Source organism: Daejeonella sp. AP26, from assembly GCF_056680515.1.
In genome coordinates, this window is the sequence record NZ_CM155286.1 from 4,265,713 (window position 1) to 4,323,383 (window position 57,671).

The window sequence follows — 57,671 nt, forward strand, 5'->3', positions numbered from 1 at the left end:
GTATTATTTTATTTTTTATTTTCTAAAATACTAAATCAAAATATTACCATGATGATATTGGGAATAGTGGTTTATATTCTTTTTATACTAATATTCTCATGGTATAGTGAAAGTAAGTTACAACCTAAATTCGTAAGACTGTTAAACAAAAATCCGTTAACTCGAGATGTACAGAAAGCTGAGAATTTTATACAGGATAACGGAAATTTGAAAGAGAAAAACTTAGTATAGAAAATGATTTTGACACTTAAAATAATTAAATGCCTATAGATATTAAAAAGTCTACAAACAGGGTTCTTTGTATCCTTCACATTCCTCCACCAATTCATGGTGCGGCCTTGGTAGGAAAATATATTCAAAGCAGCCCAGTTTTTAATAAACGTTTTCATGTTGATTATATCAATCTTTCAACGTCTTCCACGTTAAATCAAATCGGACGGGGAGGAATTAACAAAATTCTATTGCTGCTTAAAATGCAAACTAAGGTTTTAAGAGCCTTGATAACCAATTCCTATGACATATGTTATGTGACTTTAACTGCAAGAGGGCCTGGTTTTTATAAAGATCTGTTTGTAGTGCTGCTCTTGAAAATGTTTAAGAAAAAGATTATTTATCATTTCCATAACAAAGGGGTTTCTTCAGCGGGTGCTAATAAGATAAATGATTTACTTTATATAATAGCCTTTAGAAACACCAAGAGTATCTTATTATCTGAAAATTTATATTCCGATATTGAAAAATATGTTCTCAAAAAGGACATTTACTTTTGTGCTAACGGTATTCCATTAATTGAGGCTTCACCAAAAGTTGATCAAAAGATCAGTCAACCCTGTCGCTTGCTATTTTTATCAAATATGATGGAAGCTAAGGGGGTTTTTATTTTAATTGATGCTTGTAGATTATTGAGGGATAGGAGCGTTTTTTTTGAATGTCATTTTGTTGGAGATTGGTCTGATATTTCAGAGCAATTATTTAATCTGGAAATTGAACATAAAAATCTAACGCAGGACGTTTTTGCCCATGGTAAAAAATTCGGGACAGAGAAGCATGCTTTTTTAGCTAATTCAGACATTTTTATCCATCCCACATTAAATGATTGCTTTCCACTGGTACTATTAGAGGCTATGCAATTTGGGTTGCCTGTAATATCTACTAAAGAGGGCGGAATTCCAGATATTGTCATTGATGGTGAAACGGGATTTTTAGTTCCTCATATGAATTCAATAGCTCTTGCGGATAAGATTGAGCTTTTGATTAATCGGGCCGATTTGCGTTTAAAAATAGGGGGAGCAGGGAATAAACGTTACCAAGAATATTTTACTCTGGAAAAATTTGAAGATAATTTCGTCCATATAATGGAGTCAGCTATCGAAACTTAGCAGCTCATTGCTCAGCCTTTAACAAATACTGAAAAAAATTTCCTTACTTTCGCGTCATTATAACATTCTGATCCTGAATACGTATACGAGCCCATCCGGTTCCAGAACGTGCCGCTGCTATCTATGAATAAAGAATATCCCGGCTATACGCCGTCTACTGTTACTAGTCTGGGTTATCCAATATTTAATGGCAGTCTGAAAAATATCCCTCGTCACAAGAAGACGCTTATTAATACCATCAACCAGTATTCTTACTGTATGGCTGAGGAGGATGAAACCTTCAAACAAGCCCTGCAAACTTCTGATATCTTATTGCCCGACGGTATGGGCATGGTAGCGGCAGTACGCTTAATGGAAGGGGAGAAGGTCACCAAAATAGCTGGTGCTGATCTGAACGAGCATTTGCTGGAGGAGTTGAATAAGAATGGTGGCAGTTGTTTTTACCTGGGTTCATCTGAGCTAACGTTGCAAAAGATTAAAGAACGCCTTGCTTTAGAATATCCTGGCATCACTGCAGGGTTCTATTCTCCCCCCTATAAAGCTAAATTCAGCAACAAGGATAACGCAGGAATGCTTGATGCGGTAAATAGCTTCAAGCCTGACGTATTATTCGTTGGTATGACAGCTCCTAAGCAGGAGAAGTGGGCGCACGAACATAAAGCTCGTCTCGATGTTAAGATCATCTGTTCTATAGGCGCTGTCTTTGACTTCTATGCAGGTACTGTAAAAAGACCTCATGACTTCTGGATCAACCTAAGACTGGAATGGTTTATCCGTTTGATTAAGGAACCTCAGCGCATGTGGAAACGCTATTTATACTATGGCCCTGTCTTTATTCATCTGGTAATAAAAGAGAAGCTAAAGAAACAACTAGCCTGGGTTAGAGCATAACTTTTAAAAACCTGACTAGTCTTTCTTTGCTTTAAGAATTTCAACCTTTTCTTTTTCACTTTGAAGTAATCGCTCCAATAAAGCAACCTTTTCATTGTACAACTCAACTATCTTCTCAATTGGGTTGAACGTGAAAGTTGGGTTATAATTAACTAATCCACTTGTGTTATGTAAGGTGCTGGAGATAATGTTTATCACAGCTTCATCTGAGAAATTCTTGATAGCTTCCGCAGGAACTCCCAGCACAGTCGCTATCTTTTCGAGAACTTCTTCCTCGATATTTTCACTTTGCTCCATCTTGGAAACAGCCTGCTGGCTGATGCCTAGTTCGGCAGCAAGTGTTTCCTGCTTCATGCCACGAAGTTCCCGGATACGGCTTATTTTCCTTCCAATATGAGTTGCTGTTTCTGACATGATACCAGGTTTTAATCCATCAAATATATATTAATAAATATACATGGAAGATCCCGTTAATTTTCATTCTTCACCCTTATTGTGATCATCCTTTGTCTGGTTAGCAACATTTGGAAATTCTTTAAGATTGAAAGCTTAGACCGGCAGGGACAGTGTTCGGTTCTGAATAGGGTCAGGTTGGGCTACTATTAGGCTGGCTATGGTTTAAAAGCGGTTCGAGCCGAACAGGACCCGAACCAGACCCGAACACAAGGCCTCTTTTGTACTCAAATGACTTCTAGTATATAAGCATGCTCTGAATAACCCTGAGAATCTTTTTTAAATTCCTGTAGAGACATGGCAAAAACAAAAAGCCTAGTAAAGAGCCTTCTTCATTCCAAAACTGTACTTCACTCCCACGTTTAATACAGTGAACGCATCCTTGGATTTATTATCGTCATTTGCAGGTTCGTAGCCATCCAGCATCTCTGTGAAGGCGAAGTTATGCTGCAGGTTTACATTGAGATTTATTGGACTATCAGGATTAAGGTAGGTGCTGATCTTGAAATGAAATCCCAAATTTACCGGTACCGTAAAATCGGTTCCTTTATAGGTGATGCCGCCGAAGCCATCCGTGGTTAGGGCATTAGGCTTGGAGATGTTACTCATGATCATTCCGACACCAGTGCCTGCGTAGATATTGTACAGCATGTAATGGGCTATGCGATCTTCAGGCTCCAGAAACTGGCCCAGGCTTACGTTGCCGGTCGCGGTGACGCGGTTAATGTTATTCTCATAGCTTTTACCATAGATATCGAGATCTTCGCGTCCTAAACGTCCGTAGGAGTATTCCACGTTTCCAAATAAAAAGGGATTTACATTATACTGAACTACAGCACCAAGGCTGGGATTAATATCTGAGTTGGTTACATCTGTAAAAGGCTGGGTAAGGCCAAAATGCAGGCCAGCGGTAAAACCTTTATCTAAAACTTGTGCGGAGACAGAAAAGAAGGGAACGAGTAAAAGTAAGGTGGCGTAAACACGTAAAGTAAAGATTTGTTTCATAGGAGCGATTGTTGGAGGGCGAATTTAATAAAGTTTCTTAATAATAAAATAGGAAGGTTGGAAGGGGGAAGTTGCAGTGGCAGGAAGAGAGTTGCAGTTGCAGGAAGAGAATTGCAGGAAAAAAGTTGCCGTTGCAGGCAGGAAGTTGCAGTAGCAGGATGCTCTGCCAGATGAATTTCCGTATTACTCGATAATTCCAATCGAAGCATGTCACTCTAAAGGAGCATGACAGAGGGCTCGCTCAGAATCCATTAACAAATTAACAAATTGCCAAATTTGCACATTGTTACAAAGCGTACTTTATCCCAAAATTCAGTGTAGTGAACGAATCCTTTGTTTTATTATCAGCGTTTGCAGGGTTATAACCATCCAGCATTTCGGTGAAGGTGAAATTGTGCTGCAGGTTTATGTTGAAGAATAGAGGGCCTTGGTCATACATGGATCGCCCGGTTCTGAAGTTTACACCCAGGTTGATTGGGACGAGGAAGCCGCTGCCTTTATAAGTGACGCCACCCTGGTCATCGAAAGTAACGGCGTTAGGTTTAGAGATGTTGCTCATCAATACGCCTGCACCGGTGCCGGCGTATATATTGTAGATCAGTTGATGTGCTTCGTTTCTTTTGGGTTTTAGAAATTGTCCAAGGCTAACGTTAGCAGTGGCGGAGATACGGTTGGTACGATTGCTATAACTTTTACCATACTTATCCACATCCTTACGGGCAAACTTGCCGTTGGAGAATTCTGCATTGATGAACGTAAAAGTGGTGGCATTATACTGAACAGATGCTCCGAAGTTTGGATTGACGTCCGATTGAGCAACGTCTGTGAAGGGCTGGGTAAGCCCAACGTGTATACCGGCGGCAAAGCCTTCTTCTAAAACTTGTGCTGATGATTGGGTATAAATAAAAATTGAAAGAGCGAGCAAAAAGATGCTGCGTAACGGAAAGATACTTTTCATAGAAGGATTTAAATAGAGCGCGAACTTAGGGATTCTTAATCAAATCGAAAGTGCTTTATTTTTAAGGAAATGCATAGGGGATAAACATTAGCTTTGCGGCTTTGTAAATTATATGCTCAAAAAGACCTTCCTTCTCAGCTTCCTGATCTCTGCGTTTTTTACCGTGCGCGCCCAGCAAAAATCTATGCCTTTGCAGCATGAAACCCATCGCCTGGCGGAAGGGGAGATGATCAAAAGAGATCGTTCGCTTCACAGTTCGGTGAAGCCTTTTTTGGAAAGTGAGCTGGATTCAGTGTTCGACACCGATTCATTGCAGCGCGACTGGTACGGCTCTACCGATTCTACACCACGCAGCTGGGCACATCGCAAGCTTTACAGCGAACACCTGCTGCAATACAAAGACAATGGGGTTTCGCTTTCTGCGGACTTGCTTTTTGATTTCTCGGTCGGCCGTGAGCAGGGTCGGGGTAGTGTGTTTAACAATACCCGCGGGGTGCAGTTGCAGGGTGACCTTGGTAAGAAGTTCTCGTTCTACACATCCTTTTATGAGAACCTTTCGAGGCTGCCTTCCTGGATCAATGCTTACTCTGCACAAAGAGGAGTAGTGCCCGGTCAGGGAAAAGCGAGAGGCAGCGGCAATAATGTGGACTATGCGATACCGTACGGTTACATCAGCTATACTCCCAATACCTATTTCAATTTCCAGGTAGGGCAGGGTAAAAACTTTTTCGGGGATGGTTACCGTTCGCTGATCCTGTCTGATTACGCTTACAACTATCCTTTCCTGAAAGTCAGCACACGTTTCTGGAAGATCAAGTATGTAAATCTCTGGACACAGTACCAGGATATCAGCAGCGGCTTTAGGGGTCCAACTTATCCTAAGAAATATGCTTCCTACCAATACCTCTCATTTGCGGTAAACAAGAAAATAAACATAAGCCTGTTCCAGTCACTGATCTGGGCCCCTGATACCGCGGGCAACAATGGCCTGCAGCCGGAATTGCTGAATCCCATCATCTTCATGAATGCGCTGAACTTCAACATGGGTTCGCCTGCCAACTCCCTGATGGGATTGAACATGCGGTATAACTTCCTGAAATCTTACAGCGTTTATGGTCAGTTCGTATTGGATGATTTCAACCTGGGAGCTTTGAAAGAAGAGCCGGGCTTTTTTCAACAGAAGTACGGCTTTCAGCTGGGTCTGAAAGCTTTCGATGCCTTTGGGGTGAAGAACCTTTACCTGCAAACGGAACTGAACAGGGTACGGCCTTATGTCTACGGTCACCGGACGCTTAAGATCAACAATGCGCACTACAATGAGGCTCTTGCTCACCCGCTGGGTGCAAACTTCACTGAGGGGCTTCTAAATAGCTCCTACAAATATAAGCGGATGGCTATGGATCTCCGCCTGATGTACGCGCGCTACGGCGCCGATGCGAACGGCTCGCATTTCGGAAAGGATATCTTCCAATCTGACTACGACGCTCCGCGGGGTCAGAACTCTTACGGCAACTATACCGGCCAGGGAGTGAAGACGGATCTCTTCTATGCGAAGCCGAGCCTCTCGTATCTGATGAACCCGTCCACCAATATGAAAATCGAGCTGGGATTAGTACTGCGTAACGAGACCTCGGAGTTGATTAGTGATAAAAGCAAGATGGTGTACTTTGGGATAAAGACGGGGTTGACGAATCGTTATGGGGACTTTTAAGGGAATGTGCAAATTTGGTAATGTGCAAATATGCACCACAGATTAAAAGGATTTCACAGATAAACAGCAATTTAATTTAATCACCATACCCCGTCATTTCGACGACCCTGCGGAGGAGAAATCTCCCATACGGGCCAGAGTGCACCACAGATTCCAAGATCATGGTAGATGATAAAATATGGGTTAACTTTAATAGGCTATTTATTTCACGCAAAGGCCGCAAAGTATAATCTCAAAACCATTGATTTAGACTGATTGTAGAGTGGCAGGCTTTGCGAGCTTTTCGGTTCTTATTTTCGTTTGCGTGCAACCAGAGTGCTATTTTATAATTTGTTAGATGGAATTAAAAGGATTTCACCGATAAACAGCAATTTAATTTAATCACCATACCCCGTCATTTCGACGACCCGTCGGAGGAGAAATCTCCCATACGGGCCAGAGTGCACCACAGATTCCAAAATCATGGGAAATGATAAAACAAGGATCGCTAGCTTTAGTAGGCCTTTCATGTCACGCAAAGGGCGCAAAGATTAAGACGCAAAGATCGCAAAGCTTGATCTTAGAACAGTTGATTTATACTTATTATCAACTGCGCTAGCTTTGCGAGCTTTGCGGTTCTTATTTTCGTTTGCGTGCAACCAGAGTGCTATTTTATAATTTGTTAGATAGAATTAAAAGGATTTCACAGATAAACAGCAATTTAATTTAATCACCATACCCCGTCATTTCGACCACCCTTGGAGGAGAAATCTCCCATACGGGCCAGAGTGCACCACAGATTCCAAGATCATGGTAGATGATAAAACATGGGTTAACTTTAATAGGCTATTTATTTCACGCAAAGGCCGCAAAGTATAATCTCAAAACCATTGATTTAGACTGATTGTAGAGTGGCAGGCTTTGCGAGCTTTGCGGTTCTTATTTTCGTTTGCGTGCAACCAGAGTGCTATTTTATAATTTGTTAGATAGAATTAAAAGGATTTCACAGATAAACAGCAATTTAATTTAATCACCATACCCCGTCATTTCGACGACCCTTCGGAGGAGAAATCTCCCATACGGGCCAGAGTGCACCACAGATTCCAAAATCATGGGAAATGATAAAACAAGGATCGCTAGCTTTAGTAGGCCTTTCATGTCACGCAAAGGGCGCAAAGATTAAGACGCAAAGATCGCAAAGCTTGATCTTAGAACAGTTGATTTATACTTATTATCAACTGCGCTAGCTTTGCGTGCATAGCGATTCTTATTTTGTTTTGCGTGCAACCAGAAAGCTTTTTCAAAAAGCTACTGATAATTTGTTAGATGGAATTGAAAAGATTTTCACAGATAAGCACAATTTGCTATAATCCCCAAAACCTCCGTTATTCAAAAGCGCTTAACAGGAGAAATTTCCGATACGGGCCGGAAAGACGGTCGTTTTTAGACGGCTTAAAGGAGATGCCAGCGTCATCTAACGTTTATAGCAACATTCTGTAGGGACAGGTTCGACTCCTTCGGAGTCGCAGATATTTCGGTGCGATTGGTTCTATAAACCTGTTATCCCTTCGGGATAAATAAAATTCGCCTGCGCCGATCCGGGACGTTGTTCCAAGGCTTGCTTTATCAAGCCTGAGGATCTACTAGCAATAAAAAAGCCTCCCTGGGATCCAGGAAGGCTTGCAACAACAAATGCTTGAAATTAGTATCCCGGATTCTGCTCCAGGGAAGGGTTAGCATTCACTTCTCTGTCAGGTATTGGGAGGACGAGTACAGGGCTGTTATAAGGAGTACTACCCACTGTTCTCTTAGTTCTTTTATAATCATGCAGTCTGAAACCCTCGAAAGCGAGCTCTTTTTCACGTTCAGACAGGATGTCGGCAATACTTGGTGCGGCGATTGGAGCTAAGCCTGCACGCGCACGAAGCAGGTTGATATCGGCAGCTGGTGTGTCACCTATAGCTGTATTCAGGCGAAGGTTAGCTTCAGCCCTGGTCAGGTACATTTCGGTGATTCTGGCAAGGGGAATATTACCGTAGTAGTCAGTCCACTTCAGCGTAAACGATCCCGGTCTGGCACCTACACCGGAGTAGATCAGTTCTGTTCTCCGCTTGTCATTTGCTGCGAATGAATTGGCAAAGGCGGGATTCACACGTGCATCAGCGCGACCGATACCGTCCAAGGATGCGAAGAATGTCGCTAAACCGTCATTGGAGGTTCCGGCGTTGGTTTGTTCGTCCTGCTCGATCTCAAAAATACCTTCGCTAGAATTCTTGATCCGGAACGGCGCTTCAAGATTAGCAAGCAGGTTAAATTCTCCACTTTGAATGACCGTGTTGGCAGCATCTCTGGCTTCGGCATACTTTTGTTCCTGCAGATATACTCTTGACAGGAACGCGAGTGCTGAATAAGTTGTTGCACCCGGACTGTTAGCCTCCGGAAGTTTGGCAACGGCAGCGGTGAGATCAGCTTCTATCTGCGCATAAACTTCGGCAACGGTGCTCCTCGGAAGAACATCAACGTCTGCAGTCGATTTTACCGCTTTCGCAGAGATTGGAACTCCAAGTTGTGTATTTGGCGTTCCTGTTTCGTAAGGTAATGCATAGAGACGAACCAGTTCAAAATGCATGATTGCACGAACAAATAAAGCTTCGCCCTCGATGCGTGCACGTGCTTCAGGATCTGTAACGATATCCAATGCACTTAAGACGGTATTGGCAATATTAATGGCGCGGTAGGCAGCTATCCAGGTACGGTTTGCTTCTGCGTTGGTCGAGATCATGCTTTTGCTTGAAATATCGCCGTAACTGTCAAATGTACCTATCCAGTCAAGGTAGGAATCTCCGGCATACAGGTCAGGGACCATGACCAGGTTGGTGCCATACAATGCGGGGCCGCCCAGAACTGCGTACGCGCCAATCAGTGCATTCTGAACATCGTCAGGACTGGAAAGCGCCGTTTCGGAAGAGATACTTTGTCTCGGTTCTATGTCCAGCTCTTTGGTGCAGGAAACAACTGACGTAAAGAAGGCCAGGGCAAGAACTGATTTGGTTATATATTTAATTTTCATCTTATACGTTTTAAACAAGGTCCTTAAAATCCAACATTGATACCAAAGGTGATGGTGCGCGCCTGCGGCGGAGTATAGAAATCAGTACCTAACTGAACAGGGCCAGCGAATGTGGTATTTATTTCAGGGTCATAACCGGTGTAATCGGTGAAAGTGAATAGGTTCAGGGCCGACAGATAGATGCGGGCATTCTGCGCTTTAATCTTGCTGGCAAACTGCTTAGGAATTGCATAGCCTAAAACAACATTCTTCACACGGAAATATGAACCGTCCTGGATATAGCGAGAGGATGCTCTGGTGCCATTTCCGCCAAGAAATCTGGCCTGGGGCACATCAGTAATGTCACCAGGATTTCTCCATCTCCTCAGTTGATCGCTGGTCTGATTATCGAAGTAATCTCCATTAGCTGACTGGAACCCTCCGGCTGAGTTATAGATCTCGTTGCCTGATACAAACTGGGTTTGAATATCCAGATCAAAATTCCTGAAAGAGAACCTGTTGCCAAATCCACCAAAGAATTCCGGGTTAGGGTCGCCCAACTTCTGGTTGGCAGCATCAGAATACGTATTGGTAGTGCTGGTCCGCGACTCATCTACATAATACAATGCATCGCCGTTTGCCGGATCAACGCCTGCATATGCTTTTCCGTAGAAATAACCGAATGGCTCACCTTCAGCCACTCTTCCTATGTAACGACCGCCCCGGAAAATTGGCTGGCCGGCCAGACGGGTGATCTTGTTCTTATTGAAGGAAATATTAAAACTGCTTGACCATTTAAATGCACCGGCAAGGTTCTGGGAATTTAATGAGATCTCCAGGCCCTTGTTTTCAAGATCACCGATGTTTTGAGTAATTGTTGTAAATCCGTTTGTTGCCGGGATAGGTTTCTCAAGCAACAGATCATTTGTTTTTTTATAATAGACATCCACTATACCAGAGATACGGTCATTGAAAAGGCCGAATTCGACTGCCAGATCTGAAGTTGATGTATTCTCCCATGTTAAACCGGGATCGCCCAAACTGGTTGGTAACACACCGGACGCACCGCCATAGTTAGTACCGCCATACAAGGTCAGAGAGGCAAAATCACCAATCTCGGCGTTTCCGGTCAATCCGTAACTACCTCTTAATTTTAAGAAAGATAGTGTTTCACTCTCCTTCAGGAAGCTTTCTTCCGAAATGATCCAGCCAGCCGAAACGGACGGGAAGGTTCCATAACGCTGATCGCGCCCGAACCTAGAGGAACCGTCAACCCGAACGGTAGCTCCTAAAAGATACCTGTCTAAAAACTTGTAATTAGCTCGTCCAAAATAGGATAGAAAACTGTAAGCAGTTTCAACGGAAGTGCCGGCTGTGATCTTAGCAGCGCTTGCGATCTTTGTGAAGCGGTCTGTTGGGAAACCTTCACCTGTTACATCTGAATTCCGAAGCAGTCCCTTTTGGAAAGACATCCCTGCCAGAAGATCAAGGGTGTGCCTGTCACTGATTACTCTGTTCCAGTTCAGCGTGTTATTCGTATTGAAATTGGTCGCTCTTACATCATTACTGTAACCAAGGCCTGCAGGAGCACCGTCCAAAGTTCTCCGGCCGTTATAGCTCTCTTCTTCCAGTGAGGTCTGATCTAAGCCATACTCACTCCTGAAAACCAGTTGCGGAGTGATCTTTACGCTGGCATAGGCCGTAGTTAATGATTTTATCGTCTTGTTGGTATTTGAGGCATCCGTCAGATCGATAAGGTTGTTATAGTAAATGGTGTTATTGTTATATAAGCCGTCTGCATCCCGCAGTGCGTGTATTGGCGGCAGTGCATTTAACTGTAGCGGGTTGCTGAATGCATTATCGCTGCTTACCCGAAAGTTGTCGAGCTTGGCAATGTTGATGTTTCCTCCAACTTCAATGAACTTATTGATTGTGTGATCTAAACTGATACGACCGCTAACACGTTTAAGCTGATTACCTGCGATAATTCCCTTCGTGTCATTGAAGGTTCCGCCTAACAGGAAGCGCGTTTTACTGTCGCCGCCATTAACATTCAGGTTATATTGCTGAACATAACCATCCTGGAAACCCTGATCCACCCAGTCGGTATTATTAGTACTGTTCCACTCATCAGTGCCCGTCCAGTCGGTCCACACAGCTGCGGCATCTGCCAGGCCTAAATACCCTTCATAAGCAAACGCCTCGTTCATTAACTCACGATACTCAGTTGCATTCAGGAAATCCGCTTTCTTTGTCGGCTCGCTGACACCAGCCTGAACACCGAAATCAACTTTTGTAGTTCCTGAACGTCCTTTTTTTGTAGTAACGAGTACAACCCCATTGGAAGCTCTTGAACCATAGATGGAAGCGGCAGCCGCATCTTTTAATACTTCTATAGATTCAATGTCTTCCGGACTAATTGCGGCAAGCGGATCGTCTGCTTCAGTAAAGCTTCCCAGTTTTTGGGAAACAACTGGGACGCCATCAATTACGTAAAGGGGGCTGTTACCCGCACTTACAGAAGAAACACCCCGTACACGGATCTGTAAGGCCTGGCCCAATTTTCCGGAGGAAGAATTAACGAATACGCCGGCAGCACGGCCTTGTAAAGCGCTTTGGAAAGAAGTTAAAGGGGCATCCTCGAATTCCTTGGATGTTACTTTAGCAATTGATCCCGTCAGTTCTCTCCGTACCTGTGTCCCGTATCCGACAACAACAACTTCGGACAACTGCGTTTGGTCATCTTCCATTGCCACATTCATGGTCCCTGAAGAAATTGCAACTTCCCGGGTTTTAAAGCCGATGTATTTGAAAACCAGAGTTGAAGCTGCGGAGGGTGCGCTCAACTGGAATAAGCCCTGAGCGTCTGTTTGGGTGCCAATAGAACTTCCTTTTACGGTTACACTTACCCCAGGCAGTGGTAATCCGTCGCTCGAAGCAGTGACTTTCCCGGTAACAGTTTTGTTTTGGGCAAAACCAGTGTTAAGGAACAGCACTAAACCGAAAATTAACAGTAAGATTTTTTTCATAAACGTTTGGTTTTTAGTTAACTTAAAAGGAAGGTAGATAAAATCCAACTAAAATTTATAATCCGGAGTGCAAATATGAGTGTAGAAATTGTGGATGCATGCGCCGATCTGTTAGTATGCGATACGAGTATTGGGATTTCGGGCTGTTGATGGGAAAGGGAATGTGTAAATGAGTAGATATTCAAATGTGCAAATGGGGTTCTGGTGAGTTCGCTTTCGGGGTTATATGTTGACTTCTGAAAGCCACCTCCGTCTTGTCGATATTGGCAGTCCGCCATTGCGAGCGGAGGATAACAGCGAACCTATGCTTCGGGGTGCTGAAGGCAGAGGAGGAAGGGAATGTGAAGACAGATAGATATGCAAATGGGGTTTCATTTATGGTGCTTTTTGCGGTAACATCTTAAATTTTCGCCACCTCCGTCCAGTCGGTAGGGACAGGCCACTCCCCCGAGCGGAGGACAACAGCGATAAGCTTTCGTAATGGAGCTGTTGTCGTCATCCCAATCATCAAATTTTCAAATCAACAAATCCCTTCCCCTTCTTCAATCATCCAAAATTTCCCTATCTTATACCATGAACCTGCTGCGCAGTTACCTCGATGATTTTATAGGATTGTTTTTTCCCGAGCTTTGTGCTGCCTGCGGGATGAATCTTTTCAAGAATGAGGAGGTGATCTGCACGACCTGCATTTACCACTTGCCGTACACCAATCATCATTCAGATCCGGATAACCTGGTGGCAAGGCAGCTTTGGGGGAGGTTTGAATTTACATCGGCGGGTTCATTTGTTTACTTTCGGAAGGGCAATAAAGTCCAGCACCTGATGCACCAGCTTAAATACAATAACCGGCCGGAGGCGGGAAGGCGAATGGGGAATCTCTACGGTTTGGAATTAATGCGTTCGGAAGCCTGGTCTATCCCCGAGGCGATCATCCCTGTTCCTTTACATCCTGCAAAGCAGAAAAAACGAAGCTATAACCAGAGTGAGCGTATTGCTGCCGGACTGGCGGAAGCACTGAAGATCCCGGTGATCAGCAATAACCTGTATCGCACAGAAGATACGGAGACCCAAACCCGCAAAAGCAGGTATGCGCGTTTTGAAAATTTGACGCAAGCTTTTATGGTGCGTGATCCGGCTTTGCTGGAAGGAAAGCATTTGCTGCTGGTTGATGATGTGATCACAACGGGTGCTACCCTGGAAGCTTGCAGCATCGAGCTTTTAAAGCTCGCGAATGTTCGGGTTAGTATAGCCACATTGGCTTTCGCCGACTGATTTATAATCGATATTATTGTTGATGCGGCTGCCTGTTTTATGTCTTGCTTTTTTACTCATCCTTTCGGCCTGCCGGAAAGAAGAGAAAATCACTTCTGATACGTCTGCAAAACTTCACTTTTCCACAGATACCATTCTGTTTGATACGGTGTTTACATCGATTGGCAGCACGTCTCGCCGGCTTAAAGTCTATAATCGCAATGAGAACGCGGTGCGCATCTCCGAGATAGCTCTTGCGGGCGCTGATGGCTCGTCCTATCAGATAAATATAAATGGTCAGCCGGTTAATAAAGCTGCTGACCTGGAACTCTCCGGCAATGACTCTTTGAATATTTTCATCAAAGTTTTAATTAATCCAGGTTCTGTCGGTTTGCCGTTCATCGTTACCGATTCGCTTAGTTTTTTAACGAACGGGAACCGGCAATCGGTACAGCTGCGGGCCTACGGTCAGAATGCACGGTTCCTGAACGGGGAAACGATCAGAGGTAATGTTACCTGGGACAACAGGCTTCCTTATGTGATCTATAACTCTGCCCTGGTTGGTGAGGGTTCAAAGCTCTCTATTGAAAAGGGCACGCAGGTTTACTTTCATAAAGACTCCAAATTGTTCATCGCAGGGAGTTTGCAGGTTAGGGGAGATCTGGATGATCCTGTCAGCTTTATGGGAGACCGGCTGGAACAGATCTACGCAGATGAACCCGGACAATGGGGCGGCCTTCATTTCTTAAGTGGGAGCAGGGATAACATCCTACACTTTGCGCGAATTAAAAATGCCATAACAGGTATTCGGATAGATTCCTTGTCCAAGAATACAAATCCTAAGCTGATCATCAATAGTTCGGTGATTCACAATATGGAGGTGGCCGGCTTACTGATGTATAATGCGGATGTCAGCGGTTTTAATAACCTGGTTTACAATTGCGGTCAGTTTTTGATGTATGGCGCGTTGGGAGGCAATTATAATTTTAAGCAGAATACGTTTGCGGGTTTTAATTTCATGTTCTCCCGTCAGAACCCTGCAGTGTATTTTGCTGACTTCTTCAATGCGGATAACGGGATGCAAACTGCCCCTCTGCAAGTAAACCTGGTTAATAATATCATTTGGGGAAGCAACGATAACGAGCTGTTTATGGAGAAACAGGGAAATGCCGAAATAAGCCTATCGTTACATAACAACCTGCTGAAAACAACTAACCTGGCTTTCAGCGTAAATGGTAATATCTTGAATGCGGATCCCTTATTTACGGATGCGGCAAAAGGAAATTTCACGCTGACGGCAAATAGCCCAGTTTTAAATAAGGGTCTTAATCTTACGTCGGATAAGTATTTTTCGGCCTATCTGATTACCGACATAAGGAAAACAGCAAGAATATTTCCTTCAGAACTAGGCTGTTATGAGTTTAAGTAAACTTATTTCCATTTATTCGAAACCTTTCGGGCTATACGATGGTATAAATACATGAGAGCGTTAATTTAGATGAAAGAGCTGGTAGTCCTTAGGGCTCCAGCTTTTTCTATTTAGGATTTAATTGGGATTTTTTTTGTCTGCATTGGGATTAGTGGAGTAAGGGATTGTTGGATTGGATTTGTCTGAACGGGATTCAATGGATTGCAGAATCAGGGATTAGGATTCTTTGTCTAAATTTGGCTTCAAGGAATAATAGCTTCCTGGACTCAAGAACGTGGCCATTACTACCGTGGGAACTGTTATAATCCTGTTCATCTGCTAATCCGGTGAATCGTGATTCAGATTAGCGACCATTACTCTATTTTTAAGATTGCACTAATCATTCTGTTAATATCAACGCTTACAACCCGGCCCTTCTTAAGGGCGGGAAAATTTGGTGTCTACGGCTATTACCCATTAAGGATTGAGGCGTGTGTCCTTTTTTATACTAGATACGAATCAGGCGAAGGTTTACTAATCGTATTTTAGCACCCTGCAATTTATAACGGAACATTCAATTTATGCATGCACAAACTGTAATTGTTTTAGTGAACTGGAATAGTTTTGAATTTACTAATCAATGTTTACGCTCACTCGAACAATGTGATACTTCTGTTTTTGATATTATTGTTGTCGATAACGGTTCAAAAGACTCATCCGGAGATAAGATAAAAAAGGAACACCCTGAAGTAATTTTAATTAAGTCAGAAACCAATCAGGGTTTTGCCGGCGGTAATAATTTGGGAATCCAATACGCTATACAGCACTCGTATAAGTACGTGATGTTATTAAACAATGACACGTTTGTGGAGCCGGATTTTATCGATGTTTTAATAAACTATATGGATGAAAATCCGGATGTAGGGATTATCCAGCCAAAAATATTTTTTCACAACAATCGGAACATGCTCTGGAACGGTGGCTCGTTTTTCAACAAACTGATTACCCTGCCTTATACCCGGGGCTATTTCCGGAAAGACAAACTGGAATATAACCACATTGAAGAGGTAGACTGGGTTACGGGTTGCGGTTTTTTAACCCGTACTGATATTCTAAAAAAAACAGGCATTCTCGAAGAGAAATTCTTCATTTATTTCGAAGATGTAGACTTGTCGTTTAGGATAAAAAATGCGGGATACCGCTTAATATACTATCCTAAGTCCGTTATATATCATATTGCGGGGATGTCCAATAAATCAAAAACAAAGCAGAAAGAAGGCTATGTTAACCCTGTTGTACACTATCTGACCCAAAGAAACAAAATCTGGTTTATCAAACGTTATTTCAAATGGTATTATCTGGTTCCTACCTTTTTATACCATGCTTTTTATAGCTCGGCCGTCATGCTTTATTTTATTGTGAGAGGAAGGTTTAAAAAATTAAACGCATTTTTGTCGGGAATAAAGGATGGACTGAAGGATTCCCTTTAATTGGCTTTTGAATTTTAGAATGGATTGTATCATTATTACCGGCGTAGCCGGACTATTAGGCTCCAGAATGGCAGACTGGCTGCTTATCAATCAACCTCAATATACGATCATCGGGATTGATAATTTAAGCGGGGGCTATCGGGAAAATATCCCGGATCAGGTTGTTTTTTATCAGATGGATGTGGCTTTTGACAACTTGAAGCCCATTTTCGATAAACATCATATTGTGTATGTGTATCATTTTGCTGCTTATGCCGCCGAAGGATTAAGTCCGTTTATCAGAAAATTTAATTATACCAACAACCTTATCGCAACGGCAAACGTTGTGAATGAGTGTATACGTTTCGACGTTAAGCGATTGGTGTTTACTTCGAGCATGGCCGTTTATGGCCAGGGTACGCCGCCGTTTGACGAAACCCATAGCCCCGTACCCATTGATCCGTACGGAGTGGCCAAATATGCCTGCGAGATGGATATCCGAATTGCCGGGGAGCAACATCAGTTGGATTGGTGTATCATCCGTCCACATAACGTATATGGCCTTCATCAAAACATTTGGGACAAGTACAGAAATGTGCTTGGAATATGGATGTTTCAAAAACTAAACAACCAGCCGTTTACCATTTTTGGCGATGGAGACCAGAAACGTGCATTTAGCTATATAGACGATTGTTTGCCCGGTTTTTGGGAAGCAGCAACTGCGGATAAAGCTTCTAAACAAATAATCAATCTGGGCGGCATGGTTGAAACTTCCATTGCCGAAGCTGCAGAGATTTTGAGCGGCATTGTTGGCGGCGCAGAGATTCAATTTTTAGAGAACAGGCATGAAGTTAAATATGCTTATCCTACCCATCAAAAATCTATTGAACTGCTAAACTATAAGGAAAAGACCAGTTTAACTGAAGGCCTGACCAAAATGTGGGAATGGGCTCAGCAGCAACCTGAGCGTGACCGTTTCCAATGGGAAGAATATGAGCTTGACAATGGGATTTACCAGTATTGGAAACCCGCAGTTTCTGAATCTCTGCCGGCAAACAAAAGGTTTTGAAAAAATTGGCAGCAGGCGCATTTTCCAAATTAAAGAAGACAAAGATCCTGTCCAACTTCGTGAATTTAAGCAGCATCCAGCTGTCAAACGCGTTATTACTCATTCTTCTCTACCCGGTTATTACCCGTATTGTGGGTCTGGAAGCCTTTGGGCTGATCATGCTTGCGAGTGCCTTCGCGGGATTATTAGGAATTATAGTGAACTTTGGTACCAGCCAGTCGGGCATTAAGGACGTGGCAGTCCATAAGAATGATCCTCAGAACCTCTCAAGGGTGTTTTACAACACGCTGTTTATCCGGCTACTGATCTTCGTCATTTTTCTGGTGTTTTTCTCGCTTGCCGGATTAGGGGATTTCGTTCATTATAATTATTATCTTTTTGCCATTCCGCTTATTCTTGCAGAAGTCGTTAATCCGTTATTTTTATACCTGGGTACTGAGAAGCTGGCGGTTTACAATATGGCTAATCTGGTGGGCAAGGTGCTGGTCATCATTTCGGTGTTCATTCTTATCGAAGGTTCCGCCGATGCGGTGTGGGTAAATTTTCTGTTGGGGGGAATGAATACGGCGATCTATATCTTCCTGCTGATCAGGGGTATAATTGTCTATAAATTGCCCTTCAGCCTTCCAGCTAAGTTGGATATGGTTGAACTCACAAAAAACAACTTCTTTCTGGTAGGAAACAATATTTCTGTACAGCTGCAGCAGTCGCTGATGTTATTTGCACTGGCACGCTGGGGCAACCCGATGTGGCTGGGCGCTTATTCATTGTGCGATAAGATCACCTGGTCAGCACGCCTGATGATCATGTCAATCTCTAACTCGGTTTACCCAAAGGCAGCGTCTCTGTTCAGTGAAGATTCCGTTGTCTTTGTGATGTTCAAAAACAAGATCAAGAAAATGCTGACCCTGGCTTTTTTAGGAGTTTCAGCCGGCATGATGATCTGTGCCGGTCCGATAATTTACATTATCGCGGGTGAGCCAAACGAAACGGCGGAAACCATGCTGCGGATCATGTCGCTGGTACCGGCGGCTGCGGCTTTAAATTCGCTGAACGTTTTGGAGCTGCTGATCCGTGGAAACAACCGTTCTATATTTAATATCGCAATGGTTTTGCTAGCGCTGGCCTTTGTATTATCTTTCGGTATCAGCTTTATGCAGAACATTTACATGCTTGGCGCTTATACGCTGTTCATCGAACTTAGCGCTATTCTGATGTATGAATATGTAATCAGAAAGGAATATCCTGTTTATGCTTAACCCGGGCACTGAATCACAAATCGCATGACGTTCATTTTCCCGCTGATTTATATTTCAGCCTTTTTTTACGCTCTAAAGGAGATCGTAAGGGGAAACAGACAGGCTGCACTGGTATTTTTGATATTTGGGCTTTCAATCTATACAACATCGCTTTCAGTTCTTTATGATATTGGATTAAAGCAGATAATTCCATTTCTTCAGCCCTTTAAAGAACTGATCATTCTCTCCCTTGTAGCAGCTGGAGTCTGGCATCTTAAAGCCAGGCTTCGCCTTCACCTGGTTGATTATGCAATCATCGTATTTTTCCTTTACAACCTGATCTATGTTTTGCTCCCTATCGGAGGTTTCAGTTTTGCTGATCGGTTGCTGGCTTTTAAGAGCACTTCGTTTTTTACACTCATCTATACTGCGGGCCGCCTTTTTAATCCCACTCAGATATTTATTAGCAAGTACTTTCATTATATACTTTGTGTAGCTATTGCAGCAGGAATTGTAGTAATAGGGGAGCTGATATTTTACCAGCATCTGCAGACATTAACAGGTTATGCCGATTACAATTTTTATTTCTTTAATCAGGATACGACGGGCTTGTATGGTCTTTCCTGGACCTTTGAAATAGAGACTGGTTTAAAACGCTTTGCCAGTTTCTTTTCTGATCCACTGGAACATGCCGGAGCAACTGTTCTGGCCCTGGCCGTGATTGGCGGTTTATATACCACAGATGATAATCAGTTTAAGCCGGACACCTTCGGGAAGACAGCCTTAGCTGCTACGGTGGTGTCTATCATTTTAGCCCTATCCAGAGCTTCATTCGTCAGCTACTTCCTGGTGATCTATGTTTATGCACTATTGTTTAAAAAGAAAGCTATTTTGTGGCTGTTTCACGCGGGATTTGTTGCCTGCGTTGTCTATTTTCTTTTCCTTATTCAAAATGATGAGATCTATGATTTCATTATTGGAACCCTTACGCTGGCAGACGCCTCCAGCGTGGGGCATTTAATTGAGTGGTTAGATGGAATCAATGCCATGATTCAAAGTCCGCTGGGACTTGGATTAGGAAATTCTGGCCGGGTTGCCTCCATGACCGGGGTGAACGTGGGTGGGGAAAATACCTTTATCATAACGGGAGTGCAGACGGGGATCATTGCCATGCTTCTTTACTTGTTTATCCAGGTTTCGCTGATACGATACCCTTATAAATGGATAAAAAGGTTAAAGGGCAAGGAGCGAAAAGTAGCGGTCGCACTTTTTTTAATCAAAGTGGGAAGTGTTATCTCCCTGATTACCACAAACCTGGAAGTACATAGCTATGTTAACTACCTCAGCTGGTTTCTTTGCGGCCTTTTTATTAACATTATTATGAGCAGGGAAGCAATAGAAAGAAGCGTGAGGTAAACGAGGCTGTGTTATAAATTATGGGCTGTAAACGACTTTGTAAGCCCTGCCAGTTTCTCATGATAAATCTTGCTTCCCGGGAAGAGTTCTCTCATTTCCCGCTCAGACAGTAATCTTATCTCATTAATATACTGCCTTGCAAAGTCTTTGTCCCACCTTGCCATTCGGCTAAGCGGCGTTTTGGTCAGGATGAAATATTTAATACTATCTGGCAGGTACTGAAAGAATGGCAATACGTAATGCGGTTCGATCGGAAAATACTTGTTTGGCGTTTGTATAAAATAATAGTTACCAACGCGTTTAACTTCGGACGCCATTTTTGCCTGGTTATCTTTGGTGTACAAATGCTCAATAACCGAGTTTGAGAATACGACGTCAAATGCTCCTGCGTTGAGGTTAGATAAGTTGGTGGCATCGCCTATCACGCTTTTCAGGTTATCGTGATGTGTTTCAACAGGTGTAATATTGAGGATGGTAATTAGATAATCGCTGTTGTTTGCATAGCCCCGGTTTACCCAGAAAGACTCCGTTCCTCCTACATCCAGAATCCGCACAGGTTTATTTAAGTGCTTGACCTTATCTTCAAAAAATCTGAATCTCTTTCTTCTGAATTGATCACCTAATGAATCTTTAAGATCAGATGTTTTAAATATATTCTGGAACTTCATTAACGAATTTTATGCTGCTGTATAGTTTAGATTTGAGTTTTGGCAAAGATAACAGATAGTTTCAAGTAAATGGGCGAATGTGCAAATATGTAAATGGGCGAATGGGGGAAGGTGCGGATGTGCAAATGTTTAAATGTGGTAATGCGGTAATATTTAAATGTGCCAAGTGCAGATTTACAGATGTGCAAATGTGCAAATCAATGTTTCGGTGAATTTATTGCCAGATTAATCTATTTCTGACGGCAATAAATGCGAATAATTCCTCCTTTGTTAAATACAGCTGATATAACTTCAAGAATAAACGCCAGGGGGAGTGTGAGCAATAAGGCAAAAATGATCTTGAAATTATAACTCTTCAGATCTTTTATGATCTTGCCCTGGTATCCAAACAAGGACATGATACTATGGCACATTCCTAAAATGCCCAGGTGAAAAGAAAAGTATTCTTTTTTAATAACCTTCAAGTTTACTCCTTCTGCAAGGTCAATTAACCGTTTATCTGTAAAATGAGAGATATGCCTTGGGATATCCAGGTGCATCCAGCGGTTTCCTGCGATGGAAGACTGCAGGCTGGCTAAATTAGGAACCTCCATGATCAGAGTTCCGTCGGGTTTAAGGTTATTCTTAATGAGTTCACCTAACAACTCGAGGGGATTAGGCAGATGCTCCAGCACATGGAACAAGGTTATAACGTCAAAAGGCTGCGAATCTATTGGCCCACCGTTATAGGGTGTTTCGCTGATCGTTAAATTAAATTTCTCGCGGGCGAATCCGGCTCTTTCGGGGGCTGTCTCAATTCCCATGACCTTAAACCCGAGTTTGCCGGCCAGGAAAAGAAAGTTCCCCTTTCCGGAGCCAAAGTCTAAAATTCCGGAGCCAGGAGGATAGTGGTTAGAAATAATGTTTAATATCCTGCTGTATTCGTAGTTAATTATCTTTGAATACAGCGAATCCCGGTTATCAATAACCTTATATACCTCGTCATTATATAAATCGGAAGCGGCAGCCTCTGCCAGATCAATCTTAGAAAAATAATGAGAGCATTTTCTGCATTTAACGATCAGGTACTCTTTTGGTCCATAGCTAACGGTTTTATTAATATCAGATTCCGGATTATGGCAAATGGGGCAACTAGTAATCATTTAAAGTTATATTGGCAGTAGATGGGGAGCGGGCAGCAAATTTATAATATTAATTGATTTATGCCTGTGACTTTTCAATCGCCCTGATGACCGACGCCGGAATAGCTTTGGTCATGCACCTGGCGTATCCTTCAACGGGGCATTCGCACTCCAGGTGCAAAAACTGGTTACATTCGCAAACGCCGGCATCAACTATTGAGGTAAATGGTGAGTAAGGTTTAAACTCGAGCGGGCGTGTGGGACCAAATATCGCAACAATGGGTACATCAAAACAGGATGCGATGTGCAACACGCCTGTATCAATTCCAACTATCACCTTAGAAACAGCAATTAATGCGGCAACCTGCCGGATGCTTGTTTTCCCGGCCAGGGAGAATACGTTTTTTGCAGCTGGTGAGATCATTCTCATGGAATCCTCCAGGTCATCGCCGGTCCCAAGTATCAACGTTAAATATCCGTTTGCATCCAGGTATGAAATCACTTCATTAAAGTAGGAGCCGGGCCATGATTTGATATCCTGGGAAGAGTAGGGAGCGATAATTGCAATTTTATCATGATCTGTAATACCGGTTTCGCTTTGAACCAGTAATTTTATTGCGCTAAGTTCCGTGTCTTTAAGAAAGATTTGTGGCCGGGTGTGAGAGACCTCACCTCCAAGGCACTTTAACACGTCCAGTGTTCTTTCTACCTCGTGACTTGACACTTTATATTCGGCAATATGATGAAGGAGACTGCTTTGCCCGATGCGCGAATTACTAATTCTCACCTTTGAGCCGGTTAATACGCCGAAAAGGAAAACAAAACGCAAGTCACCCCGGAAATCAATAAAAAGATCGATCTTCTCCCGACGAAGCTTTACGATCAGGTTGAATATCTCCCTGATCTTTACAGCAGTAAGTTTATTGTTTTTTTTCTGATGCGCCCAGGGCCAGTTGAAAGCCAGGATTTCGTTGAGATTGCGATCGGATTCGTAAAGATGTTTGCACGTTGAATCAGCCAGCAGGATAATTTGAGCTTCCGGAAATCTTTTTCGCAGGAACGCAAAGGATGGGGAGGTCATCACCACATCGCCTACATGGTCTAATCTTAAAACAAGGATCTTTTTAGGACGCAGGTTTTGGAGATCAACTTTTTTCAGAAACAACTTTCTGGGCAGCCACAAGAATTCGATAATTGAGTTGATGATCAGCGCGCTTACGCGTTTCTTTTTATTGTGGATGATCATCTCTTAAGCTCAGCTGACAAATATTCAACAATTAGCTCCGCGCATTTCTTCCAGGTAAATTCATCAACCCGCTTTAAACCTTCTTTTATCAATTTCTTCCTTAATATAGGGTCAAGTATGAGTTCTTCGATCTTTTGAGCCATATCGTCAATGTCGTAAGGATCAACCAGAAGTGCTGCATCTCCGGCAATCTCGGGCATTGAACACACTTTGCTGGTTAATACCGGAACTCCCGTTGCAAAACCCTCAATTATAGGGAGGCCAAAGCCTTCCTGTAAGCTTGGAAAGGCGATGATAGAGGCGTTCCTGTAAAGGGCAGGAAGTGCCTCATCGGGGACAAACCCGCATAATACGACCGCGTCAACAATATTTGAGTCTTTAATAAGCTGGTGTATCTGCCTGCTGCGGTCGGAGAATTTGCTTATAGCTGCATTACCGGAAATCGCCAGCTTGAAATCTGCAAGGTATGGGTTTTTGTTCCGGGCCTTAGCGAAGGCTTCTATGAGGCGCTCAATATTTTTCCGGGTTTCGAATGTGCCGACAAATAAGATATACTTTCCTGCGGTAAGCCCGGCAGGGAGCAGGTTTAGGTCAGTCTCGGAATCCGTGAGCAGAAATTGTTTATCAACGCCGTTATAGGCCACAACCACCTTGTCTTCGTTTAAACGCATAAGTTCTACAACCTGCTTCTTAGAAAAGCGCGATACCGTAAAAATAAGATCAGCTCGCCCGATCGCTAATTCGATAAAAGGGATGTAATAAAGATAGAACCAAAGCGAACTGGTATACTCACGCTGTGCCCGCATGTGTGCATCATGTGCGATCACCGCCCGCTTACAGTGTGTAAACAAGGGCGTGTTAAATTCCGGAGAAAAAAGGAAATCTATATTCTTTTTTCGGCACAGGTACGGTAAGTGGATGTGCACCCAGAAAAATCGGGTTATATGTCCGGCGATCTTTTTAAAAGCACTTTCACCTCTTTTTAATGGATACGAAGGACTGAGCAGCACCAGTTCAATACCCTGTGTTTTTTTGAACTGCTCGATAAGATTGACTGTAACCCTTTTGGTTCCTGCATGTTCTAAAAGAAGATGATGAGTATCAAGGGCAAGTTTCATCAGGTTGATTGATTAGAAACACCCGGACGCATTTGTCCGGATTCACTTTAAAAGTCGCAAAACTAAGGATTTTTGTGGTAATCCGGGCTTGCTTGTATGGCCCTGGAATTCTTCTGTTTGAGGAATCGACAGGTTTTAAATTCTTTATGAACAAACACTTCTGTTATTTTTGCGAAATCTGATTTATAGCAGTTCTTATGTCTTTCAGATTTTTTCAATGATGATAACAAATTACAGGTTCTTTTCAATTCCTGACCTGCATTACTCAATACTCGTTTGATGAAACTTGCAATTATTGGGTCCAGGGGGTATCCTTACGTTTACAGCGGCTATGAAACGTTTGTGAAAGAACTTTCTGAACGATTGGTTTTGAAGGGCGTTGACGTGCATGTTTATTGCCATAAGAACCTTTTTCATACGTATCCACCGCTGGTCAAAGGTGTGAAGCTTCACTATATTCCTACGATAGAAAAAAAGTCACTCAGCCAGCTCGTTCATTCGACTTTATGCATGCTTCACACTATCGGCCGGGGTTACGATGCATTGCTTGTGGTAAATGCCGCTAATGGCCCACTTGGCATTATTCCGAAGTTAACCGGTACCAAAACGCTGATCAATGTAGATGGCATGGAGTGGTTGCGACCTAAATGGAAAGGCCTGGGTGCTAAATATTTTTATTTTGCCGCCAGGATGGCCACTAAGCTTTATGATCTGATCATAACTGATGCCGACGCAATGCGCGCGGTATATTTGAAAGAGTTTAATATCGAATCTAAGGTAATTGCCTATGGTGCGCCCGATATTAGCCGGCAGAGTTTTCAGCTAAAGTCCTCATGGGGTTTAGAATCTGGTGATTATTATTTAATTGTTGGCCGCCTGATTCCGGATAACAACGCGGATTTAATTATTAAAGGTTTTCTTCAGGCAAACTCGGGTAAAAAGCTGGTAATTGTAGGGGATGTTCCTTACCAGGATGAGTGGGCAGAGAGCCTAAAATCCATGAGTCATCCGAATTTGCTATTTTTGGGTTACATTACCAATCCGGCCGAGTTGATGGCCTTATACCAGCATTGTTTTGTTTACTTACATGGACACGAATTCGGGGGCACTAATCCCACGATGCTGAAAGCCATGGCCTGTCAGTGCGCTATTCTGGCGCTAGATACCAGTTTTAACCGTGAAATGCTTCAAAACGGGACTTTTGGCGTATTTTTTGACAAATTGCCGGCATCAGTGGCTCAACAAATGATAAATCTTGAAGAACAGCCCCGGCAGGTAGATGACTTAAAACAAAAAGTGATTAAAGGCCTGACGGAAAAATATAATTGGGACGCTATTACAGAATCTTATTTGGATGCGATAAAGAGTTTGACTCACAAATATTGAGGCTGTTAATGATATGACCAAACCTTACCAGATTTATAGTGCAGTTAAGTACCTGATTGACGCCCCCTTGTTGTTTTTCAGTTTATGGCTTGCTGGATTGTATCTGCCGGCAGGTGAGTTCCTGGTCAAAGAACCCTTCGGCATCATTCTGATGCTTTACACTATCATTGCGTGGTATGGGTCTGCGGAGATTTCTAAGTTATACAAGGATTTCGGCTCAAATAAGTTTTCGGAAGAGATCATTTCCATTCTCTTTACGGGAATTATCTATTTTATTTTCTTCACATCCTTTTTGTTCATATTTAAGAATCAGTATCAGATAAGCAATCAGTTTATTGTGCTGTACCTATCCATATTGCTTTTCCTGGTTACCATCTTTAAATATATCATCCGGAAGTTTATACACCGCATCATTTACCAGGGTAAGCTGGTCAACCGTATCCTGCTTATTGGTTCGACGCCTGCGGCACAGGATTTCTATGACACTATAAATAAGTACTATTACTACGGGTATAAATGTGTAGGCTTTCTGGACAATGAAAACGTCGTTCTGAACGGATGTCCGTATTTGGGTAAGGTTGATGAACTGGCCCAGATCATGCAGGACCAACCGGTGGATGAGGTGATCGTAGCTTTATCAAATGTCAATCATCAACAGATTAAGACAAGCATTGAAACTTGTGATTTTCACGGTAAAAGGGTCAGACTGATTCCGGATCTCTACTTGTATACCTCGAGTAATATCCAGATAAATAATATCGGTCTACTGCCGGTCATCAATCTGCGTTCTCTACCGCAGGACCGCTTTGCCAACAAGTTGTTAAAAAGAGTATTTGATATTGGCTTCTCACTTGCCTTTTTTCTGATCCTCGGTTGGTGGCTATTGCCTCTAATTGCCATACTAATTAAACTGGAATCAAAAGGCCCGGTGTTTTTCCAGCAGGAACGCTGGGGGTTGAATAACGAACGCATCATTTGCTATAAATTCCGGTCGATGCTAAACGGGAGTAAGGATACAGATGAGGATGGGAACTATTTGCAGGCAATACAGAATGACCATCGTGTAACCCGTTTTGGAAGATATTTGCGGAAAACGAATATGGACGAATTACCTCAATTCTGGAATGTCCTGTTAGGGAACATGTCCGTTGTTGGTCCCCGTCCGCATCCCACACCTTTAAACCTGGCTTCGATTGAAACTGTGGATCGTTATATGCTACGCCATCTTGTCAAGCCGGGCATTACCGGACTGGCCCAGGTAAACGGCTGCAGGGGTGAGACACAAACCCCTGATGATATGCAAAAACGGGTTAACTTCGACCTTTTCTATATTCATAAATGGACTTTCTGGCTTGATTGCCAAATAATCCTGCAAACAATCATCAATATTTTCCGTGGAGACCAAAACGCTTATTAAGTCTATTTTTTTTTTAGTAATCTTAGGTCTGAATATACAGGGGGCTATGGCCCAGATTGTATGGGAGCATCCGGAGGCGGCCGTGTATCCGTTTTTGCAGCGGCAGGCTCAAAAAGGTAACGTAATTCTCGATGATCTGGTGCAGCCTTTCAGCAGAAAACATATTTATGATAAGCTAACTCAGTTACGTGATAGTACGGGGCGTCTGAGTTCGGTAGAAGAACTGGAACTGGAATTCTATTTAAAGGAATATACCGAATTCGATACGGCTTTGCCTGACAGCAGCGGCTTTTTGAAGAGTGATGAAGGAGGCCGATGGCGGTTTTTTTCGGTAAAAGAAAATGGCTTCGTTCTGCGCGCTGATCCGGTTATCCAGAGTTCAATTGCTGCGGGGAAAGATAAAAGTGTATTCACCTGGGCGAATGGCCTGACCTTCTGGGGAACTGCAGGAAAGAATTTTAGCTTTCAGGCCAGTTTTAGGGATATAACCGAAAATGGTGATGGAATTGACAGTATCCGCCAGTTTACTTCGAAACCCGGAATTGTACGTACTATCAGCCAAAAGGGAAGCAGCTTAAATTACACCGATCTGCGGGGTAGCATGACCTACAGCTGGAGAAATGGGTCAATATCTTTAGGAAAGGATCAGCAGTTATGGGGTTATGGTGAGGGCGGTCGGTTAATATTATCAGATAAGGCACCCGCTTATCCTTTTATCCGATTGGATTACCAACCTCTTAAATGGTTGAAATTTCATTATTCCCATGCCTGGCTGCATTCAAACCTGATTGACTCTGTCGGACGCTACGCGACGGGTAACGATGTCTACGGCGGTATCCGGGAAAGCTATATTCCGAAATTTTTAGCAACGCACAGCTTCACTTTTTTACCTGCCAGAGGTCTGAGCTTCAGCATCGGGGAGTCAATGATATACAGCGATCGCCCCGATATTGGTTACCTCATTCCCATCATGTTTTTCAAAGCTTATGACCATTACGGCAGTCGTTATAAAATAAATACGGGTGGTAATGGGCAGTTCTTTTTTCAGGCCAGCTCGAGAGGGCAAATAAAAAACACTCACTTGTATGGCTCATTTTTCATTGATGAGGTGCGGGCTTCTGAAATTTTTAATAGGGCGAGAAGTCGTAATCAGATTGGCTTCCAGCTGGGTGGCAGCCTCACTGATGTAATCATCCCTTATCTAACCGCAGGAATTGAGTACAGCCGGCTTAACCCTTTCGTCTATCAGAATTTGGCGCCGGTTCAAAACTACACTAGTCATGACTATCTGCTGGGTGATTGGATAGGGCAAAATGCTGACCGTGTTACCGCCTTTCTGAAATATAACCCTGTGCCACGTTTAAGCACAAGACTGCAGGTGGATTATATTCGTAAAGGAGCGGACGGATCGGTCCACGATCAGTATTTCGCGCAGCCTCAGCCGAAGTTTCTTGACAGCGGTTTTGAAAAGCAGAAACAACTGTTGCTTGATATAAAATACGAGTTGAAGCATAAGCTGTATCTTCAGGCTGCATACTCTAAACAAGCTGGAGTAATCAGGCCTGATGTTCAGAGAAACGTGGCTCCTCAGGAATTCCGTTTTGGCTTTTCATACGGCCTCTGATTTTTACCTGATACCTGATACTTCATACCTGATACCCTTTACCTAACACCTATTACTATATTTGCAATTCAAAATTTTATAATTCTGTTTCATGTTGATCCGATCTGCTTTTTTTATATTAATATTCAGCTTTTTGTTACCGTTCCACGCTGTTTTGGCGCAGGGGATGTCGATGAGTAATATTCAGAATGTTAAGGTTGGTCAGCTTTCGGATGACCAGATCACACAGGTCTGGAATAAGTTAAAGGAATCCGGTATCCCGGAACAGGAAGCTTACAAGCTGATGCAGGAGCGCGGAATGGATCCGATTGAACTTGATCTTTTTAAAAAGCGTGTTACCCTACTTGGACTGAACAAAAAGACCACAGCCGCAGGTTCAGCTCAAAAGCAGGATATTAGTTTTGAAAGGGATACTGTTAACATTATTAATAAGCCGAAGGCCATTGAGCCTGTCCAGCCTGCTGCACCCCCAGCTACCCTGGCGCTTTATGGTACAGATTTTTTTAACCAGGCGGACATTAAATTTGCTCCGAATTTCAACATAGCGACTCCAAAGGGTTATGTTCTCGGCCCGAATGACGAACTGATTATCCTGGTTACCGGCTTAAACGAGAGCAGTGTACGCACGAGAATAAGTCCAGAAGGTAATTTGCAGATCCCCTACGCCGGGGTTGTCTACCTTAACGGATTTACCATAGAGCAGGCTACCAGCATCATTCGTAATAAGATGTCCCGCGTTTATCCTGCCTTGAAAAGCGGACAAACCCAACTAACGGTTAATCTGGGCAACACCCGGAGTATCCGGATTACTCTGGTAGGAGAAGTGAAAACGCCGGGGTCATATACTTTGTCCTCACTCTCCACTTTATTCAATGCACTATATTTATCCGGTGGGCCGAACGCCAATGGATCGTTAAGAAACATAGAGCTAATCAGGAATAACCGGGTTTTTAAAACTGCAGATTTCTACAGCTTTCTTCAAAAAGGACTGCTTGATGGAAATATTCGCCTGGAAGACCAGGATGTAATACGTATTCCGGTTTATCAGAAACGGGTTTCGATACAGGGAGAGGTTAAAAGACCGGCTATTTATGAGTTAAAGAGTACTGAGCCGTTAGCTAGCCTTGTTGAGTATGCCGGCGGCTATACCGATATTGCTTATCGCGGGGTTGCCAAGGTAGAGCAGGTCAACGAACTTGAACGTGAAGTAAAAGATGTGCAGGCTAATATGTTCGGCGATTTTGTACCACGTAACGGAGATAAAGTCAGTATAGGTTCCATTCAGAATCGTTTTGCTAACCGGGTGGTGCTGGAAGGCGCTGTTAACAGGCCTGGCGTGTATGAACTTAGCGCGGGGTTGAGTCTGTCAGCCTTGCTAAAGGAGGCGCGTGGCATCAAAGATGAAGCATACATACAAAGGGGATATATAAAAAGAACGTTACCGAACCTGGATAAGGAACTGATCTCATTCAAACCACAAGATATACTGGAAGGGCGGAATGACATTCCTCTTTTGCGTGAAGATTCGGTTATGATCCTTGACAGGGCATCATTTGTTGACCAGCGTAATGTAACTGTGAATGGGAATGTGAGAAATCCGGGCACTTTTACGTTCCGTGAAGGGATGAAGCTTGCAGACGTAATTGCTATGGCCGGTGGGTTTAAAGAGCAGGCAGCGGATCACCGTGTGGAGATTTCCCGAATTATTAAGGATGAATCGGACAGCGTTGCCAACCAGCTTGTAGAGACATTTACTATTAATCTCGACAATAAGACTGCAGCTTCGCCTGAGGTCGAATTGCAGGCCCTCGATTATATTTACATTCCGCGGCTCGTAAATTATAAACCGCTTGGCAATATCAGTGTAATGGGAGAGGTGCTGTTTCCAGGAGATTACGCCGTTCAGAAACGAGACGAAACGGCGCCGGAATTTATAAAGAGAGCCGGAGGATTAAGTCCCTATGCATCCCTTGCGGATGCTCAAATATTTCGGAATAACACGCGTGTGAATATGGATCTAACGGATATTTCCGATGATCCATTGAAGAGAAAAAATCTAATCTTAATGCCAGGCGACAGTATTTACATACCGAAAGAGATTTCTTTCGTGCAGGTTGAAGGGGCAGTAAATAATCCGCAATATGTCGATTACGAGGGCCGTCGGTTCAAATATTATATCAATGCGGCAGGCGGGGCAAAGGAGAATGCGCGCTTGAAAGGTGCCTATGTGCGCTATCCCAATGGCCTTAATAAACCGGTTCGTCATATTCTCTTCTTCCGTAACTATCCACCTGTGAAACCCGGAAGCCGTATCATTGTCCCTGCAAAAAGTCCGGATTTGAGGATCAAGTTAGGTTTTGCCGAGATTTCCGGAATCACTTCGGCGTTGACTGCTTTGATTGGTTTAATAGCAATTTTGAGCAAATAACATGAACCAGGAATCAAATGCATCCTATCCGTACGAGCCAGAGTTTTCATTTAAACAGGTTATCAAAGGCTGGCTTAGTGATCTTAAATATTTGTTTAAGTTCAAGAAGCAACTGGCCCTGGCAGCTTTCGCAGGGATTCTGCTAGGTGCTGTCCTGGCCTGGAAATGGCCTGTAACTTACACTGCCCGTCTGACTTTTGTGGTTGATGATTCCAAATCATCTGGTGGCGGCGGACTGGCGGCTTTGGCAGGTCAGTTTGGATTTAACATGGATGGAATTGGGGGTGGAAGCGGTGTATTGGAGGGGGACAATGTGCAGGAACTTCTAAAGAGCCGGAAACTGGTAAAGGCTACCTTATTAACGCCATACGACAGCGCAAGTAATCGTTCATTGGCTGACCGTTATTCGGAAGCATACAAGCTCGATAAGCAATGGTTAAAATATAGTCCTGACGGGAAAAAGATTACCTTCCCGGTGGATGGTCAAAAATTCAGCCGCCTCCAGGACAGTCTTCTCCAGGAAATAACGACTCGTGTTCTTAAGGGCGATTTTGCAATCGGCAAAGTTGATAAGAAATTGGGATTTTTCGAGGTGAATACCGTAATGCGGGATGAAATGTTAGCCAGGCTTTTTTGTGAGCGAATGATTAAACAGGCGACAGATTTCTATATAACTACCAAAACCACCCGGTTACGGAGTAATGTCGCCCGGCTTCAGACCCGTGCTGACAGCATTGGCAGGTTATTGAACCGAAAGACCTATTCAGCAACCGCTGCCAATCAGCAGCTCCTGGATCTCAACCCGGCCTATGCTACTGCTAATGCCAATGTTGAAGTTCAGGAACGTGATAAAATAGTTTTAAGCACAATATATTCAGAGACGGTAAAAAACCTGGAGGCAAGTAAAAGTATGTTAGCTCAGGAAACCCCTACAGTCCAGGTAGTAGATGAGCCGGAGCTCCCACTAAAAAAGAACAGGTTAAAGTATCCTATAGCAATTGCTGCAGGCGCATTTATGGGATTTTTCCTGATGGCAGCGTATCGGTTACTTATGAAATAGGGAAGGGATAGATTAACAAATAGGAGGTTTAGAGCTTGAGTATGCATCCCGGCTATATTAAATTTAGTCCTTTAGCTTTGCTCTTCAAATCTTCCTGCTGCAACTTAACCCTGCGATTAGTATAAAACCCTCAGGAAGCTATTGACTTGGTCGTCCGGATTACAGTGAGCTTCTTAACAGCCGCCATAATTGCTTCAGCATCATAACCGCATTCAGCCCATAGCTCGGGTTGTTCACCGTGCTCGACGATCTTATCAGGTATTCCCAGCCTGACAACTCTAGAGCTGTAGTTATTATCGGCCATAAATTCGATAATCGCACTGCCCATGCCTCCCTGGATACATCCGTCCTCAACGGTTACAATGTTTTTAAACTTGCTAAAAACGCCGTGGAGCATTTGCTCATCCAAAGGTTTGACAAAACGCATATCATAGTGGGCAGGGTGGATCCCTTCGGCGTTCAATTCAATGCAGGCCTTTACTGCTTCGTTGCCTATATGGCCTATTGATAAGATGGCGACATCTTCGCCCTCGGATATTTTCCGCCCCTTTCCTACAGGGATCGCCGTTAAAGGTCTTTTCCAAACTGGCATGACACCGTTTCCCCGCGGATAGCGGATAGAGAAAGGTCCCATATTCTCTTGCTGAGCAGTGAACATTAAATTTCTAAGTTCCTCTTCATTCATTGGTGCCGAAACGATCATATTAGGTATACAACGCATGTAGGCAAGATCATAGGCACCATGATGAGTAGGACCATCAGAGCCGGCAATACCGGCCCTGTCAAGACAAAATACCACGTTGAGTTTTTGGATGGCTACATCATGAATTACCTGATCATAAGCCCGCTGCATAAAGCTGGAATAAATATTACAGAAGGGTACCATTCCCTGTGTAGCCAGCCCTGCAGAAAACGTGACGGCATGCTGTTCAGCGATCCCTACGTCGAATGCCCGGTCTGGCATAGCTTTCATCATAATATTTAAAGAAGAGCCTGAAGGCATTGCAGGGGTGATGCCCATTATTTTTGGGTTCAATTCGGCAAGCTCAACTATTGTATGACCAAAAACATCCTGGTATTTCGGAGCCTGCGGCTTATCAGGGACACTTTTTTTGATTTCTCCCGTAATCTTGTCAAACAAGCCGGGTGAATGCCATTTGGTTTGATCTTTTTCAGCCAAAGCATAGCCTTTGCCTTTCACTGTAATACAATGCAAAATTTTGGGGCCCGGAATATCACGAAGATCCCTGATAACTTTGACAAGGTGTTTAACATCGTGGCCATCAATGGGGCCAAAGTATCTGAATTTTAAAGCTTCAAAGAAGTTACTTTTCTTGAGTAAGCTTCCTTTCACACTTTTTTCTATCTTTTTAACTATCTCGTGAGCGTTAGGTCCTAGTTCTGAGATTTTATTAAGCACGTGCGAAATATCATCCCGGAAACGATTGTAAGATTTTGATGTTGTGATGTCGGTCAGGTATTCTTTGAGGGCCCCTACATTCGGGTCGATGGACATACAGTTGTCATTCAAAATAACCAGTAAATTCGAGTTTTCTATTCCGGCATGATTTAATGCTTCAAATGCAAGTCCGGCCGTCATGGCTCCATCGCCTATCACTGCCACATGTTGCCGGTCTTTCTCTCCATTATGTTCGGAGGCTACGGCCATGCCCAAGGCTGCCGATATTGAAGTAGACGAATGGCCAACGCCAAAAGTATCGTAAGGGCTTTCGCTGCGTTTGGGAAAACCGCTGATTCCCTGGTATAAGCGGTTCGTGTGGAATTCGGAACGGCGACCGGTTAAGATCTTATGGCCATATGCCTGGTGACCTACATCCCAAACTAATTGATCATAAGGTGTGTTCAGTACATAATGTAATGCTACGGTTAACTCTACTACGCCCAGACTTGAGCCAAAGTGGCCGCCGTTAACTGAGACGGTATCAATTATGAACTGACGTAATTCATGGCAAATGTTTTCCAGTTCGTCCTCATTAAATTTCTTTAGATCAGAAGGATAATTTATTTGCTCGAGTAACTCTCCGGCCTTAACTTCCATGTATTATTTAAAAAATGAATTACAAAATTAAGGTATTTGACTATAATTTTATCGGGTATTTAAATATGACCCTTAGCTTTGCTCCTCAACCAATGAATTTATTAATCACCAACATATGAATGAGCCGGAAGGTTTTGCAATAAAGCTACCTCAGTTTGAAGGTCCATTCGATTTGCTTCTGTTTTTTATCGAGCGGGATGAACTTGATATTCAGGATATACCGATAGCGCGTATAACGGATGATTTCCTCGATTATATGATTCATTTAAATGCACTGAATATTGAGCTGGCGAGTGAGTTTATCTTTGTGGCTTCGACCCTGATGCGGATTAAAGCAAAAATGCTTTTGCCCCGCCCGGAACTTGATGACGCAGGTAATGAGGTTGATTTAAAGGAGGAGTTGCTTAACAAGCTTATCGAATATAAAAGGTTTAAGGAGGTTTCCGCGGAACTCCGCCTGCTTGAGACAGAACGCCTGAAACAGGAAAAACGAGGGAATGTTGCCCTCGAACAGCAGATAATCCTCGAGCAATCAGAGCCGGGCGATGAACTGGTCTCATTTGACCTGTACAAATTGATGCTCGTTTTTGAGCGCGCTATAAAACGTTATGAAGAGCAGGCCGTTGCTCCTGTACATACGGTCGTTCAATATCCGTATTCAATAGAGAATCAAAAAAAAATAATCAATACCCTTATCAGTCTTAATAATAAACTTGATTATAAAGAACTTCTGAAGCTTTCGGATAACAAAGTCCATTTTGTTTTTAATTTCCTGGCGATGCTGGAAATGCTTCAGCAACAGCTCCTGTCCATTCAGGTCGGTCTGGGTTTTAATGATTTTTCCGTTCAATCAAAAGCTCCTGCAAATGATTGATAATATGTAAGTTTGCCCGGTGCAACGCTGGAGGCAAATTGCGCGGGAAACATTATAATCATTAATTAAATGAAGAGAGATAAACTTGTATTTGGTCTGATAGAAGAGGAATCAGATCGCCAGGAAACAGGAATTGAGTTGATAGCATCCGAAAACTTTGTGAGCAAACAAGTAATGGAGGCTGCCGGGTCAGTGTTGACCAACAAGTATGCCGAGGGTCTGCCGGGCAAACGTTATTATGGTGGCTGTGAAGTAGTAGACGAGATTGAAAATATTGCCATTGAACGCGCAAAGCAACTTTTTAATGCCAGCTGGGCTAACGTGCAGCCACATTCTGGCGCCCAGGCAAATGCCGCCGTTTTCCTGGCGTTACTGAATGCAGATGATAAAATTTTAGGTTTTGATCTTTCTCACGGCGGGCACCTAACTCATGGTTCGCCGGTAAATTTTTCAGGTAAGCTATACAAGCCGCACTTTTATGGTGTTGATCGCGAAAGCGGGCTAATTGATTATAAGAAGCTGGAAGAAGTTGCCCTGGCCGAAAAACCAAAGGTGATCATTTGTGGAGCATCGGCTTATTCGCGGGACTGGGATTATAAATTTATTCGCCAGGTGGCGGACGAGGTTGGTGCTTTGGTAGTCGCTGATATTTCTCACCCTGCCGGGTTAATTGCAAGGGGATTGTTGAATGATCCGCTTCCTTACTGCCATGTAGTTACCACCACTACTCACAAAACTCTACGTGGACCTCGGGGAGGAATGATCATGATGGGCCAGGATTTTGAAAATCCTTTCGGATTAAAAACTCCTAAGGGCGAGTTGCGAATGATGTCAGCTTTACTGGATAGCGGAGTATTCCCTGGAACCCAGGGCGGGCCTCTGGAGCACATCATAGCAGCCAAAGCTGTGGCCTTTGGTGAAGCTCTAAGTGAAGATTATATGAAGTATATTATTCAGGTGAAAAAGAACGCTTTTGCCATGGCGCAAGCGTTGTCAGATCGTGGATATGAGATCATATCTGGCGGCACCGACAATCACCTGATGCTGATTGATCTTCGCAACAAAAATATTACAGGTAAGCTGGCCGAGAATGTTCTCGAAGCGGCCGGCATCACTGTTAATAAAAACATGGTACCGTTTGATGATAAATCGCCGTTTGTAACCTCAGGAATACGGGTTGGCACAGCTGCAATAACTACCAGGGGCCTAAAAGAAAAGCATATGGAAAGAATCGCAGATCTTATTGACCAGGTAATATCTGATCCGGAAGGCGAACCTAATTTGAAGAAGGTACGTAAGCAGGTTGAAGAGATGATGGAAAAACATCCGCTCTATATTTAGTATTAGTAAATTATTTCTAAAACCCCAATTTAAAGCCATGAATCCAGCAAAATATGATAGAGGATAACCGTCTAAAGACATTATTAGACTATCATATTTTGGATACGGCTCCCGAAAAGGAGTTTGATTCGATTACCAGGCTGGCATCTTACATTTGTAAAACACCATTTGCTCTCATTACTTTTCTTGATGATCAGAGGCAGTGGATTAAGTCAAGCTTTGGACTTAGCCTGAAGCAAACCCAGCTTCATGAGGCGTTTTGTGCGTATACTATTCTGGATGATACCATATTCCAGGTCTATGATTCTTTGCTTGATGAACGCTTTGAAGGGAATCCACTGGTGCATGAAGCTCCCAACATCAGGTTTTATGCAGGCGCCCCACTAATCAGTCCTGATGGCTATCGGTTAGGATCCATTTGTGTTCTGGACGTTCAGCCCGGAGAATTAAGCCTTGAGCAGCAGGACGCGCTCAAAGTACTGGCTGAGGAGGTTATCTCACATCTTGAGATGCGGAAGAAAAACCGTGAGATACATGATACGCTAACTAAATACGAAGAAATATATAACATGTTTGACAGTTCTGCCGAGCTGCATTGTGTTATGGACCGCGAAACCAATATCCAAATGGTGAACCGTACGGTCGAGAAAATTCTGGGTTATACTGTTGAAGAGACGATAGGGCATCCAATCTGGCATTTTATGCCGGAAGAAGAGATTTACAAACTTTTGCCTGTTATAGAAAATGGCTTGCGAAATAAAGTCAAAAGCTTCGAACTTGAGACACAAGTGCGTACTAAATTCGGCGATTTCAAATGGGTTGGATGGTCTGTTGCTGCCAACCGTGGAAAATGGTATGCGAACGGCCGCGATATCACGTATCAAAAAAAGGTAGTTGAAGAGCTTGAGATGCTCTCACTTGTAGCCAGCAAGGTTGATAATGGCGTCATTATCAGCACCGACAACAATGTGATATGGGTAAATGAAGCGTTCGAACGAATTACAGGGTACAATATCTCTGATTTAAAGGGTCAGCGGCTTGGCGATATTCTCAAAGGAGAAAAAACAGACGATGACGTACTGAAAAGAGCGAGAGAGTGTACCAAAAATAAAACCTCTTTCGCAGTTGACCTTCTGGCTTATCGTAAAGATGGTCAGCAGATCTGGCTCTCGATAATAAACTCAATCATCCTGAACCCGGAGGGTGACGTAGACAAGGAAGTTGAGGTAATTATCGATATCACCGCGCGTAAAAAGGCGGAGCAGGAGCTTGAAACCCTTTCGATGGTTGCCAGTAAGTCGTCAACAGGGGTAGTAATACGAAATGAGAAAGGTGACGTTAGCTGGGTTAACGATGCGTTAACAGAAATTATCGGTTTTCAGTCTGAGGAACTCATCGGAAAACCTCTTGGGGATAAGCTGATTGGAGAGAAGACCCAGAAAGAGATTTTGGATATAACTACCCGGAATACAGAAGATAAAAAACCCTACAGCGTTGAACTGCTCGTTTATAAAAAAGACAAAACTCCGATCTGGATATTCACCTCCTCAACGCCGATTCTGGATAGTAAAGGAGAGATTGAGCGCCAGGTTGAAATTATTGTCGATATCACGGAGCGAAAATATGCAGAAGAGCAATTAACCCTACTTTCACTGGTAGCAAGTAAGACGGTTAATAGTGTAATAATTACTGATGAATATGGTCGCGTTAACTGGGTTAATACTGCTTTCGAGCAGTTGTCAGGCTATTCATTAGATGAATTAAAAGGCAAAAGAGCAGGTTCTTTGATGTCCGGAGAACAAACTGACCGTAATCAACTCAGATACATGCGCAATCAGACAATGAATGCGCAACCCTCGAACATTGAAGTCATATTTTATAATAAAGACCGCACACCGCTATGGGTTTCTGTTTCAAATACCCCCACCTTTAATGCCGATGGAACTTTTGATCAGCAGGTTGCCATTGTTGATGATATCAGTAAGCGTAAGCTGGTTGAGCAGGAGCTGATCAAGACTAAGGAGGAAGCGCTGCAACTTAGCAAGGCTAAGGAGACGTTCCTTTCCGTAATGAGTCATGAGATCCGCACTCCATTGAATGCTGTTATTGGTATAACGCATATTCTAATGGATGATAATCCTACGGAAGTGCAAGTTGAAAATTTGAAGATCTTGAATTTTTCATCACAAAATCTATTGTCGCTGATTAATGATGTTCTTGACTTCACCAAAATAGAAACAGGTAATATGGTGCTTGAAAGCGCTGATGTTAATCTTAAAGATCTTGTTTCGCAAACATTAAACACATTGCAGTTTAAAACTGCAGAAAAAGGAGTTGTTTTAAAATCCGAAATCGATCATCGCATACCTTTATTTCTTAAAGGGGATCATACCCGCCTTTACCAGATACTGATCAATCTGTTAGGCAATGCGGTTAAATTCACCGAAGCAGGGGAAGTTAAATTAAAGCTGGACCTGATCGAGGAAAAGAAACAGAGTGTATTGGTCGGTTTCGAGATCTCAGACACCGGCATTGGTATTGAACGGGATAAGATTGATTACATTTTTGATACCTATACCCAAGCTAGTACAGACACTACCCGTAAGTATGGTGGAACAGGCTTGGGGCTTGCCATCACCAAGCGTTTAATTGAATTGCACAATTCGGTTATAGTAGTGGAAAGTGAAGTGGGCAAAGGGTCAACCTTTAAATTCAACATTGAATTTAAGCGATCAGATCAGAAAACGATATATACTTCTAATAAAACAAACGACATTCCAATTGATTCGACTATTTTGGTGGTCGACGACAATTATATAAACAGGGTGTTGGCGCAAAAGGTGCTAAGTAAATGGGGAATAAAGGTTGATTTTGCTGAAAATGGCGAGATCGCTCTCGCAAAGGTAAAAAAGACTCCATATGATATGATCCTGATGGACCTTCAGATGCCGGTAATGGACGGCTTGGAAGCAACCCGGGCTATTCGCAAATTAAGTGGCGATTATTTCCGTAAACTCCCAATCATTGCACTTACTGCGTCTATTGTAACTAATGAAAGATTAAAAATATTTGAATGCGGCATGAATGATTATGTCATGAAGCCGTTTATTCCAGCAGCCTTATATGAAAAGATCAGGTCCTATCTGGGATAGCAGCAACTCTATAAGACTTATCTATAAGAGAATTTTCATTCGGTAGGAAAATTATACCTCTTAATGGTATTATTGTATTCTGAACCTTTTCACCTCATCTTAATGACAAAGAAGCTTATTCCGCTAATGTTAGCCTTATTGGCTGCGTTCACATCATCGGCTCAAACACCGAATTTGTCTCAGCCCTATTCTTTCGATACGTATCAGAAACTCAGTCCGGTTATTTACAGTCGGAGCAGCCGATTCCACAGTTCGTTAAAGCCTTTATTTTTTGATGACAGTTTGATTCGCCGGAGAGCAGACTCAATATTCAATTATGGTGCTGACACTACCAGAAAATCCTGGCTGTACAGAAAAGTCTTTTCGGAGCATCTGGTTGAAGTTAAAAAGCCTGATTATACCGCTTACATAGACTTTCTTCCTGATTTCGAAATAGGCCAGGATCCGGAAGGTTCCAGGACGACCTGGCTGAATACCAGAGGCTTTCAGGCAGGTGGCACAATCGGCAAGAAATTCTCTTTTTATACCAGTGGTTTTGAAAACCAGGGTAAGTTCGCCGATTATTATAATAATTACATTGATACTCAATTAGTAGTTCCGGGTCAGGCTTATGACAGGTCATTTGGCCGGACAGATGTAAAGGACTGGTCTTATGTTTCAGCCTTAATTTCATATACACCGGTTAAATATTTGAACATTACCCTGGGTCAGGATAAGAATTTTATAGGAGACGGTTATCGGTCTATGATACTTTCTGACTTTTCATCTAATTATCCTTTTATACGTTTAACCGGGAATTTAGGAAGTGTTCAGTATATGGCTATGTGGGCGGCTATGCAGGATCCTTCTGCCAAACGTATTTCTTATGATGTGGGCTTCCGTAAAAAGGCCGCCGTTTTTCATTATCTTGACTGGAATGTAAATGACCGGTTATCTGTTGGGTTTTTCGATGCCATCATCTGGTCTCAAACAGATGACGAAGGAAATAAACGAGGATTTGACTGGTCATATGCTAACCCTGTAATCTTTCTGAGACCTTTGGAAGCGAGCAGCGGCTCACCGGATAACTCTCTGTTAGGGTTTACGGGAAAATATGAAGCCCTTCCTAATCTGGCCATTTACGGACAATTTATGCTCGACGAATTTAGTGCGAAGGAGTTTTTCAAAGGCGACGGATATCATGGAAATAAGTTTGGGATACAATTAGGACTACGCGGTCACAATGCATTCAGGATTCAAAATTTAAGCTACCTGGCTGAATTCAATACCGCCAGGCCGTTCACGTATTCGGGAAGAACACAGATTTTAAACTACGGTCATTATAATGAAGCACTCGCTCATCCATTAGGCGGAAACTTCCGTGAAATACTAAGTATTTGGAATTATTCTTACAGACGCTGGCAGGTTGTTGCTCAGGCGAACTATTCTCAATACGGCCTGAACACTGACGGCATTAATTATGGGAAAAATATTTTTGAATCGCACAGCTCAAGGATTTCAAATTACAATAACATAACTGCCCAGGGAATTAAAACCGATCTCAAATACTTTAATAGTAGAATAGGCTATACTATTAATCCTAAAACAAATTTGAGGTTTGAGGTTGGCGGCATTCTCCGTCAGGAAAAAAATAACTTAGGAGTAACTAATACAAATTGGATTACGTTTGGGTTAAGAAGCACATTCAGAAACATTTACCAAGATATTTAAACGTTACGAGAGTTAAATTATCTAAATAGTTATTTAAAATTGACAGAGTGGTTACTTTAAGCTAAATTCGCATTTCATTTAAAGCAAATTCTTTTTGCTTTAATGCCTTATCATAGAGTGCTAAGTCTACCGCTTCACTTCTATAAGAAAAACAAATTTAGATAGAAAGGGAAGTGAAGTCAGCTTTTTTAAGTTCGTATATTTTGATGTTATTTAATGGCATCATACTATAACAGGGTAAACTCCATCATCTTGTGGGCTGATATGTTTATCATTTCCATAAGTTTCCTGATCGCCGTTTTGACCTTCAATGATGATTACGATTCATCGATAGGGTTGTTGAACGCGGTTTTATGGACATTCCTGCTCACTGGATGGTATTTTACTGCGCGCCAGTTTAATTTATATGATGCTTCAACGGCGCACAACCTGCCCACAGCTATTCTAAAAACATTCAAGAATATTCTGTACCAGGCATTTTTTATATCTGTATTTCTTTTTGTGGCTAAACATTCTGAATATAGCCGAAGATTCGCTTTTTTGTACATTTCGCTCCTATGTATTTTACTTCCACTTCAAAAACTGATTTATAAAAAAATCCTTATCTTTTTTGTTAATCAAGGTTCAGGTTTGCGGCGTGTTTTGATAGTTGGTGCAGGTAAAGTGGGAATGGACTTTTATAAAGTGATTGTCAATAATTCGCATCTTGGTTATGAAGTGGCCGGTTTTCTTGACGATCAGCCAAAAACATCTTTAAACGGACTTCATCTTGGTAAAATAGAGCAGATTGAGGATTTCCTGGCTACAAACAGTGACCTGGATGAAATTGTAGTTGCTTTACCAAATTCTGCAACTTCTCAAATTAAGCATGTAATTAATGCTGCCCGAAATGAAACTCTTCGGGTAAGGATAATCCCGGATTATTTCCATTATTTTTCTTCTAAGTATGGGGTAAGCATGCTGGAGGGCTTACCGATAATTACCTTGCGAAGGGAGCCGCTTGAAGAGTATCATTGGCGGGTTGTTAAACGACTCTTTGATACGGGGTTCAGTCTTCTTATACTCATATTTGTTTGTTCATGGTTATTTCCGTTGATCGCTCTTTGTATTAAACTTGAGTCGAAAGGACCTATATTCTTTGTTCAGCTTAGAACCGGGCGAAACAACAGGCCGTTTTATTGCCTAAAGTTCCGGAGTATGAGAGTAAATGACGAAGCCAATAACAAGCAGGCAAGTAAAAACGATGCTCGGTTTACCCGAGTGGGCAGTGTTCTTAGGAAGACTAACTTGGATGAGTTTCCCCAGTTCATTAATGTGTTGAAAGGTGAGATGTCTGTGGTGGGTCCAAGGCCCCACATGTTAAAGCACACGGAGCAGTATGGCCGAATGATCGATAAATACCTTGTGAGGCATTTGTTAAAATCGGGAGTGACGGGCTGGGCACAAGTCAACGGTTTTCGTGGAGAAACCCGTGATCCCAAAGAGATGCAGGGAAGAGTAGAGCATGATGTTTTTTACCTCGAAAACTGGTCTATATTCTTCGATTTGAAGATCATCTTTTTAACCTTTTGGAATATGTTTAAAGGAGATAAGAAGGCATTTTGAAGTATCATGTTGGACGTATCAGGAGTTTGAGTATCAGGTTTGAGCCACAAATTTGAAGTTTTAGGTTGATGTCACCGAGTATGCATTTCCTGCTACTATTTACTACTACTTTCACCTTCCTTCACCGCTAGCTGACCACACGCTGCATCAATGTCTTTACCGCGACTTCGCCGTATATTGGTTGTTATTCCTTGTTTACGGAGGTAATCAGCAAAGGCTTCAATCTTATCCACGCCCGCATTTTGATAATCCGCAAAAGAAATGGGATTGTACTCTATAATATTGACTTTGCATGGCAGATGTTTACAAAACCTGGCGAGCTCGACTGCATCCTCCAGACCATCGTTGAAATTATCAAAAACAATATATTCGTATGTTACCGGGTTTTTGGTTTTCGCAAAGTAATATTTAAGAGCTTCGGATAGTGCGTGTAACGAATTTTGTTCGTTTATAGGCATGATCGTATTTCGTTTTTCATCATTAGCGGCATGTAAAGAGAGGGCAAGGTTGAAGCGAACCTGGTCATCCCCGAGCTTTTTAATCATTTTGGCTATACCTGCAGTTGATACCGTGATACGCTTAGCAGCCATATTTAAGCCGTCCTCTGCTGTTATCCGCTCAATTGACTTCATGACGTTAGAATAATTCAGCAAAGGTTCGCCCATTCCCATGTAAACAATATTGCTGAGTGGATGATGATAGTTATCTTTAGCCTGTTTATCAATCAAAACCACCTGGTCATATATTTCATCAGCATTGAGGTTCCTTTTACGCTCCATATATCCTGTAGCGCAAAATTTGCAGCTTAGGCTGCAGCCTACCTGCGAGCTTACACATGCAGTCATTCTTTCCGTCGTTGGTATGAGGACTCCTTCGATGATATTGCCGTCGTAAAGTTTAAAGGTGTTTTTTATAGTACGATCACTACTAAATTGAGATTGATCAATTTGAATATGGTTGATAACGTAGCCCTCGGTAAGTTTTTCGCGTAATGATTTGGGGAGATTGCTCATTTGATCGAAATTGGTACAAGCTTTGACCCATAACCAATCGTAAACCTGTTTAGCTCGAAACGATGGTTCGCCTAATTCAGTAAAATGCTGTTTTAGAATTTCAACGGATAAACTCCTGATGTCAATTTTTTGATTATTATTCATCGCAGCAAAGTTACAAATCCATTTTTGTGATAATCAATCAAATAAACCGCTAAAATGAACTGAATGTCATTTTAGTTTAAAAACAATTTTATAGTAACTTTGACCGGGGGTTTCCGGGATAAGATTAAATTACACTAGCCGGATTAAAAATCAATGATTAAATATTTTTCAGCAAACTATATATTACCTGTTTCTACCGAACCCATGAAAGATGGGGTGATTTCAGTAAACGATCAGGGAGAAATACTCAAAATTTACGATCGTGACAGTTCTGAGTCAATTACGGATCCGATAGAAAAACACGACGGGATAATCGTTCCCGGCTTTATAAATTCTCATTGTCATCTCGAACTCTCTCATAAACACAAAAGTGTATCCAAGGGAGAGGGCGTTTTATCTTTTGTTAGCTCGATAATGAGTGGCCGTCAGGCTGACGAGGCTGTGATCAATAAAGCGATGCAAAAGGCGGATAAAGAGATGTTAGGCAATGGGATTGTCGCTGTAGGAGATATTTCTAACAATAGCATATCGAAGACCGTAAAGCAGCATAGCCGACTTTACTATCATACTTATGCCGAGGTAATGAGTTTTAATCCCGAAAAGGCAGATGAAGCGTTTGAAAAGGGTCTGGCATTGAAAGAGGAATTCTATCCTTTGTCCGCATCCATAACCCCGCATGCAGCTTATTCGGTTTCAAAGGAACTTTTTAAGAATTTCCGCCTCTATAGTGAAGGAAAAGATAATTTATTTAGCCTTCACAATCAGGAAACGGAGGAAGAAAATAAGCTTTATCGTTACAAGACAGGTAAATTCCTGGACTTTTATCAGGCTTTAGGATTAGATATTGAGTTCTTCAAACCACAGGCCCGAAATTCGATTCAGTCAATCATACCTTTATTGCCGAAGGATCAAAAAATTTTATTGGTTCATAATATCTACACTAGTCTAAAGGATATCTATTTTGTAAGAAGGTTTGGGAGAGATATAACCTGGTGTTTTTGTCCGAACGCTAATTTATATATTGAGAATCGCTTACCAAAATTAGAAATGTTTTTGCCGCACGATTTCAATATGACTTTGGGTACTGATAGTCTGGCATCAAACGATAAGCTTTGCATCCTTTCGGAATTACTTACATTGAATAAGCACTTTCCTTCAATCCCCTTAACTACCACAATCAAGTGGGCGACGTTAAATGGCGCGAAATTTTTAGGAATTGATCAGGATTTCGGCTCGATAGAGCGTGGTAAAAAGCCCGGACTTAATCTGATAACAGAAACGCAGGGTGTCAAGTTAAGTGAACAGTCTAAAGTTAAAAGACTCATCTAAAGCCGCATAATTTCTTACTTTGCGTCGATGAACCCCATTAGTAAACTACTTGGAATTGAATATCCCATTATTCAGGCGGGTATGGTTTGGTGCAGTGGCTGGCGTCTTGCATCTGCCGTATCAAACAGTGGAGGACTTGGGTTAATAGGTGCAGGTTCAATGTATCCGGAAGTTTTACAGCAACATATCAGAAGATGTAAACTGGCAACGGAAAAACCTTTCGGTGTTAACGTGCCATTATTGTATCCCGATATTGACCAGTTGATGGACATCATCATAAATGAAGGTGTTAAAATAGTGTTTACATCAGCGGGTAATCCTGCTACCTGGACAACCTATTTAAAAAGCAAGGGAATTATTGTAGTACATGTCATTTCGAATACCAGGTTTGCACTTAAAGCTGAATCTTGCGGCGCAGATGCTGTTGTTGCGGAAGGATTCGAAGCCGGAGGACATAATGGTCGGGAGGAGACTACAACCCTTTGTTTAATCCCAATGGTTCGCCAGGCGGTTTCTATTCCTGTTATTGCAGCGGGCGGTATTGCCAATGGCAGAGCAATGCTTGCTGCGATTGCTTTGGGTGCTGATGCAGTGCAAATAGGGTCAGCCTTTGCTGCATCGGTTGAGTCATCTGCTCATCCAAATTTTAAAAACGCAATTCTTGCTGCTTCAGAAGGTGAAACAAAGCTGAGTATGAAGTCTGTAATTCCGGTAAGATTATTAAAGAATGATTTTTTCAACAAAGTTGAAGAAGCTGAGGCGCTGGGAGCAAGCAGGGAAGAACTCATCAAGATTCTGGGGCATGGGCGAGCAAAACGAGGTATGTTTGAAGGAGATCTTACTGAAGGTGAACTGGAGATCGGCCAGGCTTCCGCTTTGATTGATGAAGTGCTGCCCGCTGCAGTGGTACTCAGAAATATCTGGAATGAATTCCTGATGCGAAAGGAGTATATCTGTAACTTGCGGACGTGATTGTAGATCAGAATAGCACTTTATACTATTTGACTGCGAACCCTCAAACGTAAAAACCTAATCGACCTAATATGAAGCATCTTGATATATGCGTAATCGGTAAAGTCCAGGGTGTTTTTTACCGGGCTACAGCAAAGGCCGTTGCTGATCAGCTTGGCGTTAAAGGAAGCGTTAGAAATGAAGTTGATGGATCCGTGGTTATTGAAGCCGAGGGCGACGATTTTTCTTTGGAGATGTTTTTGGAATTCTGTGAGAAAGGCTCAGACAAAGCAGTAGTGGAGAAGGTGGCTGTTTCTGAAGCGTCGATGAAGCATTACCGCAATTTTGAAGTTATTAGAAAAAAAACCGCCTGATAAACAGCTTTATTAAATCCCAATCCTGTTGTCTCAAATAAAAAAGCTTGCTTCCCAAACAGCCGTTTATGGTCTGAGCGCCATGATAGGACGGCTGATCAATTATTTACTGGTGCCACTTTATGTTCGTACACTCAGTGTGTATGACAATGGCGTAATGACCAATGTTTACGCATATGTCACATTTCTAATTATTGTTTTTACCTATGGCCTGGAAACCGGTTATTTTAGGTTTGCTAATAAAGAAGTCGGGGAAGAGAGTAAGGTTTACAAAACTGCCCTCACAGCGATCACAGGTTCCTCCATATTCTTTGCATCTATCTTGATTGCTGCTGCAGCTCCCGTTGCAGATCTGATTGGTTTTCCTAAAGATCCCGAATACGTGATTTACTTTGCTGTAATACTAGCTCTGGATGCGATTTCATCTATTCCGTTCGTAAGACTGCGCAATCAAAATAAACCTTTGAAATTTGTTGCAGGCAAGTTGTTAGGTATAGGAGTGAACATTGTATTTGTGCTTTTCTTCCTAATACTGTGCCCCTACATATTAAAACATAATCCGGAAAACTTCTTATCAAAGTTCTATAATCCTCAAACTGGTGTAGGATACGTTTTTATATCTAATCTTATCGCCAGTCTTTTTACTATTATTTTCCTTTACAGGGAAATAATTTCAGGCTTGGGGAAGATGGATTTAGGGCTTCTTAAAAAGATGCTTCTGTATTCGATGCCACTTATGTTCGCCGGCCTTGCAGGCACCGTTAATGAATCATTCAGCAGGATAATTCTGCAACAGGAATTGCCTTATTCTCCCACGGAGAATACGATACAACTCGGTATTTTTGGTAACTGTTTTAAGCTGGCGATATTTATGTCGCTGGCTATCCAAACATTTAGAATGGCATCAGAACCTTTCTTTTTTTCAATGTATAAACAGGTGGATGCGAAAACGGTATATGCCCGGGTAATGAATTACTTTGTGATCGTTTGCTGTTTTATTTTTTTAGGAGTGATGCTTTATCTTGATATTATTAAGCATATTTTGAAGCCAGTTTACTTTGAGGGACTGATTGTAGTTCCGATTTTACTCCTGGGATATCTTTTTTTGGGGATATATCAGAATCTTTCCATTTGGTTTAAATTAGCAGATAAGACTCAATTTGGCGTATACTTTACTGTTTTCGGTGCAATTCTTACCATCGTTTTTAACTATACCCTTATACCTGTCTACGGATACACAGGTTCAGCCATCGCTACATTAATTTGTTACTTCTCAATGGCAGTTGTCTGTTATTTCATCGGTCAGCGATATTATACAGTCCCGTATAATCTTAAAAAAATATTCGGATATTTAATTTTTACATTAGCATTGTATGCCACTGGCGATATTATTCGTTTGTTTTTATTCAATTCAGGAACTATTGCCTGGTTTTTATCCATGGCATTACTTATTGGCATCTTTGTGCTTGTGGTGTTAAAAATTGAAAGGCCTAATTTAAGGATCAGTAATGTTAGAAGTAAAAATCATTAATAACTCAGCCCATCCTCTGCCAGCTTATGAAACAAGTTCTTCGGCAGGCATGGATCTTCGAGCAAATTTATCGGAAACGGCAATGTTGAAGCCAATGGAACGACGCCTGATACGGACGGGTTTATTTATCGAGCTGCCGGTTGGATATGAAGCACAAATACGCCCCCGCAGCGGACTCGCCTTGAAACACGGTATCACGATCTTGAATACGCCGGGGACTATTGATTCGGACTACCGGGGAGAGATCATGATACTTTTGATCAATTTCTCAGATCAGATTTTTGAGATAAATGATGGCGACCGAATTGCTCAGATGATCGTCGCCAGTCATGAGCAAGTTCACTGGATGAATGCAGAGCTACTAACCGAAACAGTCAGGGGCACCGGTGGTTATGGTCATACCGGTTCATAATACAATGCTTAGGTTTTCAATCTTTTCGGTTCTTTTTATGGGCTGCCTGCTTTCGTCAGCTGCCCAGGAAAAAAGCGGACAAAGCTCTCATGCAGTTATCGTAATCGGGAAAGTTCTTTCTGCTGAGGACAGTATGATTGTAAAGCAGCTTTTTCTGGACGGTTTACACGCGAAGATTGTTCGAAACACTTCGCTGGCTACTGATTTTTTTAAACGTATCCTAATCCTCGATCCTGCAAATGACGCGGCGATGTATGAGCTCGCCACTATCTTTTATTCGGATAATAAGGATAAAGATGCGGAGATCTTGGCTCGAAATGCCGTTACGGTAAGGCCTGAGAATAAGTGGTATTGGCTTCTTCTATCAGATATTTACAAAAGAACCAATGATGTGTCTAAACTAGTGCCGGTCATCGACGAGCTGATCGCTCTAGATCCGGATAATCAAAATCATTATTTTGATAAGGCCAATGCTTTATCTATTCAGAACAAGATTGGTGAAGCTAATGAAGTGTATAATGAAATTGAAAAAATTTATGGTCTTTCAAATGAACTTTCCGAAGCCCGACAGAGAGGTTTTATCCGGCAAGGCAAACCGGAGAAGGCCGCAGCCGAGTTAGAAAAGCAAGTTCAAACAAATCCGGAGGATTTGAAAAGCCTTTTAAACCTTGCTGATATTTATAACCGATCCGGCTCTCCCGAAAAATCTTTAGAAGTCCTAAACAAAGCGAAAGTTATTGATTCGGGTAATGTTCTGGTGCGTTTAAGTCTGGCGGATACTTATCGTGCTTTAAGGCGGTATGATGACGCGTTTATCGAATTGAAGCAGGCTTTCGACAACTCTACATTTAATATTGACGAAAAAATCAGAATCATTTTGTCTTTCTTCCCGCAATTTGCTGATATGAAAGCCAGAGAGCAGGCTCATGAACTTGCCTCGATTCTTACAATTGTTCATCCTCAGGATCCCAAATCTTTCGCTGTTTTCGGTGACGTACTATTTCAGGAGCAAAAATATGATGATGCCAGCAAGGCCTATAAGCAGGCATTAAAGTTGAACGACCGTGTTTATCAGATATGGGAGCAACTGATAAGGATCGAATTAAGCTCAGGCAAGTACAACGAAGCTATTGCTGATGGTGAAGAAGCCCTAAGCATCTTTCCAAATCAGGCTGCTTTATTTGTATTGACAGCGATGGCTTATGCTCAAAGTCAGCAGCATGAGAAAGCAGTGTCGTATTTGAAGAATGCAGCTTCCCTTGAAAGCGACGATAAAGAGATCCTCATCCAGATCTATTCGGGATTGGGTGACTCTTACAATGCGTTGAAACGTCATTCTGAGTCGGACGATGCTTATGAGAAAGCCCTGGAAATAAATCCCGAAAACAGTTATGCCCTGAACAATTATGCTTACCACTTATCAGTGAGAGGAGAAAATCTTGATAAAGCCGAAAGGATGTCAAAGCTTTCAATCCGGCTGGAACCAGGTAATTCTTCATTTGAAGATACATACGCATGGATCTTATTCAAGTCAAAAAAGTACAAGGACGCCTTGAGTTGGATTGAAAAGGCCATTAGCCACAGTAGCAACAGCAACGCAGTACAATTCGAACATTACGGCGATATTCTCTTTCACCTGGCAGATAAAGAAAAAGCTGTGCAACAGTGGCAGAAAGCCAAATCTATTGGAGGATCAGGAAAATTAGAGCAAAAGATAAATGCGAAGAAATATATTGAATAGCTTTTTACTGGTAAGCTTAGTATTTGGCTTATCAAGTTGTAAAGCCAAGAGAGAAGTAGTTAAAACAGTTTCAGCTCCCGCAGTTGCCAGCACCAGTAAATCAGCAAGACTTGCTTCTATAAATAACAGCTCCCTGAGCTATAGCTCGCTCTCCATTAAAGCCAAGGCTGATTTGAATATAAATGGAAATGAAAATAATGTTTCAATGAATATTCGTATCCGGAAAGGGGAGGCTATCTGGGTTTCGGTAACAGCAATAGCAGGCCTGGAAGTCGCAAGGGCACTGATTACTCCGGATTCAGTAAAAGTGCTAAACTGGCTTGAAAATACATATATCAAAAAGCCTTTTAACTACATTTATAACTTCACTAATGATCAGGTTGATTTCACCACAATAGAAGAAATATTTGCTGGTAATCCCCTGAGGCAAGCTCTGTTGGAACAACCAGATTTAAAGGTTGAAGGGAGAGAAGCTGTTTTAGAGGGAATATTTAAATCATTAGTCTATAGCATTCGCTTCAATGAACATGACAAGGTAATTCTGTCTTCATTAAAAGATGAAGAAGCGATGCAAAACCTCCTTATTAACTACGACGATTTTATAGAAGTAGAAGCTCAGCTAATTCCCGGTCAGGTTAGTATCAAATCGGAGGCGGAACGTAAAAATGTTGTGATTAATCTAAGGTACAACCGTATAGACCTCAATCAGACCTTTGAAATGCCGTTTAAGGTTTCGAAAAGATTCACAGTCAAAGATTAAATTAGATACATTTGCCGCGATGAGGTTTGTAAGATTTTTACTTTTCTTCCTGATAATAAGTGCAACCCATGAAGTTTTTGGCCAGAGTAGCGCAGAGCTTAAACGGCGTAAGGAAACCTTATCCCGAGAAATTGAAAGCCTTAACCGTAGTCTGAGGCAAACATCGAGTAGTAAGAGCTTGTCTTTGAAACAGATTAAAGCTTTGAATACGCAAATCCGACTTCGGGAGGAGAAGATCAATACTATAAATTCGGAAGTAAGACTCCTTGATAATGAGATTTCTGATAATTCAAATACAGTTCGGTCACTGCAATCTCAATTAGATAAGCTGAAAAAGGAGTACGCTGCCATGGTGTTGTTCGCTTTTAGAAATCAGAGCGCTTATAGCAAGCTGATGTTTATTTTCGCATCCAGTGATTTCAACCAGGCTTATAAACGCTTAAAATATCTTCAACAATTTAGTACCTATCGTAAAAAACAGGCAAAGTACATACAAGGCACACAACAGGATCTGAATGTTAAGATTGTTGAGCTTGATCATAACAAACGAGAAAAAACAAGTTTGCTGGGCGATCAGCAAAAGGAAAGAGTAACTCTTGGAAAAGAGAAGAACAGTCAATCAAGAGTTTTGTCAGGTCTCAGCCGTCAGGAAAAGAAGCTAAAACAGGAACTTACAAAAAAACAAAAAGAATCGGCCCGTTTGAACCGTGCGATTCAAAATGCCATTAATCGCGAAATAGAAGAAGCTAGAAGACGAGCTGAGGAGGAAGCTCGAGCTGCAGCTGCGAAAGCAAAAGCTGAAAATAAAGAAGCTCCGGCTACCAAGCCTATCTCGCAGGGATCAAGTATTCTGGCTGCAACTCCAGAAGCTGCTAAATTATCATCAGACTTTTTGGGTAATCGAGGCCGTTTGCCCTGGCCTGTCGCCAGCGGAATCATAACTGAAGGTTTTGGTATCCATAGGTACGGAACAAACGTTACTACAGAGAACAATGGGGTAGATATTAAGACAGCCGAGGGGTCGTCAGTCAGGGCTGTATTTTCGGGAGAAGTGGCAGCGGTTCAGAATTTCGCTGGTTCTTACGCTGTATTGATCAGACATGGTGAATATTTTACTGTCTATTCAAACTTAAGATCCGTGAGTGTATCTCGTGGCGAAAAGGTTTCATTAAAACAGGCAATCGGCACAGTAATCACTGATCCTGTGGATGGGACTACAGAAGTACATTTTGAAGTACGGAAGGGGGCGGCGCCAATGAACCCGTCAAGCTGGCTGGCTAATTAAAAATACAGGCAGTTTTAAAAATGTTTATATTTGTGAAGTTTTAACAATCTAAAAATATACTCGATGTTGTTATTCATGAACATGGGAACTCCGGAAATCCTGATGATTTTGTTCGTTGTCCTTCTTTTATTCGGAGGAAAGAAGCTCCCTGAGTTAGCGCGCGGGCTTGGTAAAGGTATAAGAGAGTTTAAGGATGCTTCAGATGGAGTGAAGCGCGAAATCCATAATAACATAAACAGCGTAACTAGTGATATGGACTTAGATAAGCCCGTTGCCAAGTCAGAATCTTATGGCAAACCTGAAGATTCTGATACATCTATTCCTAATACTGAAAATTCAAAAACCGCACAATAAATAAAGAAATTATGTTGAGTTCAATCTTGTTAATAGGATTAGGTGTAACTGAAATTGTCCTGATCATTGCAGTCGTTTTACTGCTGTTTGGTGGTAAAAAGATCCCTGAATTGATGCGCGGCATGGGTAAGGGTATCAAAGAATTCAAGAGCGCCCAAAGCGGAGAAGAGAATTCGCCCAATGGCACTAATTCTACTGTTGACGATCGCAAATAATTCTAATATTTAGTAATAAAAAGGCTATCCTTCCTTCGGAGGGATGGCCATTTTTGTGCTCCAGGGTAAATAACTTTGATTGATCCTGACCGCAAACGGCTCCGATGGTTTAGGAAGAGCCACCTATTCTAATTCCTTTTCACTATCTGATTACCGAATCGAATCACAGATAGCAATCAATACTAAACACTAAATTCAGACGTTATTTAGAAGTTTGATCTTAACGAAACAGTTTCATCTGGCAGTTAAAGATCGCTGAATTATTTTATTAATAGTAGCTTAGGTTTCGTAAAAGAAATTTAGGTTGAAGGGGGAGCCCACCCGGGTTAAAACCATGAAGTTATGATGAAAAGAACAATGGCAATAGCCTTGCTTTCAATTGCCTGTGCCACAGTATTTGCGCGTCAGGCTCCTGAACAGTTTCAACCAGACTCACCTTCATCACAAAATAGTCCGGCAGCTTCCCTTGGCCTCACAGACACGGTTTTCCAGATGGAGAACATAAGTCCGGCCAGCGTAAGCCAAAATATCTACAAACGCCGGCTGGATTCGCTGGAGCGGACGGTGCCGTTAAACTACAACGACCACGTTCAGAATTATATCGATCTCTACGTTTTCAAACGGAAAGATCAGATTGGAAAAATGCTTGGTTTATCAAAATATTACTTTCCCATTTTTGAAAAATCTTTCAGGGAAGTAGGTGTGCCGGATGAGCTTAAATTCCTTACCATCATTGAATCTGCGCTAAATCCTCATGCTGTTTCCAGGTCAGGCGCCGTTGGCCCATGGCAGTTTATGTACACGACCGCTAAGGGGTACGGGCTGGTAATGGACAACTATGTTGATGAACGCAAAGACCCGGTACAGGCAAGCTATGCTGCGGCTTTATATTTAAAGGATGCCTATAATCGGGTGGGAGACTGGTTACTGGCGATAGCAGCGTACAATTGTGGCACCGGTGCGGTTACCAGGGCAATAGCGCGTTCAGGTGGTGAAGCAGACTTTTGGAAAGTTAGGCCCTATCTACCACGCGAAACCCAAAATTATGTACCGGCATTTATCGCCACAGTTTATGCGATGAATTACTATTCCGCACATGATATTCAACCGCAAATGTCTCCATTCAGCATATTCACGGACGTAATTGACGTAAACAGGATGATTTCATTTTCTAAAATCGCTCAAGCCGCGGATATCGACTTAAGTGAATTAAGTGTCCTGAATCCTTCCTACAAGAAACAGATCGTAAATGGATCTGTTGCGTCACCAAAAAGGTTAGTCATACCGGCAGTCGGGAAACAACTTTACGCTTCCTTGTACGATGTTTTAAATGCAGAAACTGCAAATGAACCTGACTTGATTGCAGCTTCATTAAATGCAGAACCTGATTTTAATCCCATTACGATCCCAGTTACTCATAAAGTGAAAGAAGGGCAAACGCTGCTTATGGTTGCAAACCAATACGGCGTCGAAGTGCAGGACTTAAAAGTTTACAATAGCTTGAATGGCACCAGTGTAGTACCAGGTCAAGTGCTCCGGCTCAAAGCTGGAAATCATGCTGCGAAAACTAAAAAAAATACGGCTCCTCGCTATATTACTTACATTGTAAAAGCTGGGGATACTTTATCAGAAATCGCAGAAAAATTCTCAGGAGCGACAATTTCTAAGATCAAAGCATTGAACGGTTTGAGAAAAAATACAGTGCAGCCTGGAATGAAGTTAAAGATCAACAAAGGCTAGTTGATGTGATACGGCTTCCGGGGGGCTGTCATTTTCTAAGTCAATCTCAAAAAGAATTGTAATTTTGCGGCTCTCCAATTAGCTATCAATGAATAAGACTAACCGCAAGCAAGACGCACTGGATTATCATTCACAAGGACGCCCGGGCAAAATACAAGTTGTTTCTACTAAACCTACAAATTCTCAACGCGACTTAGCGCTGGCATATTCTCCAGGTGTGGCAGAGCCCTGCCTTAAGATTGCTGAAAATAAGGATGATGTTTATAAATATACCGCTAAAGGTAATCTGGTTGCCGTAATCAGCAATGGTACGGCTGTGCTTGGCCTAGGAGACATTGGCCCGGAAGCTGGCAAGCCTGTTATGGAAGGTAAAGGCATTTTATTTAAAATTTTCGCGGATATTGATGTTTTTGACCTTGAACTGGACACTAAAAACATTGATGAATTCGTCAATATCGTTAAGGCTCTCGAACCTACGTTCGGAGGAATAAACCTGGAAGACATCAAGGCGCCGGAGTGCTTCGAAATTGAACGCCGGTTAAAAGAGGAAATGAGTATACCTGTTATGCATGATGATCAGCATGGAACAGCAATTATTTCGTCGGCTGCTTTGATAAATGCTTGTGAAATACAAAAGAAGAAGCTAGATCGCATAAAGATTGTTGTTAACGGTGCCGGAGCAGCTGCCATTTCCTGCTCCAGGTTATACGTAAGCATGGGGGCAAAGCGCGAGAATATAGTAATGGTTGATCGCACCGGGGTTATCCGTTCAGACAGGTTGAATCTTGAAGGAACAAAATTAGAATTCGCAACTAGCCGGAAGATTAATACCCTCGCAGAAGCGGTGAAGGACGCGGATGTTTTTATCGGACTGTCTTCTCCTGATGTCTTGACGGCTGCGATGTTGAAGACTATGGCGAAAAGCCCTATCGTTTTTGCTATGGCCAATCCTAATCCTGAAATTGATTACGAACTGGCAACCAGCACTCGAAAAGATATTATCATGGCTACCGGTCGATCAGATTATCCAAACCAGGTAAATAATGTGTTGGGCTTCCCTTATATTTTCCGAGGTGCCCTTGACGTACGGGCAACTGCTATAAACGAGGAGATGAAAATTGCGGCTGTCAATGCAATTGCGCGCCTTGCCAAAATGCCTGTCCCGGAAGCAGTTAACCTGGCTTACAATACGACAAACTTAAGATTCGGAGTTGATTATATTATTCCAAAACCAATTGATTTCAGGCTAATTACAGAGGTTTCTCCTGCAGTAGCAAAAGCAGCAATTGATTCTGGTGTAGCCCGTAAGATAATTACTAACTGGGACGCTTACAGAGACGAGTTGAAGACCCGTCTGGGAATGGATGATGCTTTGATGCGTGCTGTTACAAATAAGGCAAAATCTGCACCTAAACGTATTGTATTTGCAGAGGCTGATAATTATAAAATTTTAAAGGCGGCGCAAACAGTGAAAGAGGAGGGGATAGCGATTCCAATTTTATTAGGGAAAAGAGAAAGGATTCTGGAAATCATAAAAGAAAACGAATTGGACCTTGGAAATGTTGAGATCATCAATCCCCTTGAAGAGACTGAAAAGTCGTCTAAGTATGCTGATTACCTTTTCAAGAAGCGACAGCGCCGTGGCCTGACTTTGTTCGAAGCAACGAAACTAATGCGTGACCGAAATTATTATGGTTCCACTATGGTTCAGTTTGGTGAAGCTGACGCCTTAATTTCAGGCCTGACAAAAAACTACGCCACCACAATTAAGCCCGCATTGCAGGTGATCGGTACTGAGCCTGGGGTAAATCGTGTTGCTGGTATGTACATGATGCTTACTAAAAAAGGCCCGGTATTCTTTGGCGACACAACTGTAAACGTGAATCCAACTGCAGAGGAGCTGGTAGATATTAGTCTTTTGCTAGATGTCTCCGTAAAAAAATTCAATATATCTCCTCGTATAGCTCTTCTTTCATACTCGAACTTTGGATCTAATGACGGGGAAGTGCCTGAAAAGACCCGGCTTGCAGTGAAATTAATGCACGAACGGTATCCTGAAATTGTGGTTGATGGGGAAATGCAAGCCAACTTTGCAATGAATTCTGACTTATTGAAGGACAATTTTCCATTTAGCGTATTGAATGATGCACCAGCTAATGTTTTGGTATTTCCTAATCTGGAGTCCGGAAATATAGCTTACAAGTTGTTACAGGAACTTGGAGGAGCGGAAGCAGTAGGCCCCATTTTGTTGGGACTGAACAAGCCTGTGCATGTTTTACAATTAGACAGTTCAGTTAGGGAAATTGTTAATATGGTCACCATCGCAGTGGTTGATGCTCAGTCGAAGCAGGATATGACAGAACCGGGAGGCGTGAAACGTAAGGGATTGTTTAATCGTCGTAAACCAGCAGAAAGATAGAACATGTACGACTACATTGATGGCAAATTAGCTTTCAAGTGCCCAACCTATGTGGTCATAGAGACCGGGGGAGTAGGGTATCATATTAATATTTCATTAAATACATTTTCGGCTATTAAAGATAATGAACGCTGCAAGCTCTTTATCTGGATGCACGTAAAAGAAGATGCGCACACTTTGTATGGTTTCTTTGACGAGGGTGAAAGGCGTTTATTTTTACATCTGATATCCGTTTCCGGAATTGGGGCCAATACAGGCCGAATGATTCTCTCTTCAATTACGCCCGTTG

Annotated in this window: 44 protein-coding genes (2 of these 44 only partly in view); 33 read left to right on the forward strand and 11 right to left on the reverse strand. The window is 42.4% G+C overall.

All coding sequences use genetic code 11. The features are described from left to right. The 3 genes from AC1MCB_RS18205 to AC1MCB_RS18215 all read left to right on the forward strand — a co-directional run. Positions 1-231, forward strand: the 3' end of a protein-coding gene (locus AC1MCB_RS18205) for an acyltransferase family protein (RefSeq protein ID WP_479966143.1). It extends 1,077 nt beyond the left edge of the window; 231 of the gene's 1,308 nt are visible here — the last part of the coding sequence; the start codon falls outside the window, past its left edge; the stop codon is at positions 229-231. Between the two features lie 29 nt (positions 232-260). Next, positions 261-1,379, forward strand: a complete 1,119-nt coding sequence (locus AC1MCB_RS18210; protein WP_479966144.1) for a glycosyltransferase family 4 protein — start codon at positions 261-263, stop codon at positions 1,377-1,379. Between the two features lie 123 nt (positions 1,380-1,502). Further along, positions 1,503-2,270 (forward strand): WecB/TagA/CpsF family glycosyltransferase, encoded by a 768-nt coding sequence (locus AC1MCB_RS18215; RefSeq protein WP_479966145.1) that lies wholly within the window; start codon positions 1,503-1,505, stop codon positions 2,268-2,270. Between the two features lie 15 nt (positions 2,271-2,285). On the opposite strand, the gene AC1MCB_RS18220 is transcribed toward AC1MCB_RS18215, so the two are convergent. From AC1MCB_RS18220 to AC1MCB_RS18230, 3 genes are all read right to left on the reverse strand, one after another. Further along, positions 2,286-2,684 carry a helix-turn-helix domain-containing protein gene (locus AC1MCB_RS18220; protein ID WP_479966146.1) on the reverse strand — a complete coding sequence of 133 codons (399 nt, stop codon included), beginning with the start codon at positions 2,682-2,684 and terminating at the stop codon, positions 2,286-2,288. A gap of 354 nt (positions 2,685-3,038) precedes the next feature. Beyond that, on the reverse strand, positions 3,039-3,728 hold the full coding sequence (locus AC1MCB_RS18225; RefSeq protein ID WP_479966147.1) for an outer membrane beta-barrel protein: 690 nt from the start codon (positions 3,726-3,728) through the stop codon (positions 3,039-3,041). Between the two features lie 286 nt (positions 3,729-4,014). Continuing rightward, positions 4,015-4,686, reverse strand: coding sequence for a DUF6089 family protein (locus AC1MCB_RS18230; protein WP_479966148.1), 672 nt, complete (start codon positions 4,684-4,686; stop codon positions 4,015-4,017). A gap of 112 nt (positions 4,687-4,798) precedes the next feature. Between AC1MCB_RS18230 and AC1MCB_RS18235 the strand changes: the two genes are divergently transcribed. Further along, positions 4,799-6,397 (forward strand): hypothetical protein, encoded by a 1,599-nt coding sequence (locus tag AC1MCB_RS18235; protein WP_479966149.1) that lies wholly within the window; start codon positions 4,799-4,801, stop codon positions 6,395-6,397. Between the two features lie 1,681 nt (positions 6,398-8,078). On the opposite strand, the gene AC1MCB_RS18240 is transcribed toward AC1MCB_RS18235, so the two are convergent. Both AC1MCB_RS18240 and AC1MCB_RS18245 read right to left on the reverse strand, forming a co-directional pair. Then, positions 8,079-9,446: a RagB/SusD family nutrient uptake outer membrane protein gene (locus AC1MCB_RS18240; RefSeq protein ID WP_479966150.1), complete on the reverse strand. Its 1,368-nt coding sequence runs from the start codon at positions 9,444-9,446 to the stop codon at positions 8,079-8,081. A gap of 23 nt (positions 9,447-9,469) precedes the next feature. Continuing rightward, a complete protein-coding gene (locus tag AC1MCB_RS18245) occupies positions 9,470-12,454 on the reverse strand; it encodes a SusC/RagA family TonB-linked outer membrane protein (RefSeq protein WP_479966151.1) in 2,985 nt (994 codons plus the stop codon). Between the two features lie 573 nt (positions 12,455-13,027). Here AC1MCB_RS18245 and AC1MCB_RS18250 point away from each other — a divergent pair. The 6 genes from AC1MCB_RS18250 to AC1MCB_RS18275 all read left to right on the forward strand — a co-directional run bounded on the left by AC1MCB_RS18250 (position 13,028) and on the right by AC1MCB_RS18275 (position 20,305). After that, positions 13,028-13,726, forward strand: coding sequence for a ComF family protein (locus AC1MCB_RS18250; protein WP_479966152.1), 699 nt, complete (start codon positions 13,028-13,030; stop codon positions 13,724-13,726). A 22-nt stretch (positions 13,727-13,748) separates the two neighbouring features. Next, positions 13,749-15,134, forward strand: coding sequence for a hypothetical protein (locus tag AC1MCB_RS18255; protein WP_479966153.1), 1,386 nt, complete (start codon positions 13,749-13,751; stop codon positions 15,132-15,134). A 560-nt stretch (positions 15,135-15,694) separates the two neighbouring features. After that, a complete protein-coding gene (locus AC1MCB_RS18260; protein WP_479966154.1) occupies positions 15,695-16,603 on the forward strand; it encodes a glycosyltransferase family 2 protein in 909 nt (302 codons plus the stop codon). A 19-nt stretch (positions 16,604-16,622) separates the two neighbouring features. Next, entirely contained in the window at positions 16,623-17,651 is a 1,029-nt protein-coding gene (locus tag AC1MCB_RS18265; RefSeq protein ID WP_479966155.1) for an NAD-dependent epimerase/dehydratase family protein, read from the forward strand. Beyond that, a complete protein-coding gene (locus tag AC1MCB_RS18270; RefSeq protein ID WP_479966156.1) occupies positions 17,648-18,910 on the forward strand; it encodes an oligosaccharide flippase family protein in 1,263 nt (420 codons plus the stop codon). The genes AC1MCB_RS18265 and AC1MCB_RS18270 overlap by 4 nt, the downstream gene beginning before the upstream one ends. Positions 18,911-18,934: 24 nt before the next feature. Next, a complete protein-coding gene (locus tag AC1MCB_RS18275; protein WP_479966157.1) occupies positions 18,935-20,305 on the forward strand; it encodes an O-antigen ligase family protein in 1,371 nt (456 codons plus the stop codon). A gap of 11 nt (positions 20,306-20,316) precedes the next feature. Here AC1MCB_RS18275 and AC1MCB_RS18280 read toward each other — a convergent pair whose 3' ends face one another. From AC1MCB_RS18280 to AC1MCB_RS18295, 4 genes are all read right to left on the reverse strand, one after another. Continuing rightward, a complete protein-coding gene (locus AC1MCB_RS18280; protein ID WP_479966158.1) occupies positions 20,317-20,973 on the reverse strand; it encodes a methyltransferase domain-containing protein in 657 nt (218 codons plus the stop codon). A gap of 230 nt (positions 20,974-21,203) precedes the next feature. Then, a complete protein-coding gene (locus AC1MCB_RS18285; RefSeq protein ID WP_479966159.1) occupies positions 21,204-22,115 on the reverse strand; it encodes a class I SAM-dependent methyltransferase in 912 nt (303 codons plus the stop codon). Positions 22,116-22,173: 58 nt separating this feature from the next. Beyond that, the gene (locus AC1MCB_RS18290; protein WP_479966160.1) at positions 22,174-23,340 is read right to left on the reverse strand and encodes a glycosyltransferase family 9 protein; all 1,167 of its coding nucleotides are present in this window, start codon (positions 23,338-23,340) and stop codon (positions 22,174-22,176) included. Then, complete coding sequence (locus AC1MCB_RS18295) at positions 23,337-24,458, reverse strand: glycosyltransferase family 4 protein (protein ID WP_479966161.1); 1,122 nt, start codon at positions 24,456-24,458, stop codon at positions 23,337-23,339. The genes AC1MCB_RS18290 and AC1MCB_RS18295 overlap by 4 nt, the downstream gene beginning before the upstream one ends. Before the next feature lie 279 nt (positions 24,459-24,737). Here AC1MCB_RS18295 and AC1MCB_RS18300 point away from each other — a divergent pair, with 279 nt between their 5' ends. The 5 genes from AC1MCB_RS18300 (at position 24,738) to AC1MCB_RS18320 (ending at position 32,373) form a co-directional block, all read left to right on the forward strand. Continuing rightward, positions 24,738-25,844 (forward strand): DUF1972 domain-containing protein, encoded by a 1,107-nt coding sequence (locus AC1MCB_RS18300; protein ID WP_479966162.1) that lies wholly within the window; start codon positions 24,738-24,740, stop codon positions 25,842-25,844. Between the two features lie 13 nt (positions 25,845-25,857). Next, positions 25,858-27,261, forward strand: coding sequence for an undecaprenyl-phosphate glucose phosphotransferase (locus AC1MCB_RS18305; RefSeq protein WP_479966163.1), 1,404 nt, complete (start codon positions 25,858-25,860; stop codon positions 27,259-27,261). Positions 27,262-27,307: 46 nt separating this feature from the next. After that, the gene (locus tag AC1MCB_RS18310; RefSeq protein ID WP_479966164.1) at positions 27,308-28,885 is read left to right on the forward strand and encodes a capsule assembly Wzi family protein; all 1,578 of its coding nucleotides are present in this window, start codon (positions 27,308-27,310) and stop codon (positions 28,883-28,885) included. Positions 28,886-29,018: 133 nt separating this feature from the next. Then, positions 29,019-31,313 carry an SLBB domain-containing protein gene (locus AC1MCB_RS18315; protein ID WP_479966165.1) on the forward strand — a complete coding sequence of 765 codons (2,295 nt, stop codon included), beginning with the start codon at positions 29,019-29,021 and terminating at the stop codon, positions 31,311-31,313. Between the two features lies 1 nt (position 31,314). After that, the gene (locus tag AC1MCB_RS18320; RefSeq protein ID WP_479966166.1) at positions 31,315-32,373 is read left to right on the forward strand and encodes a hypothetical protein; all 1,059 of its coding nucleotides are present in this window, start codon (positions 31,315-31,317) and stop codon (positions 32,371-32,373) included. Positions 32,374-32,503: 130 nt separating this feature from the next. Here the strand turns inward: AC1MCB_RS18320 and dxs are convergent, their stop codons facing one another. Further along, complete coding sequence (gene dxs / locus AC1MCB_RS18325) at positions 32,504-34,432, reverse strand: 1-deoxy-D-xylulose-5-phosphate synthase (protein WP_479966167.1); 1,929 nt, start codon at positions 34,430-34,432, stop codon at positions 32,504-32,506. Positions 34,433-34,547: 115 nt separating this feature from the next. Between dxs and AC1MCB_RS18330 the strand changes: the two genes are divergently transcribed. The 5 genes from AC1MCB_RS18330 to AC1MCB_RS18350 all read left to right on the forward strand — a co-directional run bounded on the left by AC1MCB_RS18330 (position 34,548) and on the right by AC1MCB_RS18350 (position 43,114). Then, positions 34,548-35,306, forward strand: coding sequence for a segregation and condensation protein A (locus AC1MCB_RS18330; protein WP_479966168.1), 759 nt, complete (start codon positions 34,548-34,550; stop codon positions 35,304-35,306). 69 nt (positions 35,307-35,375) lie between these two features. Next, on the forward strand, positions 35,376-36,647 hold the full coding sequence (gene glyA, locus AC1MCB_RS18335) for a serine hydroxymethyltransferase (protein WP_479966169.1): 1,272 nt from the start codon (positions 35,376-35,378) through the stop codon (positions 36,645-36,647). A gap of 53 nt (positions 36,648-36,700) precedes the next feature. Continuing rightward, the gene (locus AC1MCB_RS18340) at positions 36,701-39,799 is read left to right on the forward strand and encodes a PAS domain S-box protein (protein WP_479966170.1); all 3,099 of its coding nucleotides are present in this window, start codon (positions 36,701-36,703) and stop codon (positions 39,797-39,799) included. Positions 39,800-39,901: 102 nt separating this feature from the next. Next, positions 39,902-41,509, forward strand: a complete 1,608-nt coding sequence (locus tag AC1MCB_RS18345) for a gliding motility protein RemB (protein ID WP_479966171.1) — start codon at positions 39,902-39,904, stop codon at positions 41,507-41,509. A 216-nt stretch (positions 41,510-41,725) separates the two neighbouring features. Then, on the forward strand, positions 41,726-43,114 hold the full coding sequence (locus AC1MCB_RS18350) for an undecaprenyl-phosphate glucose phosphotransferase (protein ID WP_479966172.1): 1,389 nt from the start codon (positions 41,726-41,728) through the stop codon (positions 43,112-43,114). 95 nt (positions 43,115-43,209) lie between these two features. Here the strand turns inward: AC1MCB_RS18350 and rlmN are convergent, their stop codons facing one another. Next, the gene (gene rlmN / locus AC1MCB_RS18355) at positions 43,210-44,271 is read right to left on the reverse strand and encodes a dual-specificity RNA methyltransferase RlmN (RefSeq protein WP_479966173.1); all 1,062 of its coding nucleotides are present in this window, start codon (positions 44,269-44,271) and stop codon (positions 43,210-43,212) included. A gap of 153 nt (positions 44,272-44,424) precedes the next feature. Between rlmN and AC1MCB_RS18360 the strand changes: the two genes are divergently transcribed. The 13 genes from AC1MCB_RS18360 to ruvA all read left to right on the forward strand — a co-directional run. Next, complete coding sequence (locus AC1MCB_RS18360; protein ID WP_479966174.1) at positions 44,425-45,600, forward strand: amidohydrolase family protein; 1,176 nt, start codon at positions 44,425-44,427, stop codon at positions 45,598-45,600. 27 nt (positions 45,601-45,627) lie between these two features. After that, positions 45,628-46,572 (forward strand): NAD(P)H-dependent flavin oxidoreductase, encoded by a 945-nt coding sequence (locus tag AC1MCB_RS18365; RefSeq protein WP_479966175.1) that lies wholly within the window; start codon positions 45,628-45,630, stop codon positions 46,570-46,572. Positions 46,573-46,643: 71 nt separating this feature from the next. Continuing rightward, positions 46,644-46,925: an acylphosphatase gene (locus AC1MCB_RS18370; RefSeq protein WP_479966176.1), complete on the forward strand. Its 282-nt coding sequence runs from the start codon at positions 46,644-46,646 to the stop codon at positions 46,923-46,925. Between the two features lie 28 nt (positions 46,926-46,953). Continuing rightward, a complete protein-coding gene (locus AC1MCB_RS18375; RefSeq protein WP_479966177.1) occupies positions 46,954-48,456 on the forward strand; it encodes a lipopolysaccharide biosynthesis protein in 1,503 nt (500 codons plus the stop codon). Continuing rightward, on the forward strand, positions 48,434-48,868 hold the full coding sequence (dut, locus tag AC1MCB_RS18380; RefSeq protein ID WP_479966178.1) for a dUTP diphosphatase: 435 nt from the start codon (positions 48,434-48,436) through the stop codon (positions 48,866-48,868). Before AC1MCB_RS18375 ends, dut begins: the two co-directional genes overlap by 23 nt. Before the next feature lie 4 nt (positions 48,869-48,872). Beyond that, a complete protein-coding gene (locus AC1MCB_RS18385) occupies positions 48,873-50,609 on the forward strand; it encodes a tetratricopeptide repeat protein (RefSeq protein ID WP_479966179.1) in 1,737 nt (578 codons plus the stop codon). Continuing rightward, positions 50,587-51,369 carry a lipoprotein insertase outer membrane protein LolB1 gene (gene lolB1 / locus AC1MCB_RS18390; RefSeq protein ID WP_479966180.1) on the forward strand — a complete coding sequence of 261 codons (783 nt, stop codon included), beginning with the start codon at positions 50,587-50,589 and terminating at the stop codon, positions 51,367-51,369. Before AC1MCB_RS18385 ends, lolB1 begins: the two co-directional genes overlap by 23 nt. A gap of 184 nt (positions 51,370-51,553) precedes the next feature. After that, complete coding sequence (locus AC1MCB_RS18395) at positions 51,554-52,654, forward strand: murein hydrolase activator EnvC family protein (RefSeq protein ID WP_479966181.1); 1,101 nt, start codon at positions 51,554-51,556, stop codon at positions 52,652-52,654. A gap of 81 nt (positions 52,655-52,735) precedes the next feature. Then, positions 52,736-53,008: a Sec-independent protein translocase subunit TatA/TatB gene (locus tag AC1MCB_RS18400; RefSeq protein ID WP_479966182.1), complete on the forward strand. Its 273-nt coding sequence runs from the start codon at positions 52,736-52,738 to the stop codon at positions 53,006-53,008. 11 nt (positions 53,009-53,019) lie between these two features. Then, positions 53,020-53,223 carry a Sec-independent protein translocase subunit TatA/TatB gene (locus AC1MCB_RS18405; protein WP_479966183.1) on the forward strand — a complete coding sequence of 68 codons (204 nt, stop codon included), beginning with the start codon at positions 53,020-53,022 and terminating at the stop codon, positions 53,221-53,223. A 342-nt stretch (positions 53,224-53,565) separates the two neighbouring features. Then, positions 53,566-54,963, forward strand: coding sequence for a lytic transglycosylase domain-containing protein (locus AC1MCB_RS18410; protein ID WP_479966184.1), 1,398 nt, complete (start codon positions 53,566-53,568; stop codon positions 54,961-54,963). An 88-nt stretch (positions 54,964-55,051) separates the two neighbouring features. Next, positions 55,052-57,382, forward strand: a complete 2,331-nt coding sequence (locus AC1MCB_RS18415; protein WP_479966185.1) for an NADP-dependent malic enzyme — start codon at positions 55,052-55,054, stop codon at positions 57,380-57,382. Positions 57,383-57,385: 3 nt separating this feature from the next. Then, positions 57,386-57,671: the 5' portion of a Holliday junction branch migration protein RuvA gene (ruvA, locus tag AC1MCB_RS18420; RefSeq protein WP_479966186.1), read on the forward strand. 299 nt of this gene lie beyond the right edge of the window; the window shows 286 of its 585 coding nt (coding positions 1-286); its start codon is at positions 57,386-57,388; its stop codon lies off the right edge, out of view.

Excerpts from the sequence above, each read along its gene's own strand:
- AC1MCB_RS18210 (WP_479966144.1), top strand. The coding sequence starts at position 261 with ATGCCTATAGATATTAAAAAGTCTACAAACAGGGTTCTTTGTATCCTT.
- AC1MCB_RS18215 (WP_479966145.1), top strand. The coding sequence starts at position 1,503 with ATGAATAAAGAATATCCCGGCTATACGCCGTCTACTGTTACTAGTCTG.
- AC1MCB_RS18220 (WP_479966146.1), bottom strand. The coding sequence starts at position 2,684 with ATGTCAGAAACAGCAACTCATATTGGAAGGAAAATAAGCCGTATCCGG.
- AC1MCB_RS18225 (WP_479966147.1), bottom strand. The coding sequence starts at position 3,728 with ATGAAACAAATCTTTACTTTACGTGTTTACGCCACCTTACTTTTACTC.
- AC1MCB_RS18230 (WP_479966148.1), bottom strand. The coding sequence starts at position 4,686 with ATGAAAAGTATCTTTCCGTTACGCAGCATCTTTTTGCTCGCTCTTTCA.
- AC1MCB_RS18235 (WP_479966149.1), top strand. The coding sequence starts at position 4,799 with ATGCTCAAAAAGACCTTCCTTCTCAGCTTCCTGATCTCTGCGTTTTTT.
- AC1MCB_RS18240 (WP_479966150.1), bottom strand. The coding sequence starts at position 9,446 with ATGAAAATTAAATATATAACCAAATCAGTTCTTGCCCTGGCCTTCTTT.
- AC1MCB_RS18245 (WP_479966151.1), bottom strand. The coding sequence starts at position 12,454 with ATGAAAAAAATCTTACTGTTAATTTTCGGTTTAGTGCTGTTCCTTAAC.
- AC1MCB_RS18250 (WP_479966152.1), top strand. The coding sequence starts at position 13,028 with ATGAACCTGCTGCGCAGTTACCTCGATGATTTTATAGGATTGTTTTTT.
- AC1MCB_RS18255 (WP_479966153.1), top strand. The coding sequence starts at position 13,749 with ATGCGGCTGCCTGTTTTATGTCTTGCTTTTTTACTCATCCTTTCGGCC.
- AC1MCB_RS18260 (WP_479966154.1), top strand. The coding sequence starts at position 15,695 with ATGCATGCACAAACTGTAATTGTTTTAGTGAACTGGAATAGTTTTGAA.
- AC1MCB_RS18265 (WP_479966155.1), top strand. The coding sequence starts at position 16,623 with ATGGATTGTATCATTATTACCGGCGTAGCCGGACTATTAGGCTCCAGA.
- AC1MCB_RS18275 (WP_479966157.1), top strand. The coding sequence starts at position 18,935 with ATGACGTTCATTTTCCCGCTGATTTATATTTCAGCCTTTTTTTACGCT.
- AC1MCB_RS18280 (WP_479966158.1), bottom strand. The coding sequence starts at position 20,973 with ATGAAGTTCCAGAATATATTTAAAACATCTGATCTTAAAGATTCATTA.
- AC1MCB_RS18285 (WP_479966159.1), bottom strand. The coding sequence starts at position 22,115 with ATGATTACTAGTTGCCCCATTTGCCATAATCCGGAATCTGATATTAAT.
- AC1MCB_RS18290 (WP_479966160.1), bottom strand. The coding sequence starts at position 23,340 with ATGATCATCCACAATAAAAAGAAACGCGTAAGCGCGCTGATCATCAAC.
- AC1MCB_RS18295 (WP_479966161.1), bottom strand. The coding sequence starts at position 24,458 with ATGAAACTTGCCCTTGATACTCATCATCTTCTTTTAGAACATGCAGGA.
- AC1MCB_RS18300 (WP_479966162.1), top strand. The coding sequence starts at position 24,738 with ATGAAACTTGCAATTATTGGGTCCAGGGGGTATCCTTACGTTTACAGC.
- AC1MCB_RS18305 (WP_479966163.1), top strand. The coding sequence starts at position 25,858 with ATGACCAAACCTTACCAGATTTATAGTGCAGTTAAGTACCTGATTGAC.
- AC1MCB_RS18310 (WP_479966164.1), top strand. The coding sequence starts at position 27,308 with ATGGCCCAGATTGTATGGGAGCATCCGGAGGCGGCCGTGTATCCGTTT.
- AC1MCB_RS18320 (WP_479966166.1), top strand. The coding sequence starts at position 31,315 with ATGAACCAGGAATCAAATGCATCCTATCCGTACGAGCCAGAGTTTTCA.
- dxs (WP_479966167.1), bottom strand. The coding sequence starts at position 34,432 with ATGGAAGTTAAGGCCGGAGAGTTACTCGAGCAAATAAATTATCCTTCT.
- AC1MCB_RS18330 (WP_479966168.1), top strand. The coding sequence starts at position 34,548 with ATGAATGAGCCGGAAGGTTTTGCAATAAAGCTACCTCAGTTTGAAGGT.
- glyA (WP_479966169.1), top strand. The coding sequence starts at position 35,376 with ATGAAGAGAGATAAACTTGTATTTGGTCTGATAGAAGAGGAATCAGAT.
- AC1MCB_RS18340 (WP_479966170.1), top strand. The coding sequence starts at position 36,701 with ATGATAGAGGATAACCGTCTAAAGACATTATTAGACTATCATATTTTG.
- AC1MCB_RS18345 (WP_479966171.1), top strand. The coding sequence starts at position 39,902 with ATGACAAAGAAGCTTATTCCGCTAATGTTAGCCTTATTGGCTGCGTTC.
- AC1MCB_RS18350 (WP_479966172.1), top strand. The coding sequence starts at position 41,726 with ATGGCATCATACTATAACAGGGTAAACTCCATCATCTTGTGGGCTGAT.
- rlmN (WP_479966173.1), bottom strand. The coding sequence starts at position 44,271 with ATGAATAATAATCAAAAAATTGACATCAGGAGTTTATCCGTTGAAATT.
- AC1MCB_RS18360 (WP_479966174.1), top strand. The coding sequence starts at position 44,425 with ATGATTAAATATTTTTCAGCAAACTATATATTACCTGTTTCTACCGAA.
- AC1MCB_RS18365 (WP_479966175.1), top strand. The coding sequence starts at position 45,628 with ATGAACCCCATTAGTAAACTACTTGGAATTGAATATCCCATTATTCAG.
- AC1MCB_RS18370 (WP_479966176.1), top strand. The coding sequence starts at position 46,644 with ATGAAGCATCTTGATATATGCGTAATCGGTAAAGTCCAGGGTGTTTTT.
- dut (WP_479966178.1), top strand. The coding sequence starts at position 48,434 with ATGTTAGAAGTAAAAATCATTAATAACTCAGCCCATCCTCTGCCAGCT.
- AC1MCB_RS18385 (WP_479966179.1), top strand. The coding sequence starts at position 48,873 with ATGCTTAGGTTTTCAATCTTTTCGGTTCTTTTTATGGGCTGCCTGCTT.
- lolB1 (WP_479966180.1), top strand. The coding sequence starts at position 50,587 with ATGCGAAGAAATATATTGAATAGCTTTTTACTGGTAAGCTTAGTATTT.
- AC1MCB_RS18400 (WP_479966182.1), top strand. The coding sequence starts at position 52,736 with ATGGGAACTCCGGAAATCCTGATGATTTTGTTCGTTGTCCTTCTTTTA.
- AC1MCB_RS18405 (WP_479966183.1), top strand. The coding sequence starts at position 53,020 with ATGTTGAGTTCAATCTTGTTAATAGGATTAGGTGTAACTGAAATTGTC.
- AC1MCB_RS18410 (WP_479966184.1), top strand. The coding sequence starts at position 53,566 with ATGATGAAAAGAACAATGGCAATAGCCTTGCTTTCAATTGCCTGTGCC.
- AC1MCB_RS18415 (WP_479966185.1), top strand. The coding sequence starts at position 55,052 with ATGAATAAGACTAACCGCAAGCAAGACGCACTGGATTATCATTCACAA.